Raw genomic sequence first — 56,074 nt, 5'->3', positions numbered from 1 at the left:
GCCTGGATGGCACTCGGTGCCACCGATTTCGGGCTATAGGCGTAGCGGCCGGCATGCAGGATCTGCATGGCGATCTTGCCGCCCGCCTCATGCACCGCCTTGGTGACGATCTTGTGCTTCTCGGCTTCCTCGACGGTGGTCAGCTTGGCCGCGCCGGAGTACACGCCGCCCTCTTCGTTCGGGCCGATGCCGCCGGTGACCATCAGGCCGACGCCGCCACGGGCACGCTCGGCGAAGTAGGCCGCCATGCGCTCGAAACCGCCCGGCTTCTCTTCTAGACCGGTGTGCATGGAGCCCATCAAGGTGCGGTTCTTCAGGGTGGTGAAACCCAGGTCCAGAGGGGCCAGCAGGTTCGGGTAGGCGTTGCTCATGGTCATCTCCACAGCGTCGGGCTTATCACGGGCTGCCACGCACTGATGCGTACGTGGTCGTTGTTGCGGCAGACGATAAAGAGCAGCAGCCGACCGCTCAATGATCGAAATGCACAAGTTATTGATCATAAGTGACAGGCCGACTAGGCAAATACGCTACCTTGCCCTAGGCTGACGGCTTCATTTCCACCAGGCCTAACCATGTTCAAGTTGCTCCACCGCGGCTTCTGGCTGCTCGTCGTCGCGCTGCTGATCGCCTACGCCGCCTGGATCCAGTGGCGTCCCGCCAGCCATTTCCTCAGCGACCTGCGTAGCTCGCTGGCGTTCAGCCAGGGCAGCGACCAAGGTCGCGGAAATTTACTGGGCATCCAGCCCGAGCTGTATCGCGCCGACTACCGCAGCGCCCTGCACCTGCACCGTAAGCTGGCGGCCTATCTGGACAAGGCCAAGGAAGAGGGCCTGCTCAATCCGAAGACGGTGGTGGTGTTGCCCGAACATATCGGCACCTGGCTGGTCGCCGTCGGCGAAAAGCGTGAAGTGTTCGCCGCCCGCGATCTGGCCGAGGCACGCATCTGGCTGGGCCTCAGTCACCCGCTGGAACTGATCCGCGCACTGCTCGCCAACCAAGGCACCGCGCGCTTCAGCGACGCCCTGTTGCGGATGAAGGCCGAGCAGATGGCCGCCGACTACCAGAACCTGTTCGGCGGCCTGGCCGAGACCTACGGGGTAACCATCGTGGCCGGCTCCATCGTGCTGCCGGAGCCGCGCGTCGAGGAAGGCGTGCTGCAGATCGGCGACGGCCCGCTGTACAACGTCAGTCTGGTGTTTGGCAGCGATGGGATGCCACTCGGCCAACCCCAACGCAAGGTGCTGCCACACCGCGACGAAGACAGCTTCACCGCGGGAGCAGCCGACCAGGAACTGCACGTGGTGACCACTCCCGCTGGGCGCCTGGGTGTGCTTATCGGCACCGACAGCTGGCGGACGGAAAGCTACGCGCCGCTCGCCGCCCAGCAGGTGGAGTTGCTGGTGGTACCAGCCTTTTTGCACGGCGATGGTCACTGGAACGGCACCTGGTCCGGCACGCCCACCGATTTGCGCAGTCGTGCCAGCCAGCTCAGCGAGGGCGAGGCCTGGCTTCGCCATTCGCTACCCACGCAACTGAAACAGACTCCAGCAAGGGCCGGCATGGCAGTGTTCATGCGTGGTCAATTATGGGGCCTGGGCAGTGATGGGCGCAGCATGGTGGTGCAACGCGACGGTCAGGAGCTGGTCGACGAAACACCCGGGGCCCGCCTGCTCAACCTGTGGCTATGAGATGAAAGCGACCCGCGTTCGCCTCGGCGATCTGTCCGTCGCCTTCGTCCACGGCCTGGTGGATGCCCTGTCCGAGAAAGGCGTGGCTGCCGATGAGCTGCTGCGTCAGTTTCGCCTTGATGATGCCCGCCTGGCCCTGCCCCGCGAGCGCTTGTCGATTCCGCGCTACATGCGCCTGGGGCATAGCGCCATTGGCCTGTGCGGTGATCGCGCCCTGGGGCTGGAGATGGGTCGCCACAGCCGCATCAGCCAGGCGGGGCTGGCTGGCGTCACCGCTGCCCAGGCACCGACCCTGCGTGAGGCTGCACGTACGCTGATTCGCTTCGAACCACTTTATGCGCACAACTACCGGGGCCACTCGAGTTTCGCGGAAGACGCCGGCGGCGCCTGGCTGGGCTTCTACTCGATCAGCCCGTACAACGACTTCAATCGCTTCGTGGTGGACTCGGTGCTGTCCAGCTGGCGCCACCAGCTCGCCGCGCTGCTGGGCGGAGCTCTGGCGGTCGAGCGGGTGGAGATTGAGTTCCCCGCCCCCGATTACGAAGAACGCTACGAGCAGTGTTTCGGCTGCCCAGTAGAGTTCGGTGCCGCCCACAACCGTCTGCGCCTGGCCAATGCCAGCCTCGACCAGCCGCTGTCGCAGCACTGCCCGAGCACCTGGCAGCAACTGCTGGAGCTGGCCGAACGGGAGCTGGAGCAGCTGACCCGCACCCGCAGCCTGCGCGAGCGCATCACCCACCTGCTGGGTCCGATGCTGCACGGGCGCGAGCCGGGGCTCGATGAGGTGGCGAAGAAGCTCCAGTTGCCCAGCTGGACACTGCGACGCAAGTTGACCGAAGAAGGTACGCAGTTCCGTACCCTGCTCAACGAGACCCGAAGGGATTTGGCGATGGCCTACATTCGCGACACCGAACTGGCATTCGGGGAGATCGCTTATCTGCTCGGATTCGCTTCTGCGGAAGCCTTTCAACGAGCCTTCAAGCGCTGGAGCGGCCAGACTCCTGGCGAGTTCCGCCGCAGTCAACGCCTGGAGAGCGGTTAGAGCTCGGTAGCGTCTTCGGCGGGCTCTACCGGGTCCTGCTCGATGGCACGGGACTCGAGCAGTTCTTCTACGTAATCATCCATTGGAGTTTCTCCTGTCGTTTCTCTGTCGTTGCGTTTGGCTGAAACAAAGACCATGCCAACAGCCTGAAGATTCCCCATGACAAGGCGATGACACGAAAAATCTCGGGGAACACAAACAAAAAGGCCAGCCTGATGGCCGGCCTTCTCGCGCACGATACCAGTTAGCTGGCGCGTGCCATGTTGCGCAAGGCCTTGATCTGATCGTGATTGCGCAGCACGCCGGCGTACTGGCGCTGGATCACCTCGCGCACCTTCAGCGGCAAGGCTTTCTCCTCCAATGCCTCGGCATAGTGCTTCTTGGCGACGTCCTCGCCACGCTCGCATTCGTTGAGGATGGCCTCGTCACTTTTGCCGGTGATCAGCGACTTGAGATCGACCCAACGGCGATGAATGTCACCGCCGACGCTGGTGCTGTCCTCCGGCTTGCCGCCCAGCTCCAGCACCAGGCCCTGCAGCTCGCCGGCGGCCGCCGCACACTCACGGGAGCGGTTGTTGAACAAGGACTGCAGCTGCGGATCCTTGACGTCCTTGGCGCAGGTGCGGAAGCCCGCTTCGCCGTCCTTGCTGGTCTCGATCAGATTGTTGAGGACCTTGATGGTGTCTTTGATGGTATCGCTCATCACTGTCTTCCTTTGCCGGCGCCGCCGGCGGCTGGTGGGATGATTGCAGAGGCGTGGACGCTACCGCGCCGTCTGAAGGTGTCGACTCGACCGCTTCGATAGGTGTTCCACCTAACCGATGGGCGGTCGTTAGAGCCAACAGATCAAGGACTTAGGTCAGATAGGTACCAGCACCAGAGTGCCCAATGGCGGCAGATCAAGACTCAGCGACTGGGGTTGGCCATGGGCCGCCTCCACTGTGCAGTCCAACTCGCCGCGGCTACCGGCACCGGAGCCGAGGAAGCGCTCGTCATCGCTGTTGAGCAACACCTGCCAACGGCCACGCTGAGGCACGCCGACGTGATAGGCATTGCGTGGTATCGGGGTGAAGTTGTGCACCACCAGTAGCGGCGGCTCGCCCTCGGCGTGCCGCAGCCAGGCGAACACGCTGTTGCGCTGGTCATCGCCGATCAGCCACTGGAAACCTTCGGCACGGCCATCCTGGCGGTGCAACGCCGGATAGTCGCGGTACAGCCGATTGAGTTCGCGAACCAGGTTCTGCACGCCAGCGTGCTCGCCGTAGCGCAGCAGGTACCAGTCCAGCTGCTGGTCGTGGTCCCACTCGCGCCACTGGCCGAACTCGCAGCCCATGAACAGCAGCTTCTTGCCCGGGTGCATCCACATGTTGCTGAGGAACAGGCGCAGGTTGGCGAACTGTTGCCAGCGGTCGCCGGGCATCTTGCCCAGCAGCGAACCTTTGCCGTGCACCACTTCGTCGTGGGAGATGGGCAGGACGAAGTGCTCGGAGAAGGCGTAGATCAGGCCGAAGGTCAGTTGGTGGTGATGGAAGCTGCGGTGCACCGGGTCCTGCTGGATGTAGGCCAGGCTGTCGTGCATCCAGCCCATGTTCCACTTGTAGGCAAAGCCCAGGCCGCCCTCGCCGCTCGGCCGACTAACACCTGGCCAGGCGGTGGACTCTTCGGCGATCACCAGAACGCCAGGCGCCTCGCTGGCGACCACTTCATTGAGATGGCGGAGAAACTCGATGGCCTCCAGGTTCTCGCGCCCACCGTGGCGGTTGGGAATCCACTCGCCATCCTTGCGCGAGTAGTCGCGGTAGAGCATCGAGGCCACCGCATCCACGCGCAGGCCGTCGATGTGGTAAGTGCGCAGCCAGTGCAGTGCCGAGGCCAGCATGAAGCCGTGCACTTCGGTGCGGCCAAGGTTGTAGATGAAGGTGTCCCAGTCCTGATGGAAGCCCTCGAACGGGTGCTCGTACTCGTACAGCGCCGTGCCGTCGAAGCGCGCCAGGCCGTGCTCGTCGGTGGGAAAATGCGCCGGCACCCAGTCGAGGATCACGCCGATACCGGCCCGGTGGCAGGCGTCGACGAAGGCGGCGAAGTCCGCCGGCGAGCCATAGCGCGAGGTCGGCGCGAACAGCGACAGCGGCTGGTAGCCCCAAGAACCGCCGAACGGGTGCTCCATCACCGGTAGCAGTTCGATGTGGGAGAAGCCCAGGTCCTGCACGTAGGGAATCAGCCGCTCGGCCAGCTCGGCCCAGGTCGGCGGACGCTCGTCGACGTGCTGCCAGGAGCCGACATGCACCTCGTAGATGCTCAGCGGCCGGTCATGGCCCTGGACCTCCTGGCGGCGCTCCATCCAGTCCTGGTCCTGCCAGTGGAAATCCAGCGAAGCGACAACGCGCGAACCGGTGGCTGGCGGCAGCTCGCCCTCCAGCGCCAGCGGATCGGCCTTGAGCGGCAGCACACCATCAGCGCCGAGGATCTCGAACTTGTACACGGTGCCGGCGCCCAGGCGCGGAATGAACAGCTCCCAGACACCGCTCGGGTAGCGCAGGCGCATGGGATGGCGGCGCCCGTCCCAACCGTTGAAATCACCAACCACCGACACCCGCCGGGCATTCGGCGCCCACACCGCAAAGCGCACGCCGGACACGTCGCCCAGTTGTGTCAGCTGGGCACCCAGGCAGCGACCAAGATCACGGTGATTACCCTCGGCGAACAGGTACAGGTCGATATCACCGAGCAACTCGCCGAACGCATACGGGTCCTCGGTTTCCTGCTCAGCCTGTGGCCAGTGGATGCGCAGGCGGTACGGCTGTGGCTTGGCCAGGCGCAGGCTGAACAAGCCGCCGGCATCCTCCAGTTGCATGGCGCCGAGCAGCTCGCCGCTGTCGGCGGCCAGCAGTTCGACGGCCAACGCACCGGGCAGCCAGACCCGCACCAGGCTGCCGTCACCGTCCGGGCGCGGACCGAGGAAGGCAAAGGGGTCGCCATGCTCGGCGCGGCGCAGACGTTCCAGGTCAGTCATCAACGGTTTCCCTGCAGTTGGTGAACCAGCTCCAGCAGCCCATGCAATGGCACATCCAGCCAGTCCGGACGATGGGCGGCTTCATACAGAATCTCGTAGGCGGCCTTCTCGATGCTGAACAGCGCCAACGCAGCGCCCTCACCTTCGCGGGCGTGCCACTCGTGCGGCAGGTCAGCGGCGGCCAGGCGGTAGGCATCGTAGAAGGCCGTGCGCGCCTCGCTGCGGTAACGCGAGGCAATGCGCTGCCGGGCCACGGAGGCCTCGTCGGACAGGTCAGTACCTTGTGCGTTACGCAGCGCCACGGCGGCGGCATAGTCGAAGGAGCGCAGCATGCCCGACACATCCTTCATCGGGCTGTGGCGCTGGCGGCGCTGCTCCAGCGGGCGGCTCGGCTCGCCTTCGAAATCGATGAGGTAGGCATCGCCCTGCACCACCAGCACCTGGCCCAGGTGCAGATCGCCATGAACGCGGATGCGGATGCCACCGGCAGATAGCCGCGCCAGGTCCATGACCAGGCGCAGTAGCTCGTCGCGCTGCTGCACCAAATGGTCAACCTGGCGCTGGTCGGCCTCGCTCAGGCGCTCGCGGCTCTGCTGCAGTGCATCCAGCGCCTGCTGTAGCTGTGCGCCGATGGACTCGCCCCAGGCCTGGCTGTCCGCCTCGTCGCTGGGGCGCAGGCCAAAGTCGGGATCGTCACTGGGCTTGGCCAGCACCAGGTGCATTTCACCCAGGCGCCGGCCGAGGGTGGCGGCGAAAGTCTGCAGCTCCGCCAGTGCGTCGTACTCGCTCTGCACGTTGGAGATGCCGCCACTGAGTTCGTCACGAATGGCACGCTGCAGGTTGTCGAGGGTCCAGCCCCAGGCATCGCCCTGGTTACTCAGGTAGCCCTGCAGGATCATCAGGGTGAAGGATTCACCGGCACCGTCGATCCTGCGTACCTCGCCCAGCATCGGCGCAATGTTGGCGTAGCCGTTGGCCGTGAGGAAGCCGCCCATCTCCGCCTCCGGGTGCACACCGGAGAACAGGCGGCGTACCAGCTTGAGCACCATGCGCTCGCCAATGATCACCGAGCTGTTGGATTGCTCGGCGGCGATCAGGCGCGTCTCCTCGCCCGCCACCGCCGGATAGTCGGAGAAGCCGGCGGCAGCCAGGAAGTGGATCTCGCCACCGCCTGCCTGCAGCACCTGGCGGCCATGCAGATGGGCAAGCACTTCATAGGTGAATGCCGGCAGGCTGAAGCCATCGGTCAGCAGGCCGACCTGGCGGCCGCGACGCAGGCGGGCCAGGGCCAGTTGCTGGGCCAACGGGTTGCCGGCCGAACCTTCGTCGACATAGGCCAGCGGTAGCTGGTAACGCTCACCGCCGACGCTGATCTCGGCCAGGGCACGCAGATCGCCGAACGGCTGCACATACGTCAGCTCCGGCTGCGCGACGCTATCGCCATGGCCGGCGAACCAGCGCCGACGGTCCAGGTAACTGCTCAGCAGGTCGCTCTCCAACACACCACGAGTGGGTGCCTGGGCCAGCTCCTGCAGATCACGCTTGATCACCAGGGTCGGCAGCTCGGCCATGCGCTCCACCGGTGCCACGTGCCAACTGGGCATCTGCGAGACATCGGCCAGGTAGAACCAGTAGAAGCCGTAGGGCGGCAGGGTCAGCAGGTAGGTCATCTCGCCGATCGGCGGGAAGGACGAGCCGCCGACCATCTCCACCGGCACCCGGCCGTCATAGGCGGACAGCTCCAGCTCCACTGCCTGGGCTGCCCGCGACAGGTTGGCCACACAGAGAATGCTTTCGTCGCGGCCATCGGCACCGCGGAACTCGCGCAGGTAGGCGAGGATGCGCCGATTGCTCGGCGTGAGCATCTTCAGGCTGCCCCGGCCGAAAGCCTGCTGCTGCTTGCGCACGGCCAGCATGCGGCGCATCCAGTTGAGCTGGGAGTGGGCGTCGCGGGCCTGAGCCTCGACGTTGACAGTCTGGTAGCCGTACAGCGGGTCCATGATCGGTGGCAGCACCAGGCTGGCCGGATCGGCACGGGAAAAGCCCCCGTTACGGTCCATCGACCACTGCATGGGCGTGCGCACACCGTCGCGGTCACCGAGATAGATGTTGTCGCCCATGCCGATCTCGTCGCCGTAGTACAACACCGGCGTGCCGGGCATCGACAACAACAGGCTGTTGAGCAGTTCGATGCGGCGGCGATCGCGCTCCACCAGCGGCGCCAGGCGACGACGGATACCCAGGTTGATCCGCGCACGCTGGTCGGCGGCGTAGTAGTTCCACAGGTAGTCGCGCTCGTCGTCGGTGACCATCTCCAGGGTCAGCTCATCGTGGTTGCGCAGGAAGATCGCCCACTGGCAGTTGGCCGGAATATCCGGCGTCTGGCGCAGGATGTCGGTGATCGGGTAGCGGTCTTCCTGGGCGATGGCCATGTACATGCGCGGCATCAGCGGGAAGTGGAAGGCCATGTGGCATTCGTCGCCCTCGCCTCCGTCGCTCCCACCGCCGAAGTACGGCCGGGTGTCCTCCGGCCACTGGTTGGCTTCGGCCAGCAGCAGCCGGTCGGTGTAGCGCTCGTCCAGTGCCGTGCGGATGCGTTTGAGCACCACATGGGTTTCGGCCAGGTTCTCGTTGTTGGTGCCGTCGCGCTCGATCAGGTAGGGAATGGCGTCCAGGCGCAGGCCATCCACGCCCATGTCCAGCCAGTAGCGCATCACCCCGAGCACCGCACGCAGCACCTGCGGGTTGTCGAAGTTGAGGTCCGGCTGGTGCGAGTAGAAGCGGTGCCAGAAGTACTGGCCGGCGACCGGGTCCCAGGTCCAGTTGGACTTCTCGGTGTCGAGGAAGATGATCCGCGTGCCGGTGTACTTGTCGTCCGTGTCGGACCACACGTACCAGTCACGTGCCTTGGAGCCCTTCTTGGCACAGCGTGCGCGCTGGAACCAGGGATGCTGGTCGGAGGTGTGGTTGATGACCAGCTCCGTGATCACCCGCAGCCCGCGCTTGTGCGCCTCGGCGATGAAGCGGCGGGCATCAGCCAGGGTGCCGTAATCCGGGTGCACGCCCTTGTACAAGGCGATGTCGTAACCGTCGTCTCGGCGTGGCGAGGGATAGAACGGCAGCAGCCAGAGAGTGTTCACGCCCAGGTCGGCGATGTAGTCGAGCTTGTCGATCAGCCCGGCGAAGTCACCGATGCCGTCATTGTTGGCATCGAAGAACGACTTCACATGCAGCTGGTAGATCACCGCATCCTTGTACCACTGCGGATCGTCGAGAAAGGGCTTGCTTCGGGCCATGGCGATATTCCTCTCAACGCACCGGGCGTACGCGCCAGATGCCGAATGGCAAGTGCCAGGGTTCGATGCGCATCCACTGTGTCTTACCGTGCCAGGTCCAGCGGTGGCCGTTCATCAGGTCCTCGCCTTCCAGCGCGGCATCGTCGGCAAGGCCGAACTCCCACAGCGGCAATTCGAAATGCGCTTCCTGGGCCTGGTGCGGATCGAGGCTGATCGCCACCAGGATGAAGTTGTCGCGTTCGGCGGTGTGCTTGCCGAAGTACAGGATGTTGTCGTTCCACACCGGGTAGGTGTGGAAGCCGAGATGGCTGTGCAGCGCGCGGTTGTCGCGGCGGATCTGGTTGAGCCGGGTGATCTCACCAATGATGTTGCCGGGTGCGTGGTAATCGCGCGGGCGCAGCTGGTACTTCTCCGAGTCGAGGTACTCCTCCTTGCCCGGCACCGGCGCCGACTCGCACAGCTCGAAGCCGGAATACATGCCCCACAGGCCCGAGCCCATGGTCGCCAGCGCGGCGCGGATCAGGAAACCGGCGCGGCCACTGTGATGCAGGAAGTACGGATTGATGTCCGGCGTATTGACGAAGAAGTTGGGCCGGTAGCACTCGCGCCAGGGCGACTGGTTCAGCTCGGAGAGGTACTCGGCCAGTTCCTGCTTGGTGTTGCGCCAGGTGAAGTAGGTGTAGCTCTGGGCGAAGCCAAGCTTGCCCAGGCGCGCCATCATCGCCGGCCGGGTGAAGGCCTCCGCCAGGAAGATCACCTCAGGATTCGAACGACGCACCTCGGCGATCAGCCATTCCCAGAACGGCATCGGCTTGGTGTGCGGGTTGTCCACGCGGAACAGGGTGACGCCCTGCTCTACCCAGCCTTGCACCACCTCCAGCAGCGCCAGCCACAGCTCCGGTACGGCGGCTTCGGCGTAGAAGTCGACGTTGACGATGTCCTCGTACTTCTTCGGCGGGTTCTCGGCATGGCGGATGGTGCCGTCCGGACGCCAGCTGAACCAGCCCGGATGCTGCTGCAGCCAGGGATGGTCGGGCGAGCACTGGATGGCGAAATCCAGCGCCACCTCCAGGCCATGGTTGCGCGCCGCATCCACCAGTTCGCGGAAGCCCTCCAGGCTGCCCAGCTCGGGATGCACCGCCTCGTGCCCACCCTCTGCGCTGCCGATGGCGTAGGGGCTGCCGGGATCGTCCGGCCCGGCCTTGAGGCTGTTGTTCGGGCCCTTGCGGTGGGTGCGGCCGATGGGGTGAATGGGCGGGAAATACAGCACGTCGAAACCCATGGCGACGATGTCCGGCAGGCGTCGCTGTACGTCGCTAAAGGTGCCGTGGCGTTGCGGGTCGCCGCTTTCCGAGCGGGGAAACAGCTCGTACCAACTGGCGAACTGCGCCAGCTGGCGATCCACATCCAGCGGGAACACCACGCTGCGCACCAGGTGCGGGCGATGCTCGGCGCGGCCCATCAGCTCGCTGGTAAGCGGGTCGAGCAGCACCGCCACACGCTGGTCCAGCGACTGGCAATCCGCGAACCGGGTCAGCAGTTCGACGAAACGCTCGGCCAGACTGGCCGGTGCGCCAGAGCCGATTTCGCGCAACAGCTGCTCACCCTCCTGCACCTCCAGATGGACCGGCACACCGGCCGCGTACTTCTTCTTCAGCTCGTAGTGATAGCTGGCATAGAGGTCTTGCCAGGCCTCGATGACGAACTCCACGCGCCCCGGCGCATCAGGGGCCAGCCAGGCCTGCCAGTGGTCGTTGCCCTGGGCACGCATCGGTACGCGGCACCAGCTTGACTCACCGTCCCGGCGCCACAACAGAGACGCAGCGATTTGGTCATGGCCATCGGTGAAGATCACCGCCCGCACCTCCAGCGCCTCATTCGCCAGGCACTTGGCAGCGAAGCGTCCCGCCTCCACCTGAGGCGTCACCGACTCGATGGCGATGCGGGCGGTCTTGGCTGCATGGAGGGCGGTGTTGCGAGCTTCGGCCTGGCGAATCGAATGCATCTCGGCGGGCTCCTTGACGCCTGGCGGACGTAGGCTGGGGATGAAAGAGGTAGACCGGAACGGACACCGGCGCATGGAATTCCGAGCCCGGCGCGCCGGTAAAAGTTCAGGTCGCTTACAGCGGAATCCCGTCGGCATAGAGCACGCCGCGCTCGGGATGGATATCGAGAATGGCGCACAACATGCGCTCGGCGGCATCCTCCGCCTCGCGCTCACAGACGCAGCTTGGGTCGATCACCCAGAGCACACTGACTTCGCCGCCGTAGCGCTTCGGCTGGTACTCGATCAGGCCGATGAAACTGGCACCGTTGTACATGGCGTCGGTCCAGGCGGTGCAATGTTCGAACTCACGGAACATGGCTTGAGCCTCAATGATCGGGTGGCTGCCGCCGAGCCTCACGTTCGAGCAGCGGCATGGCGTGCAGAATGAGTAGCGCCAATACAGTGGCCAGCAGGGCGGTGCCCTCACGCCCCAGGCCCACGGCGATGCCGATGGCCGTGCTGAACCACAGCGAGGCCGAGGTGGTAAGGCCCTTGATCTGGCTGATGGTGTCGCCCTTGAGGATGGTGCCGGCACAGAGGAAGCCGATACCGGCGGCGATGCCCTGGATCGCTCGGCTGATGGCATCGTGCTCGGCCCCATCGAGGTCCAGCACCATCACGAACAGCGCCGCGCCCAAAGTGACCAGCATGTGGGTGCGCAATCCGGCAGCCTTGCCCTTGGCCTGGCGCTCAAAACCGAGCAATCCGCCCAGCACAGCCGCCATGGTCAGGCGCAACCCAGCTCGAAACATCTGTTCGGGTTGGCCCAGGTCAGCGAACTCGTCGTACACCACCGCCCAGAGGTAATCACTCAGCTCCACGGCAGGCGCTGACCTGGGCGCAGGCTCAGCAGCGCCTGCCGTTCACCCGGCAGCAGGAAGCGCTGGCCGCCGCAACGGCTGCAGCACTCATGCAGCAGATCGCTGCCACACACACGCGGTACCACCGAAGAAGAGCTGGGAAACCACTGGCAGCCGGAAATCAGACAAAGAAGAGGCATGACGAAAGCTCCATATCCGTGGGATCACAAGGGAAAGACCCTGCTGGAGCGCGGAAGGTTTGAGGAATTTTCGAACTATCGGGCGGACGCCGAATTCTCTGGAAAGAGGCCGTGCTCACACGGCGCATGTGGAGGCGAAGCTCATGGCACGCGGCAGCAAAGACAAGTACACGGACAAACAGAAGCGCAAAGCGGCGCATATCGAGGAAAGTTACGAGGCGCGGGGCGTTCCCACCGAGGAAGCCGAAGCCCGCGCCTGGGCGACAGTGAACAAGCAGTCCGGCGGCGGCGAACGCAAGGGCGGCTCCGGCCAGGCTACAAGTCCGCAGCAGAAGGCTGCGGCGCGGAAGTCTTCGGCACGCCGCGCGGTAGCAACACGGCAGGGCGTGCCGCGCCCAGGTGACAAGCTGGAATCCATGACCCGTCAGGAGCTAATGGACCTGGCCCGCAAGCGCGACATCAGCGGCCGCTCGAGCATGCGCAAGGCAGAGTTGCTCAACGCGCTGCGCTGAGCCGCTATGACTATGGTTCTTGGTCTGCGTTCGGCGGCGAGACCTGATCAGTCCAGGGCTTGCCGTCGAGGGGCGCCGAGCGGGCCAGCTCCGCTTCGTCCAGACCGATACCACCTCCGATGCGCGAGCCATCCACCACGCTCAGCTCCTTGTCCGCAGGCCCAGCGACGCCATGATCACCCGGCGAATACTCTCCACTTTCATCAATGAGAGTTTCCGGACTGAGGTCATCCATGGTCACGTTGTCCTCGTGGACACTGTCCGTCAGAGCCTCGCCGCCGCTCATACCAGCCTGTGCTTCGCGCTCTGCAGGGAACTCCTTCTCAACCTCAGCCGCTGAGCGCTCGTCACCGATCCGCCCTTTTCGTTCGTCGCGACGCTCATCGAAGTCCAGCTCATGCATGGAGCCCATACTGTCTTCGGTGTCATCTATTTCTACCACCCGGTTCTTGTGCTCGCTCATGGCGCTACTCCTGTGACAGTGATCGTCCATTGTCGACTGGCCCATGAGGGAATGATTCAGGCTGTTTGCGTAGGAGAGAGAGGATGGGAGCAGGCGTTTCTTATGCACTTTCTTGCGTGCAGAAGCCAGAGAAGCGGCTTTATATACCTACATGGAATTAAAAAAAACTGAACACCTCTTACCCTCGTTCCTCCCAATAAGTGTGCCCGCTGGGCACGCACCTAGATTACTAACGAGGAATGTGATTATGGCTGGACATCGAGGTGGTAAAGGTAACTTTGCGGAAGACCCCCAGCGCGCTTCCGAGGCCGGCAAAAAAGGTGGCCATGTAAGCGGCGGGAATTTCAGGAACGACCCACAGCGTGCCTCCGAGGCAGGTCGCAAAGGCGGCCAGAATAGCCACGGCGGGCGCAACTAGCGCGTGAGTAGTTCGAGGGCGGGGCAGATGCTTCGCTCTCGCGCTGCGGTCAGCGTGCGCCTGCCCCGTCGCCCTGCACCGCAGCATCTCTCTCTTCTTCCTTTCCTGCACCAAACGTATTGTCCCAGATCAGACGCGGGTCGAAGGTAACCGCAGCGGTCATGGTCAGAATCACCACGCTGGCAAAAGCCGCCGCTCCGAGATTGGCCTCTATGCTGGCCAGATTACCGAAGTTGACCACGGCGACCAGGATCGCAATGACAAAGATGTCCAGCATCGACCAGCGTCCGATCCACTCGATGAAGCGGTACATGAGGATGCGTTGGCGCGCCGACATGGGCTGATGACGCTGCACTGAATAGAGCAGCAAAGCGATGCCCACCAGTTTGAAGGTGGGCACCAGGATGCTGGCAACGAACACCACCATGGCGATGGGCAGCATGTCCGCATGCATCAGCTCCACCACCCCCTCCATGATGGTCGAAGGCATGCCCTGGCCGAGAAAGTTCACCGTCATGATCGGCAAGATGTTGGCCGGGATGTAGAGAATCGCGGCGGTTACCAGTAACGCCCAGGTGCGGGCGATGCTGTCCGGGCGCCGGGCATGCAGCTTCGAGCCGCAGCGGGTGCAGTGCTGAACCTCGTTCTCGTTCAGATACTCCAGCTTATGGCATTCGCCACAGACGATGATCCCGGCATCAAGTGCGCGCATGGCCACCCTCCTCCTCACTCAGCGCATCCCATACCTGATGCGGCGACATGGTCACCTCCAGCCATACCTGCGCCATCATCAGGGCGATGAAGCAGGCCAGGCCGATGCCCAGGTGCAGCTCGGCCATGTCGATCAGCTTGACGATGGAGACCAGGATGCCGAACAGGTAAACCTCGAGCATCCCCCATTCGCGCATGTGGTGGTAAATGCGATAGCTGTGACACGCCAGCGGCCGTAGTGTCGGGCGTGGCATCGCTAGCAGGACGAACAGCTGACAGAGCAGCTTGAGCAGCGGCACCAGCATGCTGCAGAAGAACACCACCACAGCGACGCCCTGCATACCCGAGGCGTAGAGCCCCAGCACACCGCTCCACACGGTATCCACCGCACTCTGGCCCAGCATGTTCAAGCTCATGATCGGCAGGAAGTTGGCTGGCACGAACAAGATCAGTGCGGTCAGCACCAGTGCCAGCGAGCGGCGACGCATGTGCGAGCGGTGCACGATCATCTCGAAGCCGCACCGCGGACAGCAGGCCTTCTGCTCTTCGCCGACATCCGGGTAGTGCATGAGCAGATCGCACTCATGGCAGGCGATCAGCTTGTCCAGTGGCGGCAACTGCCCGGGTGTCAGATTGTCGGCTTGCGCCATGTCCCACCTCTCGATGCGGAGCCCGTGTCCGGACCGTTCCTAGATATTACCCGCTCTGCGCGGCTTTGCCGTCGGCCGTGGTGAGAGTTCGTGCTAGGGTGCCCATGAGCACTTGCCCGAGCGGTTTACATGCGCCCGTTTCCCTTTATCACTCTGCTCGCCCTACTCTGCCAGCCGGTGCTCGCGCACGACTATCGTGCCGGCCACCTGCAGATCGAGCATCCATGGGCACTGGCCTTGCCAGACGACACTCAGGCCCTATCCGTCTACTTCATGCTGTACAACCACGGCGAACAGGATGACCGCCTGCTCGGCGCCAGTTCGCCGAGCGCTACCCGTGCGGAACTGCACACGCATATCCCGCTGGGCAAGGTCCTGAGGATGCAGAAGGTCGACTCCGTGGGCATTCCTGCCAGTGGCAAGGCCCGCTTCGGGGTAGGCGGCAACCACGCCATGCTGTTCGGCCTGAATCGCCCCTTGGTGGCTGGAACGCATCTACCGTTGACCCTGGAGTTCGAGAAAGCCGGCAAGGTCGAAGTGGAAGTCTTCATCGAGGCGGATATACCGACCAACGAACATCCGCACTGATCTCGTCAGTCACGATCCAGCAAGTGGAAGCGCGGCAGCGACAGGCGCCAGTGGATAGCGGCCAAACGGGTGAGCAACACGGCCAGCATGGCGATACCGGTATCCAGCCAGTGCGGTGTATCCATCGCGCGCAGCACGATGAACACCAGCGAGCCGAGGATGCAGGCGGTGGCGTAGATCTCCTTCTGGAAAATCAGCGGGATCTCGTTACAGATCACATCGCGCATCACCCCACCGGCCACACCGGTCATCACACCCATGATCACTGCCGTGCTATGCGGCACGTTGTGTTGCAACGCCACTTCGGTACCAATCACGGTGAACACCGCCAGTCCAAAGGCATCGGCAATCAGCAAGCCACGCTCGTGGATCGGCCGGGTCAGACGCACCCACAGCACAGTGGCAACCGCAGAGATCGATGCAACGACGATGTAGGTATCGTTGCGAATCCAGCTGACCGGGTGGTTGTCGAGGATCAGGTCACGCAACGTACCACCACCCAGCGCGGTGATGATCGCGATGACCAGCACGCCGAACAGGTCCATGGACTTGCGTCCCGCCATCAGAGCGCCGGTGATGGCGAAGACCGCAACGCCGAACAGATCGGCAAGATAGAAAAGCTGCTGCATGCTGTCAGCTGACGGGAGAACGCATGGTCACAAACTCCTCGGCGGCGGTCGGATGAATGCCCAGGGTGTCGTCGAAGATGCGCTTGGTCGCTCCCGCCTTGAGCGCCACAGCCAGGCCCTGGACGATCTCTCCGGACTCCGGCCCGACCATATGGCAACCGAGCACCTTGTCGTTCTTGGCGTCGACTACCAGTTTCATCAGCGTGCGTTCCTGGCTCTCGGTGAGCGTCAGCTTCATCGGCCGGAAACGACTCTCGAACACCTTCACCTCATGCCCCTGCTCGCGCGCCTGCTCCTCGGTAAGGCCGACGGTGGCGATGTTCGGCAGGCTGAATACGGCAGTGGGGATCAGGCTGTAGTCCAGCTTGCGGTATTCGTCCGGCTTGAACAGCCGACGCGCCACGGCCATGCCTTCGGCCAGGGCAACCGGGGTAAGCTGCACGCGGCCGATCACGTCGCCAAGGGCCAGGATCGACGGCTCGCTGGTCTCGAATTGGTCGTTGACCTGAATGAAGCCCTTGTCGTTCAGCGCCACGCTGGTGTTTTCCAGGCCCAGGTTGTCCAGCATCGGCCGGCGCCCGGTGGCATAGAACACGCAGTCGGTCTCGAGCCGTCGGCCATCCTTCAGGGTAGCCAGCAGGCTGCCGTCGGCCTGGCGCTCAATAGCGGTGATGTCGGTGTTGAACTGCAGGTCAAGGCCCTTCTTCTCCAGCTCCTCCTTGAGATGCTTGCGTACGGCGCCGTCGAAGCCACGCAGGAACAGATCCTTGCGATACAGCAACGAAGTCTCGGCACCAAGGCCATGGAAGATAGAAGCGAATTCAACAGCGATGTAGCCGCCGCCCACTACCAGCACGCGCTTGGGAAGTTGCTCGAGGAAGAACGCCTCGTTGGAGGTGATCGCCAGTTCCTTGCCGGGGATATCCGGCACCTGCGGCCAGCCACCGGTGGCAATCAGAATGTGTTTGGCGCTGTGGCGCTGGCCGTTGATCTCGACCTCATGCGGACCAGTCAGTTTGGCGTGACCATCCAGCAGGGTCACACCATTGTTCACCAGCAAGTTACGGTAGATGCCATTGAGCCGCTGGATTTCGCGGTTCTTGTTGCCAATCAGGGTCGGCCAGTCGAACTGGGGCTCACCCGAGCTCCAACCAAAGCCCGCAGCCTGTTCGAAGTCCTCGGCGAAATGTGCCCCGTACACCAGGAACTTCTTCGGCACGCAGCCAACGTTGACACAGGTACCGCCCAGATAGCGGCTCTCGGCCACCGCCACCTTGGCACCGAAGCCGGCCGCGAAACGGGCGGCACGCACACCACCGGAACCGGCGCCAATCACGAACAGGTCGAATTCATAGGACATTTGCAGTTCTCCTTACAGGCGGCCAGCATACCGGAGAGCTCGGAGGCTGCGTGTATGCTGGAACAATGTAGGACTAGACCCGAACCGCGCCACCGCGGTTCGTCCGGAGGACCACATGCGCCCCACCCTCACTCATATCGCCTTGCACGTACCGGAGCTACAGCCCTGCGTGGACTTCTACCGCGAGTTCTGCGGCATGCACGTGATCCACGAGCGCACTGGCAAAGGCTCGAAGATCGTCTGGATGGCCGAACCTGGCAAGGAGCACGAGTTTATCTTCGTGATCATGCCAGGCGGCAACAACCGTCAACTGGCCACAGACGATTACAGCCACTTCGGCTTCGCCGTGGATAACCGCGAGGCAGTGGACGCGATCGCCTCGCGAGCCGCAGATAGCGGCTGTTTGGTCTGGCCAGCACGCGACGAGCCCTATCCGGTGGGCTATTACTGCGGTCTGCGCGACCCCGCTGGCAACTACATCGAGTTCAGCTACGGCCAGCCGCTGGGACCTGGCTCGGGAGCGCTGACAATCCCCTGAATCGAACAGCCTGAAATGACAAAGCCACCCGAAGGTGGCTCTGGCTGACTTGCTGACCTGTCAGTAGGCTTTGCCAGTCTTGTACAGGTTCTCGAAGCAGAAGTTGGTAGCGTCGATGTAACCCTCGGCGCCGCCGCAGTCGAAACGCTTGCCCTTGAACTTGTAGGCGATGACGCAGCCGTCCTGGGCCTGCTTCATCAGGGCGTCGGTAATCTGGATCTCACCCCCCTTGCCTGGCTCGGTATTCTCGATCAGATCGAAGATGTCCGGGGTCAGGATGTAACGGCCAATGATCGCCAGGTTAGACGGGGCATCTTCCGGCTTCGGCTTCTCGACCATGTTGTTCACCCGGAAGATATCGTCACGGATCATCTCGCCAGCGATCACGCCATATTTGGAGGTCTCCTCCGGCGGTACTTCCTGAATGGCGACAATGGAGCAGCGGAACTGGTTGTACAGCTTGACCATCTGCTGCAGAACGCCGTCGCCTTCGAGGTTAAAACACAAGTCGTCCGCCAGAACCACGGCGAACGGCTCGTCGCCAATCAGCGGGCGGCCGCTGAGGATGGCATGGCCGAGCCCCTTCATCTCAATCTGGCGGGTATAGGAGAAGCTGCACTCCTCGATCAGCCGGCGGATGCCGACCAGGTACTTCTCCTTGTCGGTACCCTGGATCTGGTGCTCGAGTTCGTAACTGATGTCGAAATGGTCCTCCAGCGCCCGCTTACCGCGGCCGGTAACCATCGCGATCTCAGTCAGCCCCGCCTCAAGAGCCTCCTCGACGCCATACTGGATCAATGGCTTGTTGACGACCGGTAGCATTTCCTTGGGCATCGCCTTGGTGGCAGGCAGGAAGCGAGTACCGTAGCCGGCCGCCGGAAACAGACATTTCTTGATCATGGCAATCCTTGGAATTGCGAGGGGCTGAGTTGCCGCGCAGTCTAATCACGCGGCGTCAGCCTTACAATGCCCCGCCGGCGGCCTGCCAATGCCACGATAAAGGAAGCCAAGCTGCGCTATCTCCACGGGGTCGTAGATATTGCGGCCATCGAAGATGATAGGCATGCGCATGGCCGCCCGAACCCGCTCGAAATCCGGCTGACGAAATTGCTTCCATTCTGTCACCAGCACCAGCGCATCGGCTCCCTCGACCGCCATGTAGGGCGATTCTCCAAGGCGCAACTGGCCTGACTCCAAAGCCTCTGCGTAGCGCGCGGTCATCGCAGGACAGGCTACCGGATCGCACGCCTGGACACGGGCACCTGCCGCCAATAACGCATCCAGCAGAACGAGACTGGGAGCCTCGCGCAGGTCATCGGTGCCAGGCTTGAACGACAGCCCCCAGAGCGCAACCACACGTCCCTGCAGAAAACCATTGAAGTGCTCGCGCACGGACTGAAACAGCAACGTCTTCTGCAGGGCGTTGCGTGCCTCGACCGCTCGCAGGATGGCCGGCTCGAAGCCTTCTAGCTCTGCGGCACGAATAAGGGCACGCACATCTTTAGGAAAGCAGGAGCCGCCATAGCCACATCCGGCATAGATGAAGTGCGTGCCGATGCGCCTGTCGCTGCCGATGCCCCTGCGTACGTCCTCGATGTCCACCCCCAGACGGGAACAGAGCCCTGCCATCTCGTTCATGAAGGAAATCTTGGTAGCGAGGAAGGCATTTGCCGCGTATTTGGTGAACTCGGCAGCGCGAACACCCATGTTCAGTACCCGATCATGGTTCCGCAGGAATGGCGCATACAGACGGCGCAGCTGATCGGCGCTGTCCTCGTCATCACACCCCAGCACCACTCGATCCGGCCGCATGAAATCCTCTACAGCGCTGCCCTCCTTCAGAAACTCCGGGTTGCTCGCCACCGTCACCTGAAAGGACAAACCGCGAGCAGCCAGCTGACGGTTGATCCTCTGGCCGACGCGCTCGGCCGTGCCGACAGGCACTGTGGACTTGTCAACGATCAGGCAAGGGGCAATCAGCGTCTGCCCTAACTGATCAGCCACCGCCAGCACATGGCCGAGATCGGCCGAGCCGTCCTCGCCTGTCGGCGTACCGACGGCGATGAATACGACCTGCGCCTGGCGTAGGCCTTCGGCCAGCACGCCGGTAAAGCTCAGCTGGCCGCTGGCAAGATGCGCCTTCAGCATGGGCTCGAGCCCCGGCTCATAGATCGGCACCCTGCCGTTTGCCAACTGGGCCAGACGTGAGGAGTCTCGCTCCACACAGATCACCCGGTTGCCCATCTCGGCAAAGCAGCTCGCCGTCACCAGCCCCACATAGCCCGCTCCGATCACGCACAGTCGCATCGCCGCTCTCCTGCAGTCGCCTATTGAGATTGCAACGCAGGCTTATGGCGAGCCGATGACGAGCTTGTGACAAATCGCAGGCAACAAAAAACCCGGCCGGAGCCGGGTTTTCTGCAGAGCACCAAGCCAAATTACTGAGCTTGAGCTTCCACTTCAGCTTCTACGCGACGGTTGACCGCGCGACCGGCTTCGGTGGCGTTATCGGCAACCGGGCGGGATTCGCCGTAACCAACGGAGCCAACACGCTCGGAACCTACACCGTACTGATTGACCAGCACTTCACGAACAGCGTTGGCACGACGCTCGGACAGCTTCTGGTTGTAGGCGTCGGTGCCGACCGAGTCGGTGTGGCCTTCAACAGTAGTGTTGGTTTGCGGGTACTGGTTCATGAAGTCAGCCAGGTTCTTGATGTCGCTGTAGCTTTCTTCTTTGACCTTGGACTTGTCGAAGTCGAACTTCACGTCCAACTCGACACGTACGGTTTCAGCCGGCTCCGGGGTCGGAGCGACTTCTGCAACCGGCTCAGGAGCCGGCTCAGCGACCGGTGCCGGGACCGGCTTGGAGCCGCCACCGAAGTTCAGGCCGATACCAACGCTCGGGGCCCACTCGGTGTCGCCCTGGTCGATGTTGTACTGGGCTTCGACGCCAGCGCGGGCATAGAAGTTTTCGGTGAAGTAGTACTTGGCACCACCGCCCAGGTTGGCGAAGGTGGAGCCGTTGCGACCGCTACGGCCGTTCTGGCCGATGCTCTGGTCGGAGAAACCGGCAGAAACGTACGGACGCAGGCTGTCGCTCGGGGTGTTGAAGTGGTACAGAGCATCCAGGGCAGTGTTGGAGCCCTTGATGTTGCGGCCATCGTCGGCACGAGCGTTGTGCACTTCGTCGTAACCCAGGCGCAGTTCGACATCATCGGTCAGGAAGTAACCGATGGAACCGCCGAAGAGATTGCCGTCGTTGTCGAACTCGCGAGCGCTGTCGAAGTATTGCTTCTTGGCGAAGCCTTCGATTTCAACAGCACCCTGGCCTTGGGCCAGAGCATTCAGCGAAGAGACAGCAACCAGCGAGCCGATGACAGCGCCCAAGGTGTTTTTCAGTTTCATCCGTAAATCCCCATCAGAAGACGATTAATAGTTGCCTGCCCGGAGGCCGGGAACAACAAGGCGGCGATTGTAACAAAACCACCCATTACGGTGTATGTATATTTCGCGCACCCAGCGCGTAAGAAACGCTTCGGCTAATTAAGTTTCACCAATATTGCCGAATTTTTCCCGGAGTCGATCCAGCGCACGTTTGTAGCGCATCTTCGTTGCGCTCAATCCCATATGCATTATGTCGGCGATCTCTTGGAACTCCAGCTCCGCAACGAATCGCAACACCAGTATTTCCCGATCAATCGGATTGACGTGCACCAACCATCGGTCCAGGCCTCCTTTCTCTTCCAGCTTGGGAGCCTTCTCTTCAGAAGCCTCTTCCAGCGGATCAAGGCTGAGCGCATCCAGAAGTCGGCGCTTACGGCGCTCCTTACGGTACTGAGTGATGCATTCGTTATAGGTGATACTGTACAGCCAAGTCTTGAACTTCGATTTGCCTTCGAAATTCTTCAGCCCGTAAAGGACCTTGAGCATGACTTCCTGGCAGACATCATCAGCATCCCTATCATTGCCCAGATAACGGGCGCACACGTTGAATAGGGTGCGCTGGTAACGGCGCATCAGCTCTTCGTATGCCCGGGTGACATGAAACAGCTCGACGTGTGCACGCTGCACCAGCTCCTCATCCGAGAGCTCGCGTGGATCGTACCGCGTGGAATGCGATTGGGCCTTGTTCAAAACAACTCGTGCCGACAGTCAGGTCAGATGGCAGCGCCAAAGCGCAACGCGAGAAGCGCTGGTCGCATACATTAGCAGGGATTGGCTCGTCAGCGGCTGCTGACGCGCTGCTCGAGCAGAGTACGATTGGCCACGGAGACCAGCTCACCCTCTTCGGTGAGCAGCACGGTCTTCACGGTTCCGATCTCCTCGATCTGGCCTTCGACCTCGCCGACTCTCACTTGTTGCCCGACCTCGTAGAGCTCACGCACATAGATACCGGCAAGTATCTGCCCGGCGATCTCGCGACTGCCCAGACCGAGTGCGAGGGCGACGGCGAGACCTACCGAAATCAGCACGATGGCGATCACGTTGTTCAGCAGGTCAGTCTTGACCTCCAGCTGACCGATGGCAACCGAGATACTGATGATGATTACGAGCCCTTGGGCAACTCGGCCAAGACCTGCGGCATAGTCGAGCCCGACACCCTCTGCGGCGCCACGTACCAAGCTGCTGACCAACTGCGCCAGCAACACACCGGCGAGCAGGACCAGCGCAGCACCGAACACTTTCGGCAGGTACAGTGCCAGTACATCCAGTGTCGCGGAAACCCGCTGCAGACCAAGGGATTCAGCGGCCGAGACCAGGAAGATCAGCAGCACGAACCAATAGATGATCTTGCCAATCAGGGTCGAGACGGATACCTGAATGCCTACACGCGCCATCAGTTTGGTAAGGCCGGTGCCCGCCATCAGGCGGTCCAGGCCAAGCTTGGCCAGCAGCTTGGAGATCAGGGTATCGAGTAGCTTGGCTACCACGAAACCAAGCAGACCGAGGATCAGAGCCACGAATAGATTGGGGATGAAGCCCGCGATCTTGCTCCAGAGAGTGGTCATGGCCGCAACCAGAGCTTGGGTCCAGGGATCGAGTTCCATATTCAGTCAGCCTTGTCTGCAGAACGGGCGGTAGAGCGGGAAACCGGCATCAAATGAGGCGAGCCATTGTTCAGTGCGATCATCAATGCTTCCAGGCCGCGCCCCATGAGACCGAACAGATCTCCGGCCCCCACCTGGCGATTGGCCGTTTTGAGCACACGTCCGAGGGTTGCGTCATCGTCATGCTCAGCAGGTGACGACTTCAGCAGATCGCGCAGGGACTCTTCAAAAGGATCGTACATGCCTACCTCGCACGGGTTTGTTGGCTAGACGTGAGTACAAGAGAGCAGGTCACATCTAGAGCCAGCGCCAACGGCGGAACAACCACCATTGCAACGCACCAACGCTGCCAAGAATGGCGCAGATGAGCAGGAAACCGTACTGGCTATCTGCACCGGGAATACCGCCGACATTGATACCGAGCAAACCTGTGAGGAAACTCATCGGCAGGAAGAACACCGTGGTGACGCCAAGCAGGTACATGGCACGATTCATTTTCTCACTCATGCGTCGGTGCTCGGCCTCCAGCACCAGTCCTACCCGCTCGCGGATCATCTCCAGCTCTTCCAGATAACGCGTCAGCCGGTTATTCAGCTCGTTCCACTGGTCGCTGTCACCGAAACCATTACGCGTCAACTGGGCAAATATGTCTCGCTGCGGCGCGAGGAAGCGCCGTAAACCCGCCGCCCGACGGCGCACATGCAGCACTAGGCCGTGGTCAGGCATGAAGCGGGCATCCCCATCGAGCTGCTCCTCCTGCCCATCCAACTGTCCGGACAGCTCATCGGTCAGCCCGTCGACACGATCGGTCATGTGGTGAGCGAGCTGTAGAACCAGATCAGCACTACTGCGGGGCCCCTGCCCCTTTTCCAGCAGCGCGATCAGCTCTTCAGTAGCGCGCAGAGGGCGCAAACGAAGGGAAATGACTCGGCGGGCATCGGCGAAGATGCGCACCGATACCATGTCCTCGGGATCCGCGCCTGGGTTGAGATTGACGCCGCGCAGGAACAACAGCAACTCATGCTCAGGTAGCGTCAATAGGCGCGGCCGGGTGTTCTCCTCCAGTAGCAGGTCACAGCTGAATTCACTAAGCCCGCTTTGCGCGCGCAGCCAGGCCGCTGTCTGCGGGTGCGCACGATCCCAGTGCAGCCAGAGACTCTCCTGCTCGGCAAGCTCCAGCACTTCCAGCTGGTCCCACTCCAGGCTTCGGGCACCACCCAGACCATCGAGTACGAAGGCATGCAGCAGCCCCCAGTGCAGATTGTCTTTCTCGTACATCCCTATCTCACTACCCAAACGGGCCTATTTTCAATAGGCCCGCAAGGCCTTACTCCGGCATGCTCAGCGGCTCGGGAGAAACGATCACGCCGTTGTTGTCGGCATAGACATAGTGACCCGGCTTGAAAGAGACACCACCAAAGGTCACAACCACGTTGAGGTCGCCGATGTTGCGTTTGTCAGTCTTCATCGGGTGGCTCGCCAGGGCCTGCACCCCAAGATCGGTCTGCGCCAGCACGTCGACGTCACGCACACAGCCGTAGATCACCATGCCTTCCCAGCCATTCTTGGCAGCCTTCTCGGCGATCATGTCGCCCAGCAGCGCACGACGCAGGGAGCCACCGCCATCGACCACCAGCACCTTGCCCTTGCCAGGCTGATCAGCCTGAGACTTCACCAGCGAGTTGTCCTCGTGGCACTTGACGGTAACGATCTCGCCGCCGAAGGAGTCGCGGCCACCGAAGTTGGCGAACATCGGCTCGACCACCTGAACCAGTTCCGGATAGGCGTCGCACAGATCGGGAGTGACGTATTGCATGGAAAAGCTCCTTTCAGTTGAAACTCACACATCGATACCGATACGGTCGCCGTCGTAGACCAGATTGAATCGGCGAAGCGCAGGGCACTGAACGCTCAAGGGTCGACCGCTTCCCAAATCGAACTCCACACCATGGCGTGAACAACGCAGAATCGAGCCGATAAGGGTCGCATTGGTCAACGGCGCCCCTTGATGGGGGCAACGGTTTTCCAGCAACAGCGGTCGATCATCGATCACCAGTAGCAGCAAGTCGCGACCGGCGACAGTGAAGCCCCGTCGATAGCCTTCCTGCAGATTGATCAGACGCTCCAGGGCAACGAACATGCTAACCGTGACCGGCCAAGCTCAATTCGTCACATAGTAGCCGCACGCCGGTGCGCTTGTAACCTCAATCCTGCTGCTTTTCGGCCGGCAGTTGCCGTTCCCGCAACCAATACTCCACCAACGGCCAGACCTCGCTTTGGGCCTCCTTGCTGACCAGCATCTCTATATGACCGAAATCGCTGGAATAGCCCCTCTCCCGCCCCAGCAGCAGAAAACTGCGTGGCGCAGACACGAACTGCTCGAACAACTTGCGACAGGCCCAGGCCGGGTCCTGCAGATCGCCGGTGGCGCTCACAGCCAGCAGCGGCACCTGAACCTCGGCCATACCTGCCCACCAGTCTCGCTCGGCGTCGCCGAAGCGGCCAAACAGGCGATGCCAGCGAAGGCTTTCCAGAGCCACACCCACGGGCTCATCCTCGGGCCCACGCTTGAATCGTGCTCCGGAGATATGGTGGAAACCCTTCAGTAGCAGGCGCCCCCCCCACTCGACCGGCGGCACCTTGAGCGGCCAATAGATGCGACTGATCTGGGTGCCAAACAATGCGACCGACGCGGCGTCCTGCTCACCCATATAGCCTCCTCCCAGAGCCGCGGCCAGGGTCGTCCCTCCCAGGGAGTGCCCCACCCAATGCGGCACCTGTCCGGTCTGTTCGCGCACGAAGTCAGCGATGGCCGGCAAGTCGTAGCGAGCATATTCGGCGACACTGTTGTGCTTGTACGCCTGATTGCGCGGCGAAAGTCCGTGGCCACGCATCTCGGCGACCCATACGTCGAATCCAGCACGCGCCAGATAGGGGCCAAGACCAATGCCGCGCGGCGAGTACCAGAAGCGCCGATTGGAGAAACTGCCATGCAGCAGGATTACTGGCTGGCCACGGCTAGGCTGGTCGGCAAGGCCAAGTCGGGTCACCGCCAGTTCGACGGAAAAATCCGGGGCCCTTCCAGGCTTCAGGCGATACACATCCTCACTCAGATCACCACGATACTCGGCGCTGATCAGCGCAACGGGGAACAATTCACTGCTGCTTTGCATACTGCCGTTCTTGCACAAGAAGATTGCCGGGAGCCATTTCCGACGCCGCTTTCACGACGACCCGGCCTGGAATGAGGAGCCACAAAAAAGGGCGGGATCGCTCCCACCCTTTCTGTAACGGCTTCGGGATCAGCCCTGTTGCTGGCCTTCGGCGAGGAAGAACCAAGTGTCCAGGACCGAGTCCGGGTTCAGCGATACGCTCTCGATACCTTGCTCCATCAGCCACTTGGCCAGATCCGGGTGGTCGGATGGGCCCTGGCCACAGATGCCGATGTACTTACCGGCCTTGTTGCAGGCCTGGATGGCGTTGGCCAGCAGCTTCTTCACCGCCGGGTTACGCTCGTCGAACAGATGGGCAACGATGCCGGAGTCACGGTCCAAACCCAGGGTCAGTTGAGTCAGGTCATTGGAGCCGATGGAGAAGCCGTCGAAGTGTTCGAGGAACTCGTCGGCCAGCAGAGCGTTGGATGGCAGCTCGCACATCATGATGACGCGCAGACCGTTCTCGCCACGCTTCAGGCCATTGGTGGCCAGCAGCTCGACGACTTGAGAGGCTTCCCCCAAGGTACGAACGAACGGCACCATCAGCTCGACGTTGGTCAGGCCCATCTCATTGCGGACTTTTTTCATCGCCCGGCATTCAAGCTCGAAGCAATCTCGGAAAGACTCGCTGATGTAGCGCGAAGCGCCACGGAAGCCGAGCATAGGGTTCTCTTCTTCCGGTTCGTACAGCTTGCCGCCGATCAGATTGGCGTACTCGTTGGACTTGAAGTCCGACAGGCGCACAATGACTTTCTTCGGCCAGAAAGCAGCGGCCAGAGTGCTGACACCTTCGACCAGTTTCTCGACATAGAAGCCAACCGGATCGTCATAGCCAGCGATACGCTTCTCGACGCTGTCCTTGATTTCCGCCGGCAGGCTGGCAAAGTTCAGCAGTGCCTTCGGGTGTACGCCGATCATGCGGTTGATGATGAATTCGAGGCGAGCCAGGCCCACGCCCTCGTTGGGCAACTGAGCAAAGTCGAAGGCGCGATCGGGATTGCCGACGTTCATCATGATCTTGAACGGCAGGTCCGGCATTGCATCGACAGAGTTCTTGCGGATATCGAAGCCAAGCTCACCCTCAAAGATGAAGCCGGTGTCGCCCTCGGCGCAGGACACAGTCACGCCCTGGCCATCCTGCAGCACCTGGGTGGCGTTACCGCAACCGACCACGGCCGGGATACCCAGCTCACGAGCGATGATCGCCGCGTGACAGGTACGTCCGCCGCGGTTGGTGACGATGGCGCTGGCGCGCTTCATCACCGGCTCCCAGTCCGGGTCGGTCATGTCGGAGACCAGTACGTCGCCCGGCTGGACCTTGTCCATCTCGGATACGTCGTGGATTACCCGAACCTTGCCGGCGCCGATACGCTGGCCGATAGCACGGCCTTCCACCAGAACAGTACCTTTTTCTTTCAGCAGGTAACGCTCCATGACGTTGGCCGTGGTACGGCTCTTCACGGTTTCCGGACGGGCCTGAACGATATACAGCTTGCCATCGTCACCATCCTTGGCCCACTCAATGTCCATCGGGCGGCCATAGTGCTTCTCGATGATCAGCGCCTGCTTGGCCAGCTCGGTGACCTCGGCGTCGGACAGCGCAAAGCGCGCGCGGTCGGCGCGGTCCACGTCGACGGTCTTGACCGAACGACCGGCCTTGGCCTCTTCGCCGTAGACCATCTTGATCGCCTTGCTGCCCAGGTTGCGACGCAGAATGGCCGGGCGGCCAGCTTCCAAGGTCTGCTTGTGTACGTAGAACTCGTCGGGGTTCACCGCCCCCTGCACCACGGTCTCGCCGAGGCCGTAAGCGCCAGTGATGAACACAACGTCACGGAAGCCGGACTCGGTGTCCAGGGTGAACATCACGCCGGCGGTGCCGGTTTCCGAACGCACCATCCGCTGCACGCCAGCGGACAAGGCGACCAGCTTGTGGTCGAAGCCCTGGTGCACGCGGTAGGCGATGGCACGGTCATTGAACAGGGAGGCGAACACTTCCTTGGCCGCGCGGATCACGTTATCCACGCCACGGATGTTAAGGAAGGTCTCTTGCTGGCCGGCAAACGAGGCGTCCGGCAAGTCTTCGGCGGTTGCCGAAGAGCGCACGGCAACGGCCATGTTGTCGTTTCCAGCACTCATTTCGGCGAAGGCCGTGCGGATGTCGGCGTCGAGCTGGGCCGGGAACTCGGCATCCATCACCCACTGACGGATCTGCGCGCCAGTCTTGGCCAGGGCGTTGACGTCATCCACGTCCAGCGCGTCGAGGGCGGAGTGGATGCGGTCATTCAGACCGCTCTGGTCGAGGAAGTCACGGTAGGCCTGGGCGGTGGTGGCGAAACCACCGGGTACCGATACGCCAGCACCGGCGAGGTTGCTGATCATCTCGCCGAGGGATGCATTCTTGCCCCCTACATGCTCCACATCGTGGACGCCGAGCTTATCGAGGGAAATGACGTACTCTACCAAGGTGAACTCTCCACTGTACGTGGCAGAGCCGGTGCAGCGCCGCCGCAGCCTGGCTTTGCCTCAAGGAAATAAGTCACAATGCCGTCCAGTACAGGCCCGGCAAAGGGGGCCTATGATAGCCAAGAATCGCTCCTGACTTAAGGCCTCCGGGATCAATGAAACGAACCGCATTCTTCATATCCGACGGCACCGGCATCACCGCGGAAACCCTCGGGCAAAGCCTGCTGGCGCAATTCGAGGCCATCAGCTTCACCAAGCTCACACGTCCCTATATAGACAGCGTCGAGAAGGCGCGGGCCATGGTACAGCAAATCAACAATGCTGCCGAGAAAGACGGCGCCCGGCCGATCATCTTCGACACCGTCGTAAACCACGAGATCCGCGACATTCTGGCCCAGTCCGACGGCTTCATGATCGACATCTTCTCGACTTTCCTGGCTCCGCTGGAGGCCGAGCTCAGCGAACACTCCTCGTACTCGGTCGGCAAGTCCCACTCCATTGCCAGCAGCACCAACTACATGGAGCGCATTGAGGCAGTCAATTTCGCTCTGGACAATGACGACGGTGCCCGCACCCACTACTACGACAAGGCCGATTTGATTCTGATCGGTGTTTCTCGCTGCGGTAAAACGCCCACCTGCCTCTATATGGCCATGCAGTTCGGCATCCGTGCCGCGAACTATCCGCTGACCGAGGAGGACATGGAGCGCCTGCAGCTACCGGCTGCCCTCAAGCCCTACAAGCACAAGCTGTTCGGCCTGACCATCGATCCCGATCGGCTCACCGCGATTCGCCACGAACGCAAGCCCAACAGCCGCTACGCTAGTTACGCCCAGTGCGAGTTCGAGGTGCGCGAGGTGGAAAACCTGTTGCGTCGCGAAAACATCAATTTCATCAACTCCACCCACTTCTCCGTCGAGGAAATCTCGGCGAAGATTCTGGTGGAAAAAGGCGTCGAGCGGCGCCTCAAGTAATACCACCCCGCCTTTCGGTGACCGTCATGACCCTGATGGACGCAGTACTGTTCGCCCCTATCGCCGCGCTGATCTCGCTTGGCCCCGGCCCCAACAACTTCTGCGCCCTCAACAACGGGATCAATTACGGTTTTCGCGCGGCCCTGCTGGCCACCTTCGGGCGCCTGACGGCCTACGCCATCTTCCTGTTCGTATCTGCGGTCGGCCTAGGCGCGATGCTCCTAGCCTCGGAAACCGCCTTCACCATCATCAAGTGGGTCGGCGCGCTCTATCTCGTGTACCTGGGTATCAAGACCTGGCGCAGCACCGAGTTCAGCGGACTGAAGGTCGATGAAGGCGAACTGCGTCCCCAGGACTCTGCCAAGGCACCCATCGGCAAGCTTATGCTCAACGAGTTCCTGGTCGGCATCAGCAACCCCAAGGCCATTCTGCTGTTCGCCGCGATCTTTCCGCAGTTCATCAAGCCCGGAGAACCCGCTGCCGAGCAGTTCCTCTATCTCGGTAGCACCTATCTGCTGGCCGAACTGCTGGTCGGCTCCACGGCCTACGCCCTGTTCGGCATGCAGATCCGCCGCCTGGTGCGCAGCAGCAAGGGTGTCAGCCGTCTGAACAAGAGTACCGGCGCCTTCTTCGTTGGCGCCGGTGGGCTGATGCTGGGCGTCAACAACCACTGACGCTTCCAGCGGGCGCTTCCTAGAAGGAATCGCCCGGCACCCGAACCCAGCCTTCCATTAGGATTCGTGCACTGCGACTCATGATGGCCTTGGTCACAGTCCACTCACCGTCGACTAGCGTGGCTTCCGCACCAACCCGCAAGGTGCCGGATGGATGACCGAAACGCACGGCTTCGCGCTCGCCGCCACCGGCCGCCAGGTTGACCAGGGTGCCGGGAATGGCCGCCGCCGTGCCGATGGCCACCGCGCAGGTGCCCATCATGGCGTGGTGCAGCTTGCCCATGGACAGCGCACGGACCAGCAGATCGACCTCGCTAGCAGCCACCTTCTTGCCACTGGACGCCTTGTAGCTCTTGGGCTTGGACACAAAGGCGATCTTCGGCGTGTGCTGGCGGGTGGCCGCCTCCTCTGCCGTCTTGATCAGCCCCATGCGCAGGGCGCCGGCCACGCGAATCTGCTCGAAGCGCGCCAGTTGCTGCGGGTCGCCATTGATCGCCTCGCGCAGCTCGGTGCCCTGGTAACCGATGTCCTCGGCACTGACGAACACCGTGGGAATGCCAGCGGTGATCATGGTCGCCTTGAAGGTGCCGACACCTGGCACTTCCAGGTCATCGACCAGGTTGCCGGTGGGGAACATCGAGCCGCCCTCCTCGCCGTCGTCGGACGGATCGAGGAACTCCAGCACGATCTCAGCTGCCGGGAAGGTCACGCCGTCCAGCTCGAAGTCGCCGGTTTCCTGGACCTGGCCATTGCTGACCGGCACGTGGGCGATGATGGTTTTCTGGATATTGGCCTGCCAAATACGCACCACGCAGGTGCCGTTGTCCGGGATGCGCGCCGGATCGACCAGACCGGCATGCAGGGCGAAGGCGCCGGCAGCGGTCGACAGGTTGCCGCAGTTGCCGCTCCAGTCGACGAAAGCCTTGTCGATGGAAACCTGGCCGTAGAGGTAGTCGACGTCGTGATCGGGCTGGCTGCTCTTGGACAGGATCACGCACTTGGAGGTCGACGAGGTCGCGCCGCCCATGCCATCGATATGCGCGCTGTACGGATCGGGGCTGCCGATCACGCGCATGAACAGCTTGTCGCGGGCCTCGCCGGGCACCTGGCAACGCTCGGGCAGGTCCTGCAGGCGGAAGAACACGCCTTTGCTGGTACCGCCGCGAATGTAGGTGGCGGGGATCTTCACTTGAGGTACATGGGACATGAGTCAGGTCCTGGCCATTCGATGCAGGGTCGAACTGACCCGGCCCTGCGAGAAGAGGTCCGCCCCGCCATTGGCGGAGCGGAGTCGTTACATCAGGCTACCGCGCCTTCGAGGAAGTCCTTGGCAAAGCGCTGCAACACGCCACCAGCCTTGTACACACTGACGTCGGCAGCGGTGTCGAGGCGGCAGGTCACCGGCACCTCGACCACCTCGCCATTGCGGCGATTGACCACCAGGGTCAGGTCGCAGCGCGGCGAGACTTCGCCCTTGATGTCGTAAGTCTCGGTGCCGTCCAGACCCAAGGTCAGGCGGGTGGTGCCCGGTTTGAACTCCACCGGCAGCACGCCCATGCCCACCAGGTTGGTGCGGTGGATACGCTCGAAGCCTTCGGCGACGATCACTTCCACACCCGCCAGACGTACGCCCTTGGCCGCCCAGTCACGAGACGAGCCCTGGCCGTAGTCGGCGCCAGCGACGATGATCAGGTTCTGCTTGCGGTTCATGTAGGTTTCGATGGCCTCCCACATGCGCATGACCTGGCCTTGCGGCTCGACGCGGGCCAGCGAACCCTTCTTCACCGCACCATCGACCACGACCATCTCGTTGACCAGCTGCGGGTTGGCGAAGGTGGCGCGCTGGGCGGTCAGGTGGTCGCCGCGGTGGGTGGCGTAGGAGTTGAAGTCCTCCTCCGGCAGGCCCATCTTGTGCAGGTACTCGCCGGCCGCCGAGTCCATCAGGATGGCGTTGGATGGCGACAGGTGATCGGTAGTGATGTTGTCCGGCAGGATCGCCAGCGGCAGCATGCCCTTGAGCGTACGCTCGCCGGCCAGCGCGCCTTCCCAGTACGGAGGGCGGCGGATGTAGGTGGACATCGGTCGCCAGTCATATAGCGGGCTTTCCGCTTCCTGCACGCTGCCCAGATCGAACATCGGGATGTATATCTGGCGGAACTGCTCCGGCTTGACGCTGGAGGCGACGATGGCGTCGATCTCCTCGTCGGACGGCCACAGGTCCTTGAGCGTAACCGGGTTGCCGTTCTTATCGGTGCCCAGCACATCCTGTTCGATATCGAAGCGCACGGTACCGGCGATGGCGTAGGCGACCACCAGCGGCGGCGACGCCAGGAAAGCCTGCTTGGCGTACGGATGGATACGACCGTCGAAGTTGCGGTTGCCCGAGAGTACGGCGGTGGCGTACAGGTCGCGGTCGATGATCTCTTTTTGGATCACCGGGTCCAGTGCACCGGACATGCCGTTACAGGTGGTGCAGGCGTAGGCGACGATGCCGAAGCCGAGCTTCTCCAGTTCCGGCAGCAGGCCGGCCTCCTCCAGGTACAGCTTGGCGACTTTCGAACCAGGAGCGAAGGAAGTCTTGACCCAGGGTTTGCGGATCAAGCCCAACGCGTTGGCCTTCTTCGCCACCAGCCCCGCGGCAACCACGTTGCGCGGGTTGGAGGTGTTGGTGCAACTGGTGATGGCGGCGATGATCACCGCGCCATCGGGCATCAGGCCTTCGGCTTCCTCGGCCTTGCCGGACTGCAGCTTGGCTTCGTCGGCAATGCCGCGCTCGGCCAGCGCCGAGGTCGGCAGGCGGCGGTGCGGGTTGGATGGGCCGGCCATGTTACGCACCACGCGGCCCAGGTCGAAGCTCAGCACGCGCTCGTATTCGGCGGTCTTCAGCGCATCGCCCCACAGACCGAGGGTCTTGGCGTAATTTTCCACCAGCGCCACTTGCTCGGGCTCGCGACCGGTGAGCTTGAGGTAGTCGATGGTCTGGCCGTCGATGTAGAACATCGAGGCAGTGGCGCCGTATTCCGGGCACATGTTGGAGATAGTCGCGCGGTCGCCGATCGACAGACTGTCCGCCCCTTCGCCGAAGAACTCGACGTAGGCGCCAACCACACGCTCCTTGCGCAGGAACTCGGTGATGGCCAGGACGATGTCGGTGGCAGTGATACCCGGCTTGCGTTTGCCGGTCAGTTCGACGCCGACGATGTCGGGCAGGCGCATCATCGACGGATGGCCGAGCATCACGGTCTCGGCTTCCAGGCCACCGACGCCGATAGCGATCACGCCCAGGGCGTCCACGTGCGGAGTGTGCGAATCGGTGCCGACGCAGGTGTCGGGGAACGCGATGCCGCCGCGCGCCTGGATCACCGGGCTCATTTTCTCCAGGTTGATCTGGTGCATGATGCCGTTGCCGGCCGGGATCACATCGACGTTCTTGAACGCGGTCTTGGTCCACTCGATGAAGTGGAAGCGATCCTCGTTGCGGCGATCCTCGATAGCACGGTTCTTCTCGAAGGCATCCGGATCGAAGCCCGGCGCTTCCACAGCCAGTGAGTGGTCGACGATCAGCTGGGTCGGCACCACCGGATTCACCTTGGACGGGTCGCCGCCTTGCTCGGCGATGGCGTCGCGCAGGCCGGCCAGGTCGACCAGCGCGGTCTGGCCGAGGATGTCGTGGCAGACCACGCGCGCCGGGTACCAGGGGAAGTCCAGGTCGCGCTTGCGGTAGATCAGCTGCTCCAGGGCGGGCGTCAGCAGCTCCGGCTCGCAGCGGCGCACCAGCTGCTCGGCCAGCACGCGCGAGGTATAGGGCAATTTGGCCCAGGCGCCCGCCTGGATCGCCTCGACGGCCGCAGGGGCGTTGAAGTAATCCAGATCGGTGCCGGCCAGGCGTTCACGGTAGTTGGTGTTCATTTTATTTACGGTCCTTGAGCGGCACGAACTTCAGGTCCTCGGGACCGGTGTAGTTGGCGCTCGGGCGAATGATCTTGCCGTCGATGCGCTGCTCGATGACGTGGGCGGACCAGCCGGCGGTGCGCGCGATAACGAACAGCGGGGTGAACATCGCGGTGGGCACGCCCATCATGTGGTAGCTCACGGCACTGAACCAATCGAGGTTGGGGAACATCTTCTTGATGTCCCACATGATGGTTTCCAGGCGCTCGGCGATGTCATACATCTTGGTGTTGGACTGCTCGTTCGACAGCTGCTGGGCGACTTCCTTGATCACCTTGTTGCGCGGGTCGGCCACGGTGTAGACCGGATGACCGAAGCCGATCACCACTTCTTTCTTCTCGACACGGGCACGGATGTCGGCCTCGGCCTCGTCCGGGTTGTCGTAGCGCTTCTGAATCTCGAAGGCCACTTCGTTGGCGCCGCCGTGTTTCGGGCCGCGCAGCGCGCCGATAGCACCGGCGATGCAGCTGAACATGTCCGAGCCGGTACCGGCGATCACCCGGGAGGTGAAGGTGGAGGCGTTGAACTCGTGCTCGGCGTACAGGTTGAGCGAGGTGTGCATGGCACGCACCCAGGACTCGCGCGGCTTCTCGCCATGCAACAGGTGCAGGAAGTGGCCGCCGATAGAGTCGTCGTCGGTCTCGACGTCGATGCGCTTGCCGTTGTGGCTGAAGTGGTACCAGTACAGCAGCGCGGAGCCCAGCGAAGCCATGAGCTTGTCGGCGATGTCACGGGCACCCGGATGATTGTGGTCGTCCTTCTCCGGCGACAGGCAGCCGAACACGGACACGGCTGTGCGCATCACGTCCATCGGGTGGGCTGACGGCGGCAGGGTTTCCAGGGCGGCCTTCACGCCAGCCGGCAGGCCGCGCAGGGCTTTCAGCTTGGCCTTGTAGCCGGCCAGTTCGGCGGTGTTGGGCAGCTTGCCATGGACCAGCAGATGGGCGATTTCCTCGAACTCGCAGCGATTGGCGAAATCCAGGACGTCATAGCCACGATAGTGCAGGTCGTTGCCGGTGCGGCCAACGGTGCACAGGGCGGTGTTGCCAGCGGCGGTGCCACTCAGCGCCACGGACTTCTTAGGCTTGAAGCCGGTGGTGGTTTCTGCGGTAGCGCTCATCGCGTGTCTCCTCATCAAATCCGGTTGCTTGTTCTTGTTGCGCAGGCCTCAAGGCCTGTCGTTCGGTTCGAATGCGGTCGGCAGACATCTCAATCCGCCGAGGGTGCCTGCGGCGAATGACAGCGGAGCGTCATTCACCATGCCAGGCTGGTGGTTACTTCTTGCCGGCGGCGAACAGCGCATCGAGCTTCTGCTCGAAGGCGTGGTAGCCGATACGGTCATACAGCTCGGCACGGGTCTGCATCAGCTCGATCACGTCCTTCTGGTGGCCGTTCTGGCGGATCGAGGTGTAGACACTTTCCGCCGCCTTGTTGGCGGCGCGGAAGGCCGACAGCGGGTAGAGCTGGATGGCCACGCCGACCGAGGCCAGCTCGTCACGAGTGAACAGCGGGGTCGCGCCGAACTCGGTGATGTTGGCCAGCACCGGCACATTCAGCGCATCGACGAAGCGCTTGTAGGTCGGCAGGTCATAGGCGGCTTCGGCGAAGATGCCATCGGCGCCCGCCTCCACATAGCGCTGGCAGCGCTCGATGGCGGCGTCCACACCCTCGGCCTGGATGGCGTCGGTACGGGCGATCAGGAAGAAGTTCGGGTCGGTCTTGGCATCGGCGGCAGCGCGAACACGGTCGACCATCTCCTCGCAGGAGACGATTTCCTTGCCCGGGCGATGACCACAACGCTTGGCGCCGACCTGATCCTCAATGTGGGCAGCAGCAGCGCCGGCCTTGATCAGGTTCTTGATGGTGCGTTCGATGTTGAAGGCGCTGGGGCCAAAGCCGGTGTCGATATCCACCAGCAGCGGCAGATCACAGACGTCAGTGATGCGGCGTACGTCAGTGAGCACATCATCCAGGGTGTTGATACCCAGGTCCGGCAGGCCCAGGGAGCCCGCCGCGACACCGCCACCCGACAGGTAGATGGCCTGGAAGCCTGCGCGTTTGGCCAGCAGCGCATGGTTGGCGTTGATCGCGCCAATCACCTGCAGCGGCTGCTCGGCTGCGATGGCGTCGCGGAAGCGCTGGCCGGGGGTTCTTACACTCATGACTCACCTCGTGTTTTGGACGGGTTGGCGAGCGCTTCCTTGTAGTGGCGCTCGATATTGCGCTTGGAGGCGCCGATGTGACGGCGCATCAGTAGCTCGGCCAGTTCGCCGTCACGGTCGGCGATGGCATCGAGAATACGGTGGTGCTCGGCGAAGGCCTGGTGTGGGCGATTCGGCGTGGTGGAAAACTGCAGGCGATACATGCGTACCAGCTGGTACAGCTCGCCACAGAGCATCTGCGTCAGCGTGCGGTTGCCGCTGCCCTGAATGATCCGGTAGTGAAAGTCGAAGTCGCCTTCCTGCTGGTAGTAGCCGACGCCGGCCTTGAAGGCAGCATCCTGCTCGTGCAGCTCCAGCACGCGGCGCAGCTCATCGATTTCGGCCTGACTCATGCGCTCGGCGGCCAGCCGACAGGCCATGCCTTCCAGCGACTCGCGAATCTCGTACAGCTCGATCAGCTCGGCATGGCTGAGCGAGACCACCCGGGCTCCAACGTGCGGAACTCGAACCAGCAGCCTCTGTCCCTCCAGACGGTGGATGGCCTCCCGCAGTGGTCCACGGCTGATGCCGTAGGTGCGCGCCAGCTCGGGCTCGGAAATCTTGCTGCCGGGTGGAATCTCGCCCTGCACGATGGCTGCCTGGATGCGTCGAAACACGTGCTCGGCCAGGGTTTCCGAATCACCCTGATCAACACTGAACGACTCCGGAGACTCAAGCATCATTGTCAACAGATCCAATTGAAGTAGGAGCAAAATATGCTCTAAATACCCATTTCGTCAATGACGAACAACAAGATTGTCGACAATCTCAGAGCAAAGAAAAACCCCGCTCAACCGAGCAAACAACCTGCAGAAACGCTCATAAGCGGCTGTCGCGGCAGAAAAACCCCATGTTAGAATGCGGCCTGCACGAACCCGCCCAGGCTACCTCCCTGCCTGCTAGACTCCATCGGCCTGCTTCGCGCACTGCCGCCGCCCCGACGACGCGACCCATCAAAGGATTTATGCGACTCAAGCCTTTCGCCATCATCCTCAGCTGCAGCCTGCTTCCCGGCCTGAGTGTCGCCGCCGAAAAGACCGTTTATGGTCTCAACGAATACGTCAGCCTCAACGATCTCGATCTGGAAGTCGCCGCTAAACTCGACACCGGTGCCAAGACCGCTTCCCTCAGCGCCCGCGACATCAAACGCTTCAAACGTGACGGGGAGACCTGGGTGCGCTTCTACCTAGCCATCGATGAGGCCCACGAGCACGCGATCGAGCGCCCGCTGGCGCGTATCAGCAAGATCAAGCGCCGCGCTGGTGACTTCGACCCCGAGGAAGGCAAGACCTACACTGCCCGCCCGGTGATCGAACTGGAACTGTGCATGGGCAAGGCTCTGCGCACCATCGAAGTGAACCTGACCGACCGCAGCGCATTCCAATACCCGCTGCTGATCGGCTCCGAAGCGCTCAAACGCCTGGATGCCGTGGTCGATCCCAGTCTTAAATATGCTGCTGGTAAACCTGGCTGCACCCCCGACGCAAACTCTGCCGAGTAATTCTCATGCGCTCTCTTACCCTGCATCTGAAAGTCCTTATCACCCTCCTGGTGACAGTGGGCGTTCTGGTCACGGCCTACCAGATCTTCATCCTCGGCATCCCGGTGACCGAGGACGAGACCGACGACTTGTGGAACATCGACGCCAAGGTCGAATTCCAGGCAAGCCCGCGCGAGCCGGTGAAGGTACAGATGTTCGTACCACCGCTGAACCAGGACTACGTCAGCCTCAACGAGAGCTTCATCTCGAACAACTATGGCGTGAGCGTCAACCGTGTGGATGGCAACCGCAAGCTGACCTGGTCCGCCCGCCGCGCCAATGGTAACCAGACCCTCTACTACCGCCTGGTGCTGACCAAGCGTTACAGCGGTGAGCCGGCCAAGGCAAAGGGCCCGATCTTCCGCGACAGCATCTCGGTAGAGGGAGCCGAGAAGCTCGCCGCCGAAGCCCTGCTCGCCCCTATCCGTCAGCATTCGGCGGACGTGCAGACCTTCATCAGCGAGACCATCAAGCGTGTCAACAATGTTGGCGATGACAACGTCAAGCTGCTGCTCGGCGGCGACGCCTCCACCGCCAACAAGGCCAAGGTGATCGACCTGCTGCTGTCCATCGCCCACGTACCGATGGAGCGCGTACACACCATCCGCCTGATCGCCGATGCCCAGCAGACACCGGAACTGTGGCTGCGCAGTTTCAATGGCGAGAACTGGCTGTACTTCAACCCGGAAACCGGTGAACAGGGCCTGCCGGTCGACCGCGTGGTCTGGTGGACCGGCGACGAGCCGCTGGTCAGCATCGAAGGCGGCAAGAAGCCGCAAGTCAGCTTCACCCTGAACAACAGCGAGATGAACGCCATCCGCCTGGCCAAGCTGACTGACGAGAACACCGACGTCGATTTCCTTGAGTACTCCCTGTACGGCCTGCCGCTGCAAACCCAGCAGACCTACCAGATCATGATCATGATCCCGATCGGCGTGCTGGTGATCCTGATCCTGCGCAACCTCGGTGGCCTGCAGACTCTCGGCACCTTCACCCCGGTACTGATCGCCCTGGCCTTCCGTGAGACCCAGCTGGGCTTCGGCATCGCGCTGTTCACCATCATCACCGCTCTCGGCTTGTCGCTGCGCTCGTACCTTGAGCACCTGAAGCTGCAGATGCTGCCTCGATTGTCGGTGGTGCTGACATTCGTGGTGGTGCTGATCGCAGTGATCAGTCTGTTCAGCCACAAGCTCGGCCTGGAACGCGGCCTGTCCGTCGCCCTGTTCCCGATGGTGATCCTGACCATGACCATCGAGCGCCTGTCCATCACCTGGGAAGAGCGTGGCGGCACCCATGCCTTCAAGGTGGCCGTCGGCACGCTGTTCGCAGCCACCCTGGCGCACTTGCTGATGACCATCCCGGAGCTGACCTACTTCATCTTCACCTTCCCGGCGGTACTGCTGATCATGGTGGGCTTCATGCTGGCGATGGGTCGCTACCGCGGCTACCGCTTGACCGAGCTGTTCCGCTTCAAAGCGTTCCTGAAGGATTGAGCCCATGTTCGGTCTGATCAAGACGTGGAAAGCCCTCGAGGCCAAAGGCATCATGGGTATCAACCGGCGTAACGCGGACTACGTGCTGAAGTACAACAAACGGCACCTGTACCCGATCGTCGACGACAAGATCATCACCAAGGAGCGGGCCATCGAGGCCGGCATCCATGTGCCGGAGATGTACGGCATCATCTCCACGGAAAAGGAGATCGAGAAGTTCGACGAGATCATCGGCGGACGCACCGATTTCGTGATCAAGCCGGCGCAGGGCGCTGGCGGTGACGGAATCATGGTCATCGCCGACAAGTTCGAAGGCCGCTTCAAGACCGTTTCAGGCAAGATCGTCAGCCAGGAAGACATCGAGCACCAGCTGTCGAGCATCCTCACCGGCCTGTACTCGCTGGGTGGCCACCGCGACCGCGCACTGATCGAATACCGGGTAACCCCGGACCCGATCTTCAAGAGCATCAGCTACGAAGGCGTGCCGGACATCCGCATCATCGTGCTGATGGGCTACCCGGTGATGGCCATGCTGCGCCTGCCGACTCGACAGTCCAACGGCAAGGCCAACCTGCACCAGGGCGCTATCGGTGTCGGTGTGGACCTGGCAACCGGCGTGACCCTGCGCGGCACCTGGCTGAACAACAAGATCACCAAGCACCCGGACACCACCAACGCAGTGGACGGCGTGCAGCTGCCCAACTGGGACGGCTTCATGAAGCTCGCGGCCGGCTGCTACGAGCTTTGCGGTCTGGGCTATATCGGCGTGGACATGGTGCTGGACGTGGACAAGGGCCCGTTGATCCTCGAGCTCAACGCCCGCCCAGGCCTGAACATCCAGATCGCCAACGATTGCGGCCTGACCCACCGTGCCCATGCCGTAGAAGCGCGGCTGGCCGAGCTAGCAAAGGATGACGTGAAGGAGAGCGTGGAAGACCGCGTGCGTTTCTCCCAGCAACTGTTCGGCCACATCAAGCCGAAAGAAGTCTGACCGGCCCGGCCGGGCTTGCCGCAAGACGGCAAAGTCCAGCCGAGCACCTCCCACAGATACAGCCCCTCTCTATCGCAGCACCAGCAACGCGCACGGGCCAGGCCCGTCATGATTCGGTCACTCACTCGTCACGTACGCGCAATGGCATCGGTCCAGACTGCTGCCATGAATGTCACAAGCCTGCACATCGCTCTCGTTAGCGAGACCTATCCTCCAGAGGTCAATGGCGTCGCAAACACTCTGGGCCGCCTCTGCCAGGGCCTGCGTGATCGCGGCCATCGCCTGCAATTGGTGCGCCCTCGACAGGTCGACGAGACGGGTGCAAGCAACGATGAACTACTCCTGACGCGCGGCTGGCCACTACCAGGCTATGCAGGACTGCAGTGGGGGCAATCGTCACTGCACAAGCTGCTACGTCGCTGGCAACGCAACAGACCAGACGTTCTCTACATCGCCACAGAGGGGCCGCTCGGACTCTCTGCACTGCGAGCTGCGCGGCGCCTGGGCATTCCAGTTGTGAGCGGCTTTCATACCAACTTCCAGCAGTACAGTGACCACTATGGACTAGGCCTACTCACCCGCCTGCTCACCGGCTACCTACGATGGTTCCACAATCGCTCCCGCCTAACGCTGGTACCCAGCCCCAGTCAGCGACTGGAGCTGCAACGACGCGGCTTCGAACGACTGGAGCTACTGGCTCGCGGAGTAGATGGGCAGCTCTTCCATCCCACACGACGCTCCTCCGAGCTGCGCGCCACATGGGGTCTGACCGAAAACGAGACGGCCATCCTGCATGTAGGCCGTCTGGCGGCGGAGAAGAACCTGCAATTGCTGGTGCGTACCTATCAGGTCCTGAAGCTTTCCCTGCCACAACGTCGCATGAAACTGGTGATCGTCGGGGATGGGCCGCTGCGTGCACAGCTTGAGCAAGAACTGCCCGACGCTGTGTTCTGCGGCGTGCAGCGGGGCGAAGAACTGGCTACGCACTATGCCAGTGGCGACCTGTTCCTGTTCCCCAGCCTATCCGAGACTTTTGGCAATGTGCTGCTGGAAGCCCTGGCCTCAGGCCTTGGCGTGGTCGCGTTCGACCAGGCCGCCGCCGCGCTGCATATCCGCCACGGCCACAATGGCGCGCTGGCCAGCCCCGGAGACGAACAGGCCTTCATCGAGGCCGCGCAATGGCTGCTGCAGGACTCGGAAAGCCTGCGCCGCACCCGTCTGAATGCACGGCAGCATGCCGGGAAGCAGGGCTGGTCACAGATCATTGCCCAGTTCGAGGCACACCTGCATCAGGCGAGCCTCCTCCCAGGCATGGGTCAGCCCTGAGAGTCAGTAGTCAGTCCAGCTGCTCCATGATCTCGTCGGGAATTTCTGCGTTGTGATAGACGTTCTGCACGTCATCCAGATCTTCCAGCATATCGATCAGCTTGAGCACTTTTTTGGCAGTATCGAGATCAGTGATCGGGGCACTGACGGAGGGAATCATCGCGACTTCCGCCTCCTCGCTCTTGAAGCCGGCGGCAACCAGCGCCTCGTTGACAGCATGAAAGTCGGCGAAACTGGTCGACACTAGCGCCGAGCCCTCCTCGCCCATTTCCACGTCGTCGGCGCCAGCCTCCAGGGCCGCCTCCATCAACGCATCCTCATCCACGCCTGGCGCATAAGCGATCTGCCCCTTGCGCTCGAACATATAGGCCACCGAACCGTCGGTGCCGAGATTGCCACCGCATTTGGTGAAGGCATGGCGCACGTCGGCGGCAGTACGGTTGCGGTTGTCGGTCATGGCCTCAACGATGATCGCTACGCCACTCGGCGCGTAGCCCTCGTAGCTCAGCTCGGTCATGTTGTCTGCTTCGGTGTTGCCGGCGCCACGGGCAATGGCCCGATCGATCACGTCACGCGACATGTTGGCGGTCAACGCCTTGTCCACCGCCAGACGCAGGCGCGGGTTGTCCGCAGGCACTCCACCGCCATGTTTGGCGGCCACGGTCAGCTCACGAATCAGCTTGGTGAAGATCTTGCCGCGCTTGGCGTCCTGGCGCCCCTTGCGGTGCTTGATGTTGGCCCATTTGGAATGACCGGCCATAACTCACTCCGTTTCTTTCGGTTTTGTAGTGCCTGAAATGCAAGGAGCCTGGCATGCCAGGCTCCTGTTGCTACCGCTTATTCAGCCTTGGGCTGTTCGCGCAGGCGGATGTGCAGCTCGCGCAGCGCCTTGGCATCGACCACACCCGGAGCCTGGGTCATCACGTCCGCCGCGCTCTGGGTTTTCGGGAAGGCGATCACTTCACGAATCGAGCTGGCGCCGGTCATCAGCATTACCAGGCGGTCCAGGCCGAAGGCCAGGCCGCCGTGGGGCGGAGCACCGAACTTCAGGGCGTCGAGCAGGAAGCCGAACTTCTCCTGCTGCTCGTCTTCGCTGATGCCCAGCACGCGGAACACGGTCTGCTGCATGGCCTTGTCGTGGATACGAATCGAACCACCACCCAGCTCGGTACCGTTGAGCACCATGTCGTAGGCGCGGGACAGGGCGGCGGCCGGGTTGGCCTCCAGCTCTTCCGGGGTGCACTTGGGCGCGGTGAACGGGTGATGCATGGCGGTCAGGCTGCCGTCGTCGTTTTCCTCGAACATCGGGAAGTCAACGACCCACAGCGGCGCCCACTCACAGGTGAGCAGTTCCAGATCGTGACCGACCTTGATGCGCAGAGCGCCCAGAGCATCGCAGACGATCTTGGTCTTGTCGGCGCCGAAGAACACGATGTCGCCGTCTACCGCGCCGACGCGATCGAGGATCACGTTGAGGTTGGCCTCCGGAATGTTCTTCACGATCGGAGACTGCAGACCTTCGACACCCTTGGCACGCTCGTTGACCTTGATGTAGGCCAGGCCCTTGGCACCGTAGTTGCCGACGAACTTGGTGTAGTCGTCGATCTTGCTGCGCGGCATGCTGCCGGCGCCCGGCACGCGCAGGGCGGCGATGCGGCACTTGGGATCATTGGCTGGACCACTGAAGACCTTGAAGTCGACATCTTTCAGCTGATCGGCGACATCCACCAGCTCCAGCGGAATACGCAGGTCCGGCTTGTCGGAACCGAAGCGACGCATGGCTTCGGCCAGGGTCATGTGCGGCAGCTCACCGAACTCCAGACCCAGCACTTCCTTGAACAGGTTGCGGATCATGGTTTCGGTGATGCCCATGATGTCACTTTCATCGAGGAAGCTGGTCTCGATGTCGATCTGGGTGAATTCCGGCTGACGGTCGGCACGCAGGTCTTCGTCGCGGAAGCACTTGGCGATCTGGTAGTAGCGGTCGAAGCCGGCCACCATCAGCAGCTGCTTGAACAGCTGCGGCGACTGCGGCAGGGCGAAGAAGCTGCCGGCGTGGGTACGGCTCGGCACCAGGTAGTCGCGCGCGCCTTCCGGAGTGGCACGGGTGAGGATCGGGGTTTCGACGTCGAGGAAGCCGTTGTCGTCGAGGTAACGACGGATGCTGCTGGTGATGCGCGAACGCAGCTTCAGCTTCTCGGCCATTTCCGGGCGACGCAGGTCGATGAAGCGGTAGCGCAGGCGGGTTTCTTCACCCACATCGCTGTATTCGTTGAGCGGGAACGGCGGGGTTTCCGCCTCGTTCAGCACTTCCAGCTCGTAGCCGAGCACTTCGATGGCACCGGAGGCCATGTTGGCGTTGCGCGCACCTTCGGGGCGTACACGTACCTTGCCGACGATCTTGACTACGTACTCGCTGCGCACGCGGTCGGCCTTGGCGAAAGTCTCGGCACGATCCGGATCGAACACCACCTGGGCCAGGCCTTCACGGTCACGGATGTCGAGGAAAATCACGCCACCATGGTCGCGACGGCGGTGAACCCAACCGCAAAGGGTGACTTCCTGGCCGTCCAGGCTCTCGTTCAATTGGCCGCAATAGTGGCTGCGCATCATGGTCGTGGTTCGCTTCTCTAGATCAGTCTTGAATTCGCGCCTGGGGCTGACCCCGGCAGGCTTCCGCTGAATTGCAGCGGGCATTTTCTTCAATTCGGAGGGGAAATCGCAGGAAAAACTCGATCAATGGCGCCGCCGCGCCTTGACCAATGCGCTTCCGCATCCGGAGACAAGGGGCGGGATTATATAGGGTTAATCGCACCCTTGCAGCCTATCGTCCGCGGCCTTTCTATACTCAGAGCTCAGCCCCGTGGAGACAGTCCCATGGCCCTTGCACGCGCCGCCGACATACCCAGTGATCTGCTGGAGGAGTTTCGCCTCGACACCGCCGAGCAGCTACCACGCTGCGAGCAACTGCTGATTGAACTGGAGCGCCACCCACAGGACGGAGCGAGGTTGCGCGAGCTGTTCCGCCTGGTACACACCGTAAAAGGCAGCCTCGGCTACGTCGAGCTGGGCCATTTGCTGCCATTGCCACAGGCGATGGAGGACGTGCTTGATCGTCTGCGTGAAGGAGCACTGCAATTCGATAGCCTGCTCGGCGATATCCTCTTGCTCAGCCTCGACCAGCTGCGCAACCTGATCGATTCAGCCCTGGGGCTCTCCCCCGATGTAGACCCGCAGCAGATCGCCAGCCAATGCCAGGCCCTGCAGGCCCTGGCGGCAGCTCCCGGCTCGCGCCAGACCGAAATTCGCCGCACACTCCTGCAGCATCTAGCGCCAGAGACCCGCTTGCAACCCGTCGAGATCAGTCACGAGCAGTTCACCCAGCTACTAGCGGTATACGGTGTAATCGCGAATTCAGATCTGCAGTTCTTCGCCGAGCTCATGAGCGCCAGCGAGCGCCGATCCCCCTACTGGCACGGAAGGGGCACCCGCCTGCTCGAATTGGCGCTGGCCATGAACGAATCGGCCGGCACACCGGTGGAGCCGGAACAGTTGACAGCGGCGGCATGCCTGCATGACTTGGGCATGGCCTTCCTGCCCCTGGACGTACTGCACAAAGAAGGCGAACTGAGCCGCGAAGAGCGTCGGCAGATGCAGTCTCACCCCCGCCAGGCCTCGGAGCTGCTCAAGCGCATGCCTGCCTGGAGCGAAGCCGGGGAAATCATTCTCCAGCATCAGGAACATGCGGACGGAAGCGGGTATCCGAAGGGGCTGCGAGAAATGGAGATCCACCCAGGCGCCCTGCTCCTGAACATCGTCGATACATTCGACGCACGCACCCATGAGCGAGCTCACCAAACCATGAGCAAGCGCCCTCGCCTTCGTGCCATCCTGGAAATCAACAACCTGGCCGGGCAGCAGTTCAGCGCCTACTGGGTGGAGGTCTTCAACCGAACGCTGCAGGACAACCCGAAACTCGCACATCTTTAAGCGGAACCGCAGGTAGGGCGATAGCCTCCAAGCATGACTTCGATTGATTCTAGCCAAATCGTCAACCACACGGCCTATGGTAGGCTGCCGCCATCAAGAGGAGCTTCTGCTCCGGCCATCTGAGGAGAAAAGGTATGGAAATCAACATCGGCATTGCTGAACAGGATCGCGCTGCCATCGCCGAGGGGCTGTCCCGTCTGCTGGCAGACACCTACACCCTGTATCTGAAGACTCACAACTTCCACTGGAACGTCACCGGCCCGATGTTCAACACACTGCACTTGATGTTCGAGGCGCAGTACACCGAGTTGGCCTTGGCCGTCGACGCCATTGCCGAACGTATTCGCGCCCTTGGCTTCCCAGCTCCGGGCACCTACGCCGCCTACGCCCGCCTGTCTTCGATCAAGGAAGAGGAAGGTGTACCCAGCGCCGAGGACATGATCAAGCTGCTGGTTCAGGGCCAAGAGGCAGTGGTACGAACCGCTCGCGGCATCTTCCCGCTCCTGGACAAAGTCAGCGATGAACCCACGGCCGACCTGCTGACCCAGCGCATGCAGGTGCACGAGAAAACTGCCTGGATGCTGCGCAGCCTGCTGGCCGCCTGAGCCAGCAAAACCGGATCGCGCCGGCGCAATCCGGCACTGCAAAGCCCCGGAAGAAATCTTTCGGGGCTTTCTCGTATAATGGATCGACTTGATCGAGCCGACGCGTGCGGCTTGTCAGATGTACATGCTGCATCGCCTCAAGAAACTCGCTGTCGCTACTCGTCCCTGAGTCGATAACCGACTCCCTGCTCGGTCAGGACAAAACGCGGCGCCGCCGGGTCGTCACCGAGCTTCTGCCGCAGATGGCCGACCACCACGCGCAGGTAGTGGCTGTCCTCGACATGGGTCGGGCCCCAGATATCCTTGAGCAGCTGTTGCTGGGTCACCACCCGCCCCAGATGCCGCGCGAGCATGGCCAGCACCGCGTACTCCTTGCGCGTCAGCGCCACCTCGGCGCCCGCCAGGGTCACCCGCCGATAGGCGAAATCCACCTGCAACGAACCGCTCTGCGCGGCGGCCTCCTGCGGCTCGCCCACAGCGCCCTGGCGCAGCAGCGCACGCACCCGGGCGAGGAACTCCTGAATGCCGAAGGGCTTGGTCACGTAGTCGTTGGCGCCGCTGTCCAGAGCCTTGACCTTCTCGCCTTCGCTGGCGCGCACCGAGAGCACCAGCACCGGCACCTGTGACCATTCGCGCAGCTCGCTGAGCACCTGCTGGCCATCCTTGTCCGGCAGGCCGAGATCAAGCACCACCAGGTCCGGCCGCTCCAGCGCGGCCTGGGCCAGGCCTTCACTGCCGCTGCCCGCCTCCAGCACACGGTAACCCTGGGCATTGAGGCTGATGCGCAGGAACTTGCGAATCTGCGCCTCGTCGTCGATCACCAGGATGGTCGTGGCATTGCTGGCCATACCTACTCTTCCTCGAGCTGCGGTTGCGGATGCAGCGGCAGGTGCAGGACCAAGCTGGCGCCACGACCATCCAAGCCCTCGCCCACCGTGACCCGGCCGCCGTGGGCGCCGAGCATGCCCTGGCATATCGCCAGGCCCAGGCCAGTGCCCTGGCCGCCGCGATCGCCCCTGGCAGCGGTATAGAACATATCGAAGATCCTCTCCCGCTCCGCCTCCGGGATACCGGGGCCCTGGTCGCTGACCGAGAAGCGCAGCTCCTCCGCGTCACTGTCCACCGCTACTCGCAGACGCCCGTGCACCGGCGAGAAGCGTGCAGCGTTCTCCAGTACGTTGACCAAAGCCTGTTCGATCAGCGCCGCATGTACATAGAGCAGCGGCAGCTGCGCCGGCACCTGCAACTCCACCTGCAGTGGCGCCAGCACCGGGCGCAGGCGCTGCACAGCGCTGGAGACAATGTCCGCCGGCGCCACCCAGTCGCGCGCCAGCTTGAGGCCGCCGTGGCCGAGACGAGTCATGTCGAGCAGGTTCTGGATATAACGATCCAGACGTTCGGCCTCGTCACGGGTGCCCTCCAGCAACTCGCGGCGATCGGCCAGGGGAATCTGCTCGCCGAGGGCCAACAGGCTGTCGATGGAGCCACGCATGGCCGTCAATGGCGTACGCAGGTCGTGGGACACCGATGCCAGCAGCGCGCTGCGCAGCTCCTCGGTCTGCCCGTGCAGGCGCGCCGCCTCCAGGTCCGCCGCCAGCTGGGCGCGCTCCAGGGCCTGGGCCAACGGCTGGCCAAGGGCGGCGATCAGGCGGCGCTGCTCCGGGGTCAGCGGCCGCTCGTCCTTCGGTGCCACGCCGAGCAGGGCCAGCGGCCCCTCCTCGCCGGCCAGCGGCCACCACCACCAGCGCCCGCCCGGCAGGGTACCGGTGCCGAGCCCGGCTGGCTGGGCGTGCTGCCAGGACCAGTCGGCGGCGGCGCGCTCCTGTTCGGTGAGCAGGCGCTGCACACCCGCCTCGTTCTTCCACACACCATCGCGGCCGCGCGACTGCAGGCTGATTTCGATCTCCTGCCACAGGCCGAACTGCTGGGTGGCCGCGGAAAACACCGCCTGGCGGTCGGTGGCCACGGTCAATTTGCGCGACAGGTCGAGCAGCGCCGTGGTCTCCGCCTGGGTCTGGCGCAGGGCCTGTAGCTGGCGGCGCTGGCGACTGGCCAGGTTGCCGGTCAGGCCGGCCATCAGCAGGAAGAACAGCAGGGTAAGCACGTCCTGCTGGCGGTCGATCTTCAGCGACAGCAGCGGCTCGATGAACAGCAGGTTGTAGGCCAGGAACGACAGGCCGGCACAGAGCAGTGCCGGACCCAAGGAGCTGCGCACCGCTACCACCAGCACGGCAGCGAGGAAGATCAGCGAGATGTTCGGCAACTGCACAAGCTGCGCCAGGCCCAGGGCGGCGCTGCTGGCCACGGCGGTCGCCAGGGGCGCCAGCAAATAGTCGCGCCAGGCCAGCGGCGCGCGCGCCCGAGGCCGCGCCGGCGCCAGCTCGGCCTCGGTATCCAGCACGCTGATCTCCAGGCCATTGCCGTCCGCCAGCAGACGCTCGGCCAGGCCGCGACCGAAGCGCCAGCGCCGGCGCAGACGCTGACGACTGCGGCCAACCAGAATCAGGCTGGCACGACGCTCGTGGGCATGCGCGATCAAGGTGCTGGCAACTTCACCGGCACGCAGGTTGACTACCTCGCCGCCCAGGCGCTCGGCCAGTTGCTGGGCCGCCTGCAGGTTGCCCAGGCGCTCCTCGTCGCGCGGGCCACCGGTGTCCACGTGCACCACCGACCAGGGCAGATGGCGGCGTTCGGCGACTCGGCTGGCGTGGCGCACCAGGCGCTCGGCCTGGCCATCGCCGTCGATGCCGACCAGCAGGCGGCCGCGTACGCTCGGTGCTTCCTGGCCCTGCTGGCGATAGCGGCGGTTGAGGTCGGCATCCACCCGCGCGGCGGCGGTGTGCATCGCCAGTTCGCGCAATGCGGTGAGGTTTGTCTGCGAGAAGAACGCGTCGATGGCCGCACGCGCCTGCTCCGGCACGTACACCTTGCCTTCGCGCAAACGTTCGAGCAGTTCGCGCGGCGGCAGGTCGATCAGCAGGATCTCGTCGGCCTCCTGCAGCACCCAGTCCGGCAGGGTTTCGCGCACCTGCACGCCGGTGATGTCGCGGACCTGATCGTTGAGCGCCTCGAGGTGCTGCACGTTGACCGTGGTGTACACGTCGATGCCGGCGGTGAGCAGCTCTTGTACGTCCTGCCAACGCTTGGCGTGGCGGCTGCCGGGGGCGTTGCTGTGGGCCAGCTCGTCCACCAATACCAGCTGCGGCGGCCTGGCCAGCAGGCCATCGAGGTCCATCTCCTGCAGCGGCCGCTCGCGGTATTCCACGCGTTTGAGCGGCTGTTGCGGCAGACCGGTGAGCATCGCCTCGGTCTCTGCCCGGCCGTGAGTCTCGACCACGCCAACGCGCAGGTCGACGCCCTGGCGCAACTGCGCCTGCGCTGCCTGCAGCATGGCGTAGGTCTTGCCTACGCCAGGTGCCGCGCCGAGGAAGACCTTCAGCCGGCCGCGGCCCTCACGGGGCATTTCAGCCAACAATGCATCGGCGCGTAGCGCATCACTCATGGGCTGTTCTCGTTCACGGCGAAGGCGCGATTGTCCGCCAGTGCCAGGTTCAGCGCCAGCACGTTGACCACGTCGGGACCGACCAGCGAACGCTCGGTGTGCTGCTCGATCAGCCGCTCAAGACTGGTACTCGGCAGATGCCGGGCAGCGGCGATGCGCGCCACCTGCCAGCGCGCGGCAGCCGGCGACAGATGTGGATCGAGACCACTGGCCGAGGTGGTAACCAGCTCCAGCGGCACCGGAGTACTGCCCTCGCCCAGCAGGCGCTGGGCATCTTTGGCGATACGCTCGGCCAGGGCAGGGTTGCTCTGCGCCAGGTTGCTAGCACCGCTAGACACAGTGGCGAAACCAGCGGCCGAGGGGCGCGGCTGGAACCACTGCGAACCCTCGAAGTTCTGTGCCAGAAGCGCGCTGCCGAGCAGCTGGCCTTGGTCGTCACGCAGCAGGCTGCCGTTGGCCTGCTCGGGGAAGGCCACCTGGGCCACGGTGGTGACCAGCAGTGGATAGGCCACGCCGGTGATCAGGGTCATCAGGCCGAGAATGCCGAGGGCCGGACGGAGTTGCTTGAGCATGTCGTTTCTCCAGAAATTCGGAACCGCCCCGGCAGCCGGGGCGGCTCAGGGTCAGACCAGGCCGAGGGTGGTCAGCAGCACGTCGATCAGCTTGATGCCCACGAAGGGCGCAAGGATGCCGCCCAGGCCGTAGATCAGCAGGTTGCGGCGCAGCAGGCTGGCAGCGTCGGCCGCCTCTACGCGCACACCGCGCAGGGCCAGGGGAATCAGCGCGATGATGATCAGCGCGTTGAACACGATGGCCGAGAGGATGGCGCTCTGCGGGCTGTGCAGCTGCATCAGGTTGAGTGCACCGAGCTGCGGGTAGATGCCAGCGAACAGCGCCGGGAGAATGGCGAAGTACTTGGCCACGTCGTTGGCCACCGAGAAGGTGGTCAGCGCACCACGGGTCACCAGCAGCTCCTTGCCCACCTGCACCACGTCCAGCAGTTTGGTCGGGTCGGAGTCCAGGTCGACCAGGTTGGCGGCTTCGCGGGCAGCCTGGGTACCGTCGTTCATCGCCAGACCAACGTCGGCCTGAGCCAGCGCCGGGGCGTCGTTGGCGCCGTCGCCGCACATGGCGACCATCTTGCCTTCGGCCTGCTCGGAGCGAATGCGCTGCAGCTTCTTCTCCGGCGTGGCCTCGGCGATCACGTCGTCGACACCGGCCTCAGCGGCGATGGCGGCAGCAGTCAGCGGGTTGTCTCCGGTGACCATCACCGTGCGGATGCCCATGGCACGTAGCTCGGCGAAGCGCTCGCGGATGCCGGGCTTGACCACGTCCTTGAGGTGGATGGCGCCGAGCAGGCGATTGTCGCCAGCCACCAGCAACGGCGTACCGCCGCTCTGGGCAATCTTGTCGACCTCGCGCGCCAGATGCTCGGGCATCTCCTCACGAGTCATGCCCAGGTACAGCAGCACGGCATCCACGGCGCCCTTGCGGAAGCTGCGGCCGTTCCAGTCGGCACCGGACAGGCGCGTCTCGGCGCTGAAGGCGATGCCGCGTACCGAACCACGCTCCGGCGCCTCGACCGGACTGAGACCGCGCAGGTATTCGACGATGGACTTGCCCTCGGCCGTGTCGTCGGCCAGCGAGGCCAGCAGCGCCGCTTCGGCCAGATCGCGACCGTTGACGCCCGGCGCCTTGACCAGCGCGCTGCAGCGGCGGTTGCCGAAGGTGATGGTGCCGGTCTTGTCCAGCAACAGGGTGTGCACATCCCCCGCCGCTTCCACCGCGCGACCGGACTTGGCGATCACGTTGAGACGCACCAGGCGGTCCATGCCGGCGATACCAATGGCCGACAGCAGGCCGCCGATGGTGGTCGGGATCAGGGTCACCAGCAGCGCCACCAGGTACACCAGTGGCAGATCACCACCGGCGTAGCGGGCGAACGGCTGCAGGGTAGCCACCACCAGCAGGAAGATCAGGGTCAGGCCGATCAGCAGGATATCCAGCGCCACCTCGTTGGGGGTCTTCTGGCGCTTGGCACCCTCGACCAGGGCGATCATGCGGTCCAGGGTCGATTCGCCCGGATTGGCGGTGATCTGTACCAGCAGCCAGTCGGACACCACGCGGGTGTTGCCGGTGACGGCCGAGCGGTCGCCACCGGACTCGCGAATCACTGGCGCGGACTCACCAGTGATGGCCGCCTCGTTGACTGCAGCGATACCCTCGATGACCTCGCCGTCACCGGGAATCAGCTCGCCGGCTTCGACGCGGACGATGTCGCCCTTACGCAGTTGGCTAGCGGCCACGATCTGGAACTGCTCGCCGACCTTGCGCCGCGCGGTCAGGCCCTGACTACCGGCCTTGAGGCTGTCGGCGCGAGCCTTGCCACGCCCCTCGGCCAGAGCCTCGGCGAAGTTGGCAAAGAGCACGGTGAACCACAGCCACAGAGCGATCTGAACGGCCAGACCGACGCTCACCGCCGGGTTGGGGATGAAGCACAGTACGGTGGTGAGGATGGCGGTCAGTTCCACCACCAGCATCACCGGCGAGCGCTTCAGCTGGCGCGGATCGAGTTTGACGAAGGCCTGTTTCAGGGCTGGTTGCCACAGCGCCTGGAAGCTGGTCTTGGAGGTTTGCACGGCGCCGCTAGGCGCACGAGTGGGGGCATTCATATGGTTCTCCCTTAGAACGCCAGGTGTTCGGCCAGCGGGCCCAGGGCCAGCGCAGGCAGGAAGGTGAGACCGCCGACCAGCAGGATGGTCAGGGTCAGCAGGGTGACGAACAGCGGACCATGAGTGGGGAAGCTGTTGTTGCCCAGCGGTGCGCGCTTCTTGGCGGCCAGGCTGCCAGCGATCGCGAGGATCGGCAGGATGTAGCCAAAGCGACCGAGTAACATGGCGAAACCGATCATCATGTTGTGGAACGGCGTGTTGGCGCCGAAGCCAGCGAAGGCCGAGCCGTTGTTGGCGGTACCCGAGGTGTAGGCGTACAGCGCCTGGCTGAAGCCGTGTGCGCCTGGGTTGGTCACCGAGGCCGCCGGGCCCGGCAGACTCACGGCCAGGGCACAGAACACCAGCACACCGATCGGCATTACCAGCAGAGTGGCGACCAGCAGGCGCACCTCGCGGGCTTCCAGCTTCTTGCCCAGGTATTCCGGGGTGCGGCCGATCATCAGGCCAGCCAGGAACACGGCGATCAGAACGAACAACAGCATGCCGTAGAGACCGGCGCCGACGCCGCCGAAGATCACTTCGCCGAGCATCATGTTGAACATCGGGATCATGCCGCCGATGGCGCTGAAGCTGTCGTGCATGGCGTTGACCGAGCCGTTGGACGCGGCCGTGGTGGTCACCGCCCAGAGTGCCGAGGCGGCGATACCGAAGCGGCTCTCCTTGCCCTCCAGCGAGCCGGCCTGCTCGATCGGCAACGCCGCCAGAGCAGGGTTCGGCTGGTATTCGGCCCACAGGGTGATGCCCAGGCCGATGACGAACAGGATCAGCATGCTGGCCAGGATCGCGCGGCTCTGGCGCAGATCCTTGACGTAGTGGCCGAAGCTGAACACCAGCGCCACCGGGATCAGGATGATCGCCGCCAGCTCCAGCAGGTTGCTCAGCGCCGTGGGGTTCTCGAAAGGGTGCGCCGAGTTCACGCCGAAGAAGCCGCCACCGTTGGTACCGAGCTGCTTGATGGCGATCTGGCTGGCCGCAGGACCGAGCGGAATGGTCTGGTCGGTGCCCATCAGGGTCTTGGCCTGGGGATAGTCCATGAAGGTCTGCGGCACGCCCTGCCAGACCAGCAGCAGCGCCAAGATCACGCAGAACGGCAGCAGGCCGTAGAGCGTGGCGCGGGTCAGGTCGACCCAGAAGTTGCCGATGCCGCTGCTCGACTTGCGAGAGATACCGCGGGCAAAAGCCACCAGAATGGCCAGGCCCACCGCCGGGCTGACGAAGTTCTGCACGGTCAGGCCAACCATCTGGCTGAAGTAGCTGAGCGCCGCCTCGCCGCTATAGGCCTGCCAGTTGGTGTTGCTGACGAAGCTCACCGCAGTGTTGAACGCCAGGGTCCACTCCAGGCCCGGCAGCTGCTGTGGGTTGAGCGGCAGCAGTCCCTGCAACAGCAGAATGGCGAATAGCAGCGCCAAGCTGGCCAGGGTGAAGGCCAGCATCGCCAGGGCGTAGGTCTTCCAGTCCTGGTCGGACTTGGCGTCGACGCCGGCGACCTTGTAGCAGAGCCGCTCCACCGGCCCCAACAACGGGGTCAGCAGAGTCCGTTCACCCTCCATCGCACGGTACAGGTAGCGTCCCAGCCAAGGCGCAGGCGCCAGGACCAGGACGAAGAAGGCCAGGATCAACCCGTAGTCTTGAAGTTGCATGGGGCCTCCTAGCCTCGCTCGGCGCGCAGCAGCGCCACCAGCAGGTAGATGAACAGCCCCAAGGCCAGGCCCAGGGACACCCCGTTGAGAATGCTCATGTGATCGCTCCGTAATGCGGGCTACGCCGCTGTGAGCGAATTCTTCAACGGAGTGACGTAAAGGAACGATTCTCTGAAAGCCAGTAGGCCATAAAGAAAATGTAAAAATTGGCGGGCTTTATAACAGCGACAAATCAGTCCACGGGAGCATCGACGAAACCAGCAACACCGCGAGGCCCGATGCTCAAGCTGCACCTCTACAGATGCAAAGCCTGCAGTCCGGATCGTAGTACCGCCCCAGGAATATCAGGTTCTGCTCAATAGGTTCGACCTGCTGCTCTCACCGCTTAATCGGGACAATTACCTTGGACATCCATGCTCAGCCGTGCGGGTCGCGCAATCCTCGCCGTATTGCCCACGCCAAAGCACCATCAAGCTATACTATTCCAAGTATTGCCCCACAATATCGAAGTTGACAAACATCCACTCACCTCCCAGCAAACTTCATCCTCCCACCCCCAAATACTGAAAACCCTCATCTATCTCAATAAATTTAACGCCTAGCAAACTATTTTCCTCACACTCTACCTTAAATTCCTCACTACATACGAGCTTGCCAGAAAAGTCCACACACTTAAAAATATGCTTGCCCAAAATCCTTTCATTATCAATCACCGCCCTATACACCGAGATAATCCGAGGAATAGTAGGACAATGCTTTCTATACAACACCTCTCCAGTTCGTAGGTCTGTATAAAATTTCAACTTGGACTCCTTATAATCCAGAGCACCATATTGACCATCCAAGAGAATATAATAATATTTCTTCTCAGCCTCCTCCCCTCCTGACTGGATCATACGCACAGGCACTAGTCTGAATGCAACTCCAAACCGCTCACAAATCTTCACAAATCTCTCTGACACTAAAGGACCGCTGTCCCAAAAGTCAAAATTCAAGAAATTATGTCGAGCCTTAAATACATAATCGTCGCTGATTTCAAACTTAAATGGATCAGGATCATAATCATCCCACTCCCAATCATGATTCAGCTCCCCCTTCAGATAAGGAGGACATCCTTTTTTTCCGGAAATATCGTAATCTACAATATACCACCTCATATTACATCAACCTGCAATTCGGGCTAATCTCAAACTTACCACCTTCAATATCACTTCTGGCAGACATCTGAATCTCTTTGATCCCCAAAATCAACTGCATATCATCCATACCTTCTTTCCACTCACTATTTAAAGCTATAATTTTTTCTTTAATGAATTTCGTATAGTCTTTGTGATTACTCCAATGCCCTGGCAATCCGGTGGCTCTTGCTAGTTCCTCGTTGCCAGGCAACATGATGCCGTTACCCGCGCCATCGCGATCAAAACCTAACTCACTAAGTCGCTGGAACAACTTGGCAAAAGCCTTATCGTCCATTACCTCCTCAGGGATCAAGTGATGCGCTTGGTGGCAATCACCACTTAATGCCCCTAAAGCATCTCTCAGTCTTTTGCTTCCTTTGCTTTTCTTTAAACCGAATGGATCGATCCATCCGAGCGGGTTGGGCGCGTACTGGTAGTTATTGTTCCCTCCCCTTAAGCCGATTGGATCCTGGCTGATGAAGCGCCCGATATCCGGATCGTAGTACCTGAACCGGTTGTAGTGCAGCCCTGTTTCCTGATCGTAGTACTGCCCTTGGAATCTCAGTCTCTGTTCTACAGGGTTTTCCTGTTCCT

The 56,074-nt window shown here is 62.5% G+C and carries 54 protein-coding genes (1 of these 54 cut by a window edge); 14 read left to right on the top strand and 40 right to left on the bottom strand.

Features of this window, described 5'->3' with window-relative positions:
- Nucleotides 1-371, bottom strand: partial view of an FAD-dependent oxidoreductase gene (locus IB234_RS23020; protein ID WP_412547948.1) — the 5' portion only. It extends 1,663 nt beyond the left edge of the window; only the first 371 of its 2,034 coding nucleotides appear in the window; it begins with the start codon at nucleotides 369-371; its stop codon lies off the left edge, out of view.
- A 201-nt stretch (nucleotides 372-572) separates the two neighbouring features.
- Between IB234_RS23020 and IB234_RS23015 the strand changes: the two genes are divergently transcribed.
- Nucleotides 573-1,688 carry a carbon-nitrogen hydrolase family protein gene (locus IB234_RS23015; protein WP_192322181.1) on the top strand — a complete coding sequence of 372 codons (1,116 nt, stop codon included), beginning with the start codon at nucleotides 573-575 and terminating at the stop codon, nucleotides 1,686-1,688.
- Between the two features lies 1 nt (nucleotide 1,689).
- Nucleotides 1,690-2,730, top strand: a complete 1,041-nt coding sequence (locus IB234_RS23010; RefSeq protein WP_192322180.1) for an AraC family transcriptional regulator — start codon at nucleotides 1,690-1,692, stop codon at nucleotides 2,728-2,730.
- Here IB234_RS23010 and IB234_RS23005 read toward each other — a convergent pair.
- The 8 genes from IB234_RS23005 to IB234_RS22970 form a co-directional block, all read right to left on the bottom strand.
- On the bottom strand, nucleotides 2,727-2,966 hold the full coding sequence (locus IB234_RS23005; protein WP_192322228.1) for a hypothetical protein: 240 nt from the start codon (nucleotides 2,964-2,966) through the stop codon (nucleotides 2,727-2,729). The two genes, IB234_RS23010 and IB234_RS23005, sit on opposite strands and share 4 nt — an antisense overlap.
- 8 nt (nucleotides 2,967-2,974) lie before the next feature.
- Complete coding sequence (locus IB234_RS23000) at nucleotides 2,975-3,433, bottom strand: PA2169 family four-helix-bundle protein (protein WP_192322179.1); 459 nt, start codon at nucleotides 3,431-3,433, stop codon at nucleotides 2,975-2,977.
- A gap of 156 nt (nucleotides 3,434-3,589) precedes the next feature.
- Nucleotides 3,590-5,743: a 1,4-alpha-glucan branching protein GlgB gene (gene glgB / locus IB234_RS22995; RefSeq protein ID WP_192322178.1), complete on the bottom strand. Its 2,154-nt coding sequence runs from the start codon at nucleotides 5,741-5,743 to the stop codon at nucleotides 3,590-3,592.
- Nucleotides 5,743-9,039 (bottom strand): maltose alpha-D-glucosyltransferase, encoded by a 3,297-nt coding sequence (treS, locus tag IB234_RS22990; protein WP_192322177.1) that lies wholly within the window; start codon nucleotides 9,037-9,039, stop codon nucleotides 5,743-5,745. The genes glgB and treS overlap by 1 nt, the downstream gene beginning before the upstream one ends.
- Nucleotides 9,040-9,052: 13 nt before the next feature.
- Nucleotides 9,053-11,044, bottom strand: coding sequence for an alpha-1,4-glucan--maltose-1-phosphate maltosyltransferase (locus tag IB234_RS22985; protein WP_192322176.1), 1,992 nt, complete (start codon nucleotides 11,042-11,044; stop codon nucleotides 9,053-9,055).
- A 115-nt stretch (nucleotides 11,045-11,159) separates the two neighbouring features.
- A complete protein-coding gene (locus IB234_RS22980) occupies nucleotides 11,160-11,402 on the bottom strand; it encodes a hypothetical protein (RefSeq protein WP_192322175.1) in 243 nt (80 codons plus the stop codon).
- A gap of 10 nt (nucleotides 11,403-11,412) precedes the next feature.
- On the bottom strand, nucleotides 11,413-11,907 hold the full coding sequence (locus IB234_RS22975; RefSeq protein ID WP_192322174.1) for an MgtC/SapB family protein: 495 nt from the start codon (nucleotides 11,905-11,907) through the stop codon (nucleotides 11,413-11,415).
- Nucleotides 11,898-12,086, bottom strand: coding sequence for a PSPA7_2676 family Cys-rich small protein (locus IB234_RS22970; protein ID WP_192322173.1), 189 nt, complete (start codon nucleotides 12,084-12,086; stop codon nucleotides 11,898-11,900). The genes IB234_RS22975 and IB234_RS22970 overlap by 10 nt, the downstream gene beginning before the upstream one ends.
- 143 nt (nucleotides 12,087-12,229) lie before the next feature.
- On the opposite strand from IB234_RS22970, the gene IB234_RS22965 reads away from it, so the two are divergent.
- Nucleotides 12,230-12,598, top strand: a complete 369-nt coding sequence (locus IB234_RS22965; protein ID WP_192322172.1) for a Rho termination factor N-terminal domain-containing protein — start codon at nucleotides 12,230-12,232, stop codon at nucleotides 12,596-12,598.
- Between the two features lie 10 nt (nucleotides 12,599-12,608).
- On the opposite strand, the gene IB234_RS22960 is transcribed toward IB234_RS22965, so the two are convergent.
- Nucleotides 12,609-13,061, bottom strand: a complete 453-nt coding sequence (locus IB234_RS22960; protein ID WP_192322171.1) for a phosphotransferase system, HPr-related protein — start codon at nucleotides 13,059-13,061, stop codon at nucleotides 12,609-12,611.
- 247 nt (nucleotides 13,062-13,308) lie between these two features.
- Between IB234_RS22960 and IB234_RS22955 the strand changes: the two genes are divergently transcribed.
- Complete coding sequence (locus IB234_RS22955; RefSeq protein WP_192322170.1) at nucleotides 13,309-13,479, top strand: general stress protein; 171 nt, start codon at nucleotides 13,309-13,311, stop codon at nucleotides 13,477-13,479.
- Nucleotides 13,480-13,528: 49 nt separating this feature from the next.
- Here IB234_RS22955 and IB234_RS22950 read toward each other — a convergent pair whose 3' ends face one another.
- Both IB234_RS22950 and IB234_RS22945 read right to left on the bottom strand, forming a co-directional pair.
- Entirely contained in the window at nucleotides 13,529-14,191 is a 663-nt protein-coding gene (locus tag IB234_RS22950; RefSeq protein ID WP_192322169.1) for a paraquat-inducible protein A, read from the bottom strand.
- On the bottom strand, nucleotides 14,178-14,840 hold the full coding sequence (locus IB234_RS22945; protein WP_192322168.1) for a paraquat-inducible protein A: 663 nt from the start codon (nucleotides 14,838-14,840) through the stop codon (nucleotides 14,178-14,180). The genes IB234_RS22950 and IB234_RS22945 overlap by 14 nt, the downstream gene beginning before the upstream one ends.
- Nucleotides 14,841-14,969: 129 nt before the next feature.
- Here IB234_RS22945 and IB234_RS22940 point away from each other — a divergent pair, with 129 nt between their 5' ends.
- Entirely contained in the window at nucleotides 14,970-15,428 is a 459-nt protein-coding gene (locus IB234_RS22940; RefSeq protein ID WP_192322167.1) for a copper chaperone PCu(A)C, read from the top strand.
- 5 nt (nucleotides 15,429-15,433) lie between these two features.
- On the opposite strand, the gene IB234_RS22935 is transcribed toward IB234_RS22940, so the two are convergent.
- Both IB234_RS22935 and gorA read right to left on the bottom strand, forming a co-directional pair.
- Nucleotides 15,434-16,057, bottom strand: coding sequence for a trimeric intracellular cation channel family protein (locus tag IB234_RS22935; protein ID WP_192322166.1), 624 nt, complete (start codon nucleotides 16,055-16,057; stop codon nucleotides 15,434-15,436).
- Between the two features lie 4 nt (nucleotides 16,058-16,061).
- Nucleotides 16,062-17,417 carry a glutathione-disulfide reductase gene (gorA, locus tag IB234_RS22930; RefSeq protein WP_192322165.1) on the bottom strand — a complete coding sequence of 452 codons (1,356 nt, stop codon included), beginning with the start codon at nucleotides 17,415-17,417 and terminating at the stop codon, nucleotides 16,062-16,064.
- Nucleotides 17,418-17,532: 115 nt separating this feature from the next.
- Between gorA and IB234_RS22925 the strand changes: the two genes are divergently transcribed.
- Nucleotides 17,533-17,955: a VOC family protein gene (locus IB234_RS22925; protein WP_192322164.1), complete on the top strand. Its 423-nt coding sequence runs from the start codon at nucleotides 17,533-17,535 to the stop codon at nucleotides 17,953-17,955.
- A gap of 60 nt (nucleotides 17,956-18,015) precedes the next feature.
- On the opposite strand, the gene galU is transcribed toward IB234_RS22925, so the two are convergent.
- The 11 genes from galU to ppsA form a co-directional block, all read right to left on the bottom strand.
- Nucleotides 18,016-18,855 (bottom strand): UTP--glucose-1-phosphate uridylyltransferase GalU, encoded by an 840-nt coding sequence (gene galU, locus IB234_RS22920; protein ID WP_192322163.1) that lies wholly within the window; start codon nucleotides 18,853-18,855, stop codon nucleotides 18,016-18,018.
- Nucleotides 18,856-18,900: 45 nt separating this feature from the next.
- Nucleotides 18,901-20,262 (bottom strand): UDP-glucose dehydrogenase family protein, encoded by a 1,362-nt coding sequence (locus IB234_RS22915; protein ID WP_192322162.1) that lies wholly within the window; start codon nucleotides 20,260-20,262, stop codon nucleotides 18,901-18,903.
- Nucleotides 20,263-20,393: 131 nt separating this feature from the next.
- Nucleotides 20,394-21,362, bottom strand: coding sequence for an OmpA family protein (locus tag IB234_RS22910; protein WP_192322161.1), 969 nt, complete (start codon nucleotides 21,360-21,362; stop codon nucleotides 20,394-20,396).
- 138 nt (nucleotides 21,363-21,500) lie between these two features.
- Nucleotides 21,501-22,091 carry an RNA polymerase sigma factor SigX gene (sigX, locus tag IB234_RS22905; protein ID WP_192322160.1) on the bottom strand — a complete coding sequence of 197 codons (591 nt, stop codon included), beginning with the start codon at nucleotides 22,089-22,091 and terminating at the stop codon, nucleotides 21,501-21,503.
- Nucleotides 22,092-22,180: 89 nt separating this feature from the next.
- Nucleotides 22,181-23,005: a mechanosensitive ion channel family protein gene (locus IB234_RS22900; protein ID WP_192322159.1), complete on the bottom strand. Its 825-nt coding sequence runs from the start codon at nucleotides 23,003-23,005 to the stop codon at nucleotides 22,181-22,183.
- Nucleotides 23,006-23,007: 2 nt separating this feature from the next.
- Entirely contained in the window at nucleotides 23,008-23,247 is a 240-nt protein-coding gene (locus IB234_RS22895) for a CrfX protein (RefSeq protein ID WP_192322158.1), read from the bottom strand.
- Between the two features lie 55 nt (nucleotides 23,248-23,302).
- Nucleotides 23,303-24,283, bottom strand: a complete 981-nt coding sequence (locus IB234_RS22890; RefSeq protein ID WP_192322157.1) for a zinc transporter ZntB — start codon at nucleotides 24,281-24,283, stop codon at nucleotides 23,303-23,305.
- Between the two features lie 49 nt (nucleotides 24,284-24,332).
- The gene (gene rraA, locus IB234_RS22885; protein WP_192322156.1) at nucleotides 24,333-24,821 is read right to left on the bottom strand and encodes a ribonuclease E activity regulator RraA; all 489 of its coding nucleotides are present in this window, start codon (nucleotides 24,819-24,821) and stop codon (nucleotides 24,333-24,335) included.
- A gap of 24 nt (nucleotides 24,822-24,845) precedes the next feature.
- Nucleotides 24,846-25,145 (bottom strand): Rieske (2Fe-2S) protein, encoded by a 300-nt coding sequence (locus IB234_RS22880; protein ID WP_192322155.1) that lies wholly within the window; start codon nucleotides 25,143-25,145, stop codon nucleotides 24,846-24,848.
- A 64-nt stretch (nucleotides 25,146-25,209) separates the two neighbouring features.
- Nucleotides 25,210-26,178 (bottom strand): alpha/beta fold hydrolase, encoded by a 969-nt coding sequence (locus tag IB234_RS22875; protein WP_192322154.1) that lies wholly within the window; start codon nucleotides 26,176-26,178, stop codon nucleotides 25,210-25,212.
- 129 nt (nucleotides 26,179-26,307) lie between these two features.
- Complete coding sequence (gene ppsA, locus IB234_RS22870; protein WP_192322153.1) at nucleotides 26,308-28,683, bottom strand: phosphoenolpyruvate synthase; 2,376 nt, start codon at nucleotides 28,681-28,683, stop codon at nucleotides 26,308-26,310.
- Between the two features lie 155 nt (nucleotides 28,684-28,838).
- Here ppsA and IB234_RS22865 point away from each other — a divergent pair, with 155 nt between their 5' ends.
- Together IB234_RS22865 and IB234_RS22860 are read left to right on the top strand one after the other, a co-directional pair.
- Nucleotides 28,839-29,657 (top strand): pyruvate, water dikinase regulatory protein, encoded by an 819-nt coding sequence (locus tag IB234_RS22865; protein WP_192322152.1) that lies wholly within the window; start codon nucleotides 28,839-28,841, stop codon nucleotides 29,655-29,657.
- Nucleotides 29,658-29,683: 26 nt separating this feature from the next.
- The gene (locus IB234_RS22860) at nucleotides 29,684-30,331 is read left to right on the top strand and encodes a LysE family translocator (protein ID WP_225580771.1); all 648 of its coding nucleotides are present in this window, start codon (nucleotides 29,684-29,686) and stop codon (nucleotides 30,329-30,331) included.
- A gap of 19 nt (nucleotides 30,332-30,350) precedes the next feature.
- On the opposite strand, the gene prpF is transcribed toward IB234_RS22860, so the two are convergent.
- From prpF to IB234_RS22835, 5 genes are all read right to left on the bottom strand, one after another.
- Nucleotides 30,351-31,538, bottom strand: coding sequence for a 2-methylaconitate cis-trans isomerase PrpF (gene prpF, locus IB234_RS22855; RefSeq protein ID WP_192322151.1), 1,188 nt, complete (start codon nucleotides 31,536-31,538; stop codon nucleotides 30,351-30,353).
- A gap of 92 nt (nucleotides 31,539-31,630) precedes the next feature.
- Nucleotides 31,631-34,240, bottom strand: a complete 2,610-nt coding sequence (gene acnD, locus IB234_RS22850) for a Fe/S-dependent 2-methylisocitrate dehydratase AcnD (protein ID WP_192322150.1) — start codon at nucleotides 34,238-34,240, stop codon at nucleotides 31,631-31,633.
- A 1-nt stretch (nucleotide 34,241) separates the two neighbouring features.
- On the bottom strand, nucleotides 34,242-35,402 hold the full coding sequence (gene prpC / locus IB234_RS22845) for a 2-methylcitrate synthase (protein WP_192322149.1): 1,161 nt from the start codon (nucleotides 35,400-35,402) through the stop codon (nucleotides 34,242-34,244).
- A 154-nt stretch (nucleotides 35,403-35,556) separates the two neighbouring features.
- Nucleotides 35,557-36,444, bottom strand: coding sequence for a methylisocitrate lyase (gene prpB / locus IB234_RS22840; RefSeq protein WP_043307367.1), 888 nt, complete (start codon nucleotides 36,442-36,444; stop codon nucleotides 35,557-35,559).
- A complete protein-coding gene (locus tag IB234_RS22835; RefSeq protein ID WP_192322223.1) occupies nucleotides 36,441-37,163 on the bottom strand; it encodes a GntR family transcriptional regulator in 723 nt (240 codons plus the stop codon). Before IB234_RS22835 ends, prpB begins: the two co-directional genes overlap by 4 nt.
- 284 nt (nucleotides 37,164-37,447) lie before the next feature.
- Between IB234_RS22835 and IB234_RS22830 the strand changes: the two genes are divergently transcribed.
- The 4 genes from IB234_RS22830 to IB234_RS22815 all read left to right on the top strand — a co-directional run bounded on the left by IB234_RS22830 (nucleotide 37,448) and on the right by IB234_RS22815 (nucleotide 41,833).
- The gene (locus tag IB234_RS22830) at nucleotides 37,448-37,984 is read left to right on the top strand and encodes an ATP-dependent zinc protease (protein WP_192322148.1); all 537 of its coding nucleotides are present in this window, start codon (nucleotides 37,448-37,450) and stop codon (nucleotides 37,982-37,984) included.
- A gap of 5 nt (nucleotides 37,985-37,989) precedes the next feature.
- Complete coding sequence (locus IB234_RS22825) at nucleotides 37,990-39,516, top strand: inactive transglutaminase family protein (protein WP_192322147.1); 1,527 nt, start codon at nucleotides 37,990-37,992, stop codon at nucleotides 39,514-39,516.
- A 4-nt stretch (nucleotides 39,517-39,520) separates the two neighbouring features.
- The gene (locus IB234_RS22820) at nucleotides 39,521-40,507 is read left to right on the top strand and encodes an alpha-L-glutamate ligase-like protein (RefSeq protein ID WP_192322146.1); all 987 of its coding nucleotides are present in this window, start codon (nucleotides 39,521-39,523) and stop codon (nucleotides 40,505-40,507) included.
- Between the two features lie 141 nt (nucleotides 40,508-40,648).
- Nucleotides 40,649-41,833 carry a glycosyltransferase family 4 protein gene (locus IB234_RS22815; protein WP_192322145.1) on the top strand — a complete coding sequence of 395 codons (1,185 nt, stop codon included), beginning with the start codon at nucleotides 40,649-40,651 and terminating at the stop codon, nucleotides 41,831-41,833.
- Between the two features lie 10 nt (nucleotides 41,834-41,843).
- Here the strand turns inward: IB234_RS22815 and IB234_RS22810 are convergent, their stop codons facing one another.
- Entirely contained in the window at nucleotides 41,844-42,593 is a 750-nt protein-coding gene (locus IB234_RS22810; protein WP_192322144.1) for a YebC/PmpR family DNA-binding transcriptional regulator, read from the bottom strand.
- A 77-nt stretch (nucleotides 42,594-42,670) separates the two neighbouring features.
- Nucleotides 42,671-44,446: an aspartate--tRNA ligase gene (aspS, locus tag IB234_RS22805; protein ID WP_192322143.1), complete on the bottom strand. Its 1,776-nt coding sequence runs from the start codon at nucleotides 44,444-44,446 to the stop codon at nucleotides 42,671-42,673.
- Between the two features lie 264 nt (nucleotides 44,447-44,710).
- On the opposite strand from aspS, the gene IB234_RS22800 reads away from it, so the two are divergent.
- Nucleotides 44,711-45,823: an HD domain-containing phosphohydrolase gene (locus IB234_RS22800; RefSeq protein WP_192322142.1), complete on the top strand. Its 1,113-nt coding sequence runs from the start codon at nucleotides 44,711-44,713 to the stop codon at nucleotides 45,821-45,823.
- Nucleotides 45,824-45,957: 134 nt separating this feature from the next.
- Nucleotides 45,958-46,428, top strand: a complete 471-nt coding sequence (locus tag IB234_RS22795; protein ID WP_192322141.1) for a Dps family protein — start codon at nucleotides 45,958-45,960, stop codon at nucleotides 46,426-46,428.
- 155 nt (nucleotides 46,429-46,583) lie between these two features.
- Here IB234_RS22795 and IB234_RS22790 read toward each other — a convergent pair whose 3' ends face one another.
- The 8 genes from IB234_RS22790 to IB234_RS24255 form a co-directional block, all read right to left on the bottom strand.
- Nucleotides 46,584-47,276 (bottom strand): response regulator, encoded by a 693-nt coding sequence (locus tag IB234_RS22790; RefSeq protein ID WP_192322140.1) that lies wholly within the window; start codon nucleotides 47,274-47,276, stop codon nucleotides 46,584-46,586.
- A gap of 2 nt (nucleotides 47,277-47,278) precedes the next feature.
- Nucleotides 47,279-49,930, bottom strand: coding sequence for a sensor histidine kinase (locus IB234_RS22785; protein ID WP_192322139.1), 2,652 nt, complete (start codon nucleotides 49,928-49,930; stop codon nucleotides 47,279-47,281).
- Nucleotides 49,927-50,502 carry a potassium-transporting ATPase subunit KdpC gene (gene kdpC / locus IB234_RS22780; protein WP_192322138.1) on the bottom strand — a complete coding sequence of 192 codons (576 nt, stop codon included), beginning with the start codon at nucleotides 50,500-50,502 and terminating at the stop codon, nucleotides 49,927-49,929. The genes IB234_RS22785 and kdpC overlap by 4 nt, the downstream gene beginning before the upstream one ends.
- A gap of 51 nt (nucleotides 50,503-50,553) precedes the next feature.
- Nucleotides 50,554-52,602: a potassium-transporting ATPase subunit KdpB gene (gene kdpB, locus IB234_RS22775; protein WP_192322137.1), complete on the bottom strand. Its 2,049-nt coding sequence runs from the start codon at nucleotides 52,600-52,602 to the stop codon at nucleotides 50,554-50,556.
- A gap of 11 nt (nucleotides 52,603-52,613) precedes the next feature.
- Entirely contained in the window at nucleotides 52,614-54,302 is a 1,689-nt protein-coding gene (gene kdpA, locus IB234_RS22770; protein WP_192322136.1) for a potassium-transporting ATPase subunit KdpA, read from the bottom strand.
- An 8-nt stretch (nucleotides 54,303-54,310) separates the two neighbouring features.
- Entirely contained in the window at nucleotides 54,311-54,400 is a 90-nt protein-coding gene (kdpF, locus tag IB234_RS22765; RefSeq protein WP_192322135.1) for a K(+)-transporting ATPase subunit F, read from the bottom strand.
- 444 nt (nucleotides 54,401-54,844) lie between these two features.
- Nucleotides 54,845-55,459 (bottom strand): Imm43 family immunity protein, encoded by a 615-nt coding sequence (locus tag IB234_RS22760; RefSeq protein WP_192322134.1) that lies wholly within the window; start codon nucleotides 55,457-55,459, stop codon nucleotides 54,845-54,847.
- A gap of 1 nt (nucleotide 55,460) precedes the next feature.
- A partial coding sequence (locus IB234_RS24255; protein WP_192322133.1) for an RHS repeat-associated core domain-containing protein occupies nucleotides 55,461-56,074 on the bottom strand: 614 nt, incomplete at its 5' end.

Source organism: Pseudomonas sp. PDM16, assembly GCF_014851865.1.
Classification (GTDB): Bacteria; Pseudomonadota; Gammaproteobacteria; order Pseudomonadales; family Pseudomonadaceae; genus Aquipseudomonas.
Note: the sequence above shows the minus strand (reverse complement) of the source record. Positions and strands in the feature narration are given on the sequence as shown.

What these genes read in the sequence shown, in the direction of transcription:
- IB234_RS23015 (WP_192322181.1), top strand. Translation starts at nt 573, where the DNA reads ATGTTCAAGTTGCTCCACCGCGGCTTCTGGCTGCTCGTCGTCGCGCTG.
- IB234_RS23010 (WP_192322180.1), top strand. Translation starts at nt 1,690, where the DNA reads ATGAAAGCGACCCGCGTTCGCCTCGGCGATCTGTCCGTCGCCTTCGTC.
- IB234_RS23000 (WP_192322179.1), bottom strand. Translation starts at nt 3,433, where the DNA reads ATGAGCGATACCATCAAAGACACCATCAAGGTCCTCAACAATCTGATC.
- glgB (WP_192322178.1), bottom strand. Translation starts at nt 5,743, where the DNA reads ATGACTGACCTGGAACGTCTGCGCCGCGCCGAGCATGGCGACCCCTTT.
- treS (WP_192322177.1), bottom strand. Translation starts at nt 9,039, where the DNA reads ATGGCCCGAAGCAAGCCCTTTCTCGACGATCCGCAGTGGTACAAGGAT.
- IB234_RS22985 (WP_192322176.1), bottom strand. Translation starts at nt 11,044, where the DNA reads ATGCATTCGATTCGCCAGGCCGAAGCTCGCAACACCGCCCTCCATGCA.
- IB234_RS22980 (WP_192322175.1), bottom strand. Translation starts at nt 11,402, where the DNA reads ATGTTCCGTGAGTTCGAACATTGCACCGCCTGGACCGACGCCATGTAC.
- IB234_RS22970 (WP_192322173.1), bottom strand. Translation starts at nt 12,086, where the DNA reads ATGCCTCTTCTTTGTCTGATTTCCGGCTGCCAGTGGTTTCCCAGCTCT.
- IB234_RS22965 (WP_192322172.1), top strand. Translation starts at nt 12,230, where the DNA reads ATGGCACGCGGCAGCAAAGACAAGTACACGGACAAACAGAAGCGCAAA.
- IB234_RS22960 (WP_192322171.1), bottom strand. Translation starts at nt 13,061, where the DNA reads ATGAGCGAGCACAAGAACCGGGTGGTAGAAATAGATGACACCGAAGAC.
- IB234_RS22955 (WP_192322170.1), top strand. Translation starts at nt 13,309, where the DNA reads ATGGCTGGACATCGAGGTGGTAAAGGTAACTTTGCGGAAGACCCCCAG.
- IB234_RS22950 (WP_192322169.1), bottom strand. Translation starts at nt 14,191, where the DNA reads ATGCGCGCACTTGATGCCGGGATCATCGTCTGTGGCGAATGCCATAAG.
- IB234_RS22945 (WP_192322168.1), bottom strand. Translation starts at nt 14,840, where the DNA reads ATGGCGCAAGCCGACAATCTGACACCCGGGCAGTTGCCGCCACTGGAC.
- IB234_RS22940 (WP_192322167.1), top strand. Translation starts at nt 14,970, where the DNA reads ATGCGCCCGTTTCCCTTTATCACTCTGCTCGCCCTACTCTGCCAGCCG.
- IB234_RS22935 (WP_192322166.1), bottom strand. Translation starts at nt 16,057, where the DNA reads ATGCAGCAGCTTTTCTATCTTGCCGATCTGTTCGGCGTTGCGGTCTTC.
- gorA (WP_192322165.1), bottom strand. Translation starts at nt 17,417, where the DNA reads ATGTCCTATGAATTCGACCTGTTCGTGATTGGCGCCGGTTCCGGTGGT.
- IB234_RS22925 (WP_192322164.1), top strand. Translation starts at nt 17,533, where the DNA reads ATGCGCCCCACCCTCACTCATATCGCCTTGCACGTACCGGAGCTACAG.
- galU (WP_192322163.1), bottom strand. Translation starts at nt 18,855, where the DNA reads ATGATCAAGAAATGTCTGTTTCCGGCGGCCGGCTACGGTACTCGCTTC.
- IB234_RS22915 (WP_192322162.1), bottom strand. Translation starts at nt 20,262, where the DNA reads ATGCGACTGTGCGTGATCGGAGCGGGCTATGTGGGGCTGGTGACGGCG.
- IB234_RS22910 (WP_192322161.1), bottom strand. Translation starts at nt 21,362, where the DNA reads ATGAAACTGAAAAACACCTTGGGCGCTGTCATCGGCTCGCTGGTTGCT.
- IB234_RS22900 (WP_192322159.1), bottom strand. Translation starts at nt 23,005, where the DNA reads ATGGAACTCGATCCCTGGACCCAAGCTCTGGTTGCGGCCATGACCACT.
- IB234_RS22895 (WP_192322158.1), bottom strand. Translation starts at nt 23,247, where the DNA reads ATGTACGATCCTTTTGAAGAGTCCCTGCGCGATCTGCTGAAGTCGTCA.
- IB234_RS22890 (WP_192322157.1), bottom strand. Translation starts at nt 24,283, where the DNA reads ATGTACGAGAAAGACAATCTGCACTGGGGGCTGCTGCATGCCTTCGTA.
- rraA (WP_192322156.1), bottom strand. Translation starts at nt 24,821, where the DNA reads ATGCAATACGTCACTCCCGATCTGTGCGACGCCTATCCGGAACTGGTT.
- IB234_RS22880 (WP_192322155.1), bottom strand. Translation starts at nt 25,145, where the DNA reads ATGTTCGTTGCCCTGGAGCGTCTGATCAATCTGCAGGAAGGCTATCGA.
- IB234_RS22875 (WP_192322154.1), bottom strand. Translation starts at nt 26,178, where the DNA reads ATGCAAAGCAGCAGTGAATTGTTCCCCGTTGCGCTGATCAGCGCCGAG.
- IB234_RS22865 (WP_192322152.1), top strand. Translation starts at nt 28,839, where the DNA reads ATGAAACGAACCGCATTCTTCATATCCGACGGCACCGGCATCACCGCG.
- IB234_RS22860 (WP_225580771.1), top strand. Translation starts at nt 29,684, where the DNA reads ATGACCCTGATGGACGCAGTACTGTTCGCCCCTATCGCCGCGCTGATC.
- prpF (WP_192322151.1), bottom strand. Translation starts at nt 31,538, where the DNA reads ATGTCCCATGTACCTCAAGTGAAGATCCCCGCCACCTACATTCGCGGC.
- acnD (WP_192322150.1), bottom strand. Translation starts at nt 34,240, where the DNA reads ATGAACACCAACTACCGTGAACGCCTGGCCGGCACCGATCTGGATTAC.
- prpC (WP_192322149.1), bottom strand. Translation starts at nt 35,402, where the DNA reads ATGAGCGCTACCGCAGAAACCACCACCGGCTTCAAGCCTAAGAAGTCC.
- prpB (WP_043307367.1), bottom strand. Translation starts at nt 36,444, where the DNA reads ATGAGTGTAAGAACCCCCGGCCAGCGCTTCCGCGACGCCATCGCAGCC.
- IB234_RS22835 (WP_192322223.1), bottom strand. Translation starts at nt 37,163, where the DNA reads ATGCTTGAGTCTCCGGAGTCGTTCAGTGTTGATCAGGGTGATTCGGAA.
- IB234_RS22830 (WP_192322148.1), top strand. Translation starts at nt 37,448, where the DNA reads ATGCGACTCAAGCCTTTCGCCATCATCCTCAGCTGCAGCCTGCTTCCC.
- IB234_RS22825 (WP_192322147.1), top strand. Translation starts at nt 37,990, where the DNA reads ATGCGCTCTCTTACCCTGCATCTGAAAGTCCTTATCACCCTCCTGGTG.
- IB234_RS22820 (WP_192322146.1), top strand. Translation starts at nt 39,521, where the DNA reads ATGTTCGGTCTGATCAAGACGTGGAAAGCCCTCGAGGCCAAAGGCATC.
- IB234_RS22815 (WP_192322145.1), top strand. Translation starts at nt 40,649, where the DNA reads ATGGCATCGGTCCAGACTGCTGCCATGAATGTCACAAGCCTGCACATC.
- IB234_RS22810 (WP_192322144.1), bottom strand. Translation starts at nt 42,593, where the DNA reads ATGGCCGGTCATTCCAAATGGGCCAACATCAAGCACCGCAAGGGGCGC.
- aspS (WP_192322143.1), bottom strand. Translation starts at nt 44,446, where the DNA reads ATGATGCGCAGCCACTATTGCGGCCAATTGAACGAGAGCCTGGACGGC.
- IB234_RS22800 (WP_192322142.1), top strand. Translation starts at nt 44,711, where the DNA reads ATGGCCCTTGCACGCGCCGCCGACATACCCAGTGATCTGCTGGAGGAG.
- IB234_RS22795 (WP_192322141.1), top strand. Translation starts at nt 45,958, where the DNA reads ATGGAAATCAACATCGGCATTGCTGAACAGGATCGCGCTGCCATCGCC.
- IB234_RS22790 (WP_192322140.1), bottom strand. Translation starts at nt 47,276, where the DNA reads ATGGCCAGCAATGCCACGACCATCCTGGTGATCGACGACGAGGCGCAG.
- IB234_RS22785 (WP_192322139.1), bottom strand. Translation starts at nt 49,930, where the DNA reads ATGAGTGATGCGCTACGCGCCGATGCATTGTTGGCTGAAATGCCCCGT.
- kdpC (WP_192322138.1), bottom strand. Translation starts at nt 50,502, where the DNA reads ATGCTCAAGCAACTCCGTCCGGCCCTCGGCATTCTCGGCCTGATGACC.
- kdpB (WP_192322137.1), bottom strand. Translation starts at nt 52,602, where the DNA reads ATGAATGCCCCCACTCGTGCGCCTAGCGGCGCCGTGCAAACCTCCAAG.
- kdpA (WP_192322136.1), bottom strand. Translation starts at nt 54,302, where the DNA reads ATGCAACTTCAAGACTACGGGTTGATCCTGGCCTTCTTCGTCCTGGTC.
- kdpF (WP_192322135.1), bottom strand. Translation starts at nt 54,400, where the DNA reads ATGAGCATTCTCAACGGGGTGTCCCTGGGCCTGGCCTTGGGGCTGTTC.
- IB234_RS22760 (WP_192322134.1), bottom strand. Translation starts at nt 55,459, where the DNA reads ATGAGGTGGTATATTGTAGATTACGATATTTCCGGAAAAAAAGGATGT.